The sequence below is a fragment of the Amycolatopsis sp. NPDC051102 genome, assembly GCF_040682815.1.
Lineage (GTDB): Bacteria > Actinomycetota > Actinomycetes > Mycobacteriales > Pseudonocardiaceae > Amycolatopsis.
Genome location: NZ_JBFBBT010000001.1, coordinates 696,373 through 754,043 on the forward strand (window position 1 = coordinate 696,373; position 57,671 = coordinate 754,043).

The following is a 57,671-nucleotide window of genomic DNA, read 5'->3' on the forward strand; positions in this document are numbered from 1 at the left end:
CTCGTACTCGCTGATCCGTTTCCCGGTCACCGGGGCACGCGGGTCGCCGAGCAGGTCGTTGCAGCGCGCGGCGACCGCCGTCTGGGAGAGGCCGTGGGTGTACCGCCAGGCCTGACGCGGGTTGAACTGCCAGCGCCCGGCCATCTCGGCGGCGATCCGCGCCGGGCTCGAGCCGGCGGCGAGCAGCTGGTGCCGGAGCCGCTCCCGGTCCGGCTTGCTGCCGGGTTTCGCCCCGCTGGTTCCCATGGCGGGTCACCGTAGCGCATCACGGCTTTCCGTGGCAGCACCGCAGATCACGCGGAAAATCCGGCGAAAACTCCTGCCGGGCGGGAATCCGCGCGACCCGTCCCGTCCGGAAGGCTGGTCCGCCGCACCGAGCCGAGGAGGACCCGTGTCCCGTCGTCGCCAGACCGCCGGCGCATGACCGTGCGCTGGGCCGAAAACGCCCGCACCGACCGGACACCGCCCGGCCCCGCCCGGCCGGCGGAGGCCGCGCCCACCCCGGCGGCCGCCCCGCCGGCCGCCGGCAAGCCCCGCCGGCCACGCACGAGCGGAACCGCGGGTGACGCCGGTCGAGGAGGGCCTGCGCACGCTGGTGGCCCGCGGCTTCCGCTTCCAGCACATCGCCGACGACGACGGCGAGCTGACGATCATCGTGGGCACGTACGGCTGGCCGCGGTTCTGCGACCGCATCGAGATCCACGGCGAGCTGGAGGCATCGGCGGCGCGTACGCGGGTCGAGGCGGCGGAGGAGGCCGTGTGGGGTCTGCACGGGGACGCGGTGTCGGTGATCGCCGCGTTGCTCGCGTTGCCGGTGCCGGAGGTGTCCGTTGTGGACGGACCGGCCGTCTGAGCGAACGGGAACGACGCGTAATCCGTTTGCCCGGACAGGTCGCGGCCACGACGATGGGCCGGTGTCCGGGAACGTGTCGCTGGAAGAGGTGAAGTCCGGGCTCCGTACGGCGTTGGCCTGGCGCGGAGACCGCACGGACCGGCATCGCTGGGCCGATGTGACGGGGTGGTGGCGCCGCCCCGATCTGCTCGCGAACCTGGGCCCCGCGTTGGCGGCGCTGTTCGCCGACCGGGAACCCACCGTCGTCCTGGGTCCGGAGTCGCGCGGGTGCCTCCTGGGGCCGTTGGTCGCCCTGCACCTGGGGGTGGGGTTCGTCGAAATCCGCAAGGACCGGGCGCCGTCCGCCGACAGCGACGCCTGGTTGCGCCGGACCACCCCGCCCGACTACCGGGACCGCCACCTCAGCCTCGGCTTCCCCAAGCACCTGGTCGGCGGCGGCGACCGGGTGCTGTTCGTCGACGACTGGATCGAGACCGGCGGCCAGGCGCACGGCGCCCACCTCCTCACCCAGGACGCCGAGGCCACCTGGCTCGGGGCCGCGACCGTGGTCGACGCGTTGCGCAGCAACCGGGTTCGGCGCGACCTCGACGTCCGGTCGCTGCTGCACGTCAGAGAACTCTGACCGCCCCGCGGGTCTGGAGTTCTCCGCGCGGCGACGTCACACTGGTTGCGGTTCGCAGGAATCCCGCCCGGCGGAGGAGGGCCGAGGAATGGCGACAGCCATCGAATACGCCGTTGTGACGCATCGGCACGACCAAACCGGGTACGGCGGTGGCTTGCCGGCCCAACACTGGAAGCCCACGGGTGTCACTCTCGGCTCGTCGGTGACGCACGTGGACGTCGTGCCGGCGGCGCCGGTCGAAGGGTGGCTCGTCACCGGGCTGCCCGCCGTGCTGCTGGTGGCCGTCGCGGGGCTGGTGTGGCGCCGGCGGAGGAACCACCTTCGCTGACCGCGAGGCCGATCGGGCCGGGACAGCGGCCGCCGGTGATCACCGGGGCGACCAGTGCCTCGCCCACCAGTGCAGCACGTCGAGGAACGCCGGAGCCAGTGGCTGCCCTTCGACGGGGCTGCCGGCCGGGTGCAGGAGGTGGTCGATCCCGTCGAGGGTGGCCAGGTGCTCACCGTGCAGGGCCTTCAGCAGCGGCGGCAGGGTGGCGCAGGGGACGTTGGGGTCGGCGGTCCCGCACGTCACCAGCACCCGCGTGCCGCGCGGCACCTTGCGGGCCACGTCCGGTGGGTAGATCGCGTCGTCGCCGCGCAGGTAGACACTCTGCCCGGCGAGGATGCGGAACAGCCCGGCGACGGACGGCACCATGCCGTCCGTGCTGGTGGGCCCGCCGGCGCGGAAGCCGGCGATCCACGCGCTGATCAGGTTCTTCTGGGCCGCGGCCTGCTCCGGCGGCAGCGCGGCGTCGAGCTGGGCGCCGACCTGGGCGGCGATCATGTCGAGGATCCGCTGGTCCTGCGGCGCGATCAGGGCCAGCCCGGCCGGCCGCGGCCGCACGGACGTGGCGACGAGCAGCGCGTTCATACCGCCCTCGCTGTGGCCGGCGACGAGCATGGCGGCCGGGTTCGTCTCCGGCTGCGCACGCAGGGTCTCGTAAGCGGCGCGGGCCTGGCGGATGAAGACTTCGTAGCCGGCGCCGGCGGGCGGCAGGGTGGGCGCCGGCCCGGTGCCGTACTTGTCGAACCGGAACGTCATGATGCCGTCCCGGCCCAGCGCGTCCGCCAGCAGCGCCAGGGTGTCCGGCCGGAACCCGGGCAGCTGGTCGCCGTTGCGGTCGGTGGGGCCGCTGCCGGGCAGCAGCAGCGCGGCCGCGAGCCGGGCGCCGGGCCGGTGCGCCGGCACGTGCAGGGTGCCGTGGGCGGCGAGGCCGTCCGACTGGAACGTGAGTTCCCGGTCGGTGGCCGGAAGGCTGCCGGTGGGTGCGACGGCCGCGGCGACCAGCGCCGCGGCAATGAGGCTGTGCATGGGAATTCCCCCTGGGTCAACGCAGGATGTAGGGCAGGAAGATGCCGAACAGGACGACCACGGCGGTCAGCCCGAGGCAGGTCACGAGGGCGACGCGGTTGCCGATGTTGACGGTCCAGCCGACGCCGAACCGGCGGGCCACGAACCACGACGGGTCATCGGCGTTGCGGTAGAGCACGCCGCCGATCCAGTTCCCGTCGTCGTCGCGGTGTGACAGGCCGGTGTGCTCACCGGGTTCGCGGTCCCGGTTGCGCCCGACCACGACGAACACGAGCAGCGCCACGCCGACGGCGACCGGCCCGATCGTCAGCGGCAGCAGCAAACCGGCGTTGGGTGAGGCGTCCCAGCTCGCCCACGCGGCGGCGAACAGGCCGAGGTCGATCAGCGTGGCCAGCGCGATCATCGCCGTGCCCAGCCGGGTCACGAACTTCCGGTGCGCCCGGGCCGAGGCCGCCGGCCGCGCCGGGTCGACGTCGGCCGGTCCGCGGAAGACCAGCACGCCGGAGACGCAGAGGACCACCGTCATCGCGGCCTGGACGAACACGATCCGGAAGGCGCTGCCCACGGACTTCGGCGCGAACCGGTCCGCGGTGCCGCCGGAGAAGTGCATCGGCAGGGTGGCCGGCAGGCCCGGGTACCGCAGGACGCCGGCGACGACCGTCGCGGCCACCACGAGCGCCGGGAGCAGCAGCCACGGCCACGGGAACCGGGGCGGATCGTTGCGCAGCGACGTGTCCACGGCGACGCCCTGGCGCACCCCGGCGTACCAGTCCTGCTCGCGCTTCGCCGCCGTGATCACCCGGTTGGCCCGGAAGTAGAGCAGGTACCAGACCGCGAGCATCGCCAGCACGGCCGCGGGCAGCAACGCGATGCCGGCCGCCAGGATCAGCCCGGTGCCGGCCAGGGCGATGACCACGCCGGCGGCCAGCACCCTCGTCCGGAACCGGGTCGTTTCCCGTTGCACCACCGGGTCTTCGATCCGGTCGTCCGGAACCCGTACGCCGAACCGCACGCTGCGGGCGGACATCACCGGAGTCAGCCACGCCAGGTACCCCAGCAGGGCCACCAGCACCAGGTGCGCCACCACACCGGTCGTCGTCACGATGCCTCATCCCCTCGTTGCTCTTCGAAGCCCGCGAGCAGGGCCCGGCAGGTCGCCAGCACCTCGTCGGCGGGCACACCCTTGGCGACCGCCTCCGCGAACAGCGTGCGGGCCCGCGCCGACCAGCCGGCCCCGAACGCCTCGTCGGCGGGGGCCGGGCCGATCACCGCCCCGGTCTTGCGGTTGAGGCGCACGAAACCCTGCTGCCGCAACAGGTCGTACGCCTTGTTCACGGTGTGGAAGTTGATGCCGAAGTCCGCGGCGAGCTGCCGCGTCGACGGCAGCGTCTCGCCCACCCGCAAGGTGCCCGCCGCGATGCCCTCGACGACGCGATCCCGCAGCTGCTGGTAGATCGGCACGTCACTGGACAGGTCGAGACTGATGATCACGGGACCCCCTGTTGAGCTGTTATAGTAGTTATAGAACAACGCGACTCGGCTGGCAAGGGGCCCCGGTCGGGTTCTGGTGGCGCGGGGGCGGGTGCGGTAGAACCGGAGGTGTGGCCGAGCGCGTCCGGCGTCCTGACCCGCACGTTTCCGTCGAGCGCGACGTGCTGGTGCGGTACCTCGACGCGTGGACGGCGACGGTGCTGCGGTCGCAGCGTGGCGGGACGTACGTCGAGTGCGGCGGCTTCGCCGCCGACGCCTTCCGGGTTTTCGGGGAGTTCGCCGACCGCCTGGCCGGCCACCACCTGACCGCGGTGGTCGTCGGCCGGGCGGCGCCGGGCGGCGCGCCGGAGGGGCTGGAAGTCCGGACGGCCGCCGATCTCCGGGACGTCGAGGTGCCCGGGCCGATGCTGGCGCACCCGGCCGGCCCCTGGCCGCCGTCCCTGGTGCGGGCAAGGCACACGAGGTCCTGCTCGCGGCGGAGCGGGGCACGGACGACCGGGAGCGGCTGCGCGCGGCGGGGCTCGGGTGCGGGGTGGCGGTGGACCTGGTGGCCGAGGCGGGCGAGACGCGGACGCTGGTCTTCGCGACGGCGGACAGCCGGCACCTGGCGACGTTCAAGAACGAGCTGTGGGCGGTAGACGAGTTCGCCGGCATCCGCTACCGCGACCCGCGTGACGCGGAGGGCACGCTGGTCGACATCTCGCTCACGCCGCAGCTGCTGCCGCTGCGGCGGGCGCTGCTGGCGGAACTGGACCGGCGGGGCTCGGGCACGGTCGCCGAGCTGCAGCAGTTCACGCTGCTGGAGACGATCTACCGAGCCGAGGACGCGGTCGGCGCGCTGACCGCCGTGGTGGCGGCCGGTCAGCTGGTCCGGGAGCCGGAGAAGGGGCGGCTGGGCTTGCGCACGGTGCTTTCGGTCGCCGGGTGACCGCCGCCGTCGGCGGAGCTTGGGTGCGGTCGCCGAGCTGCGGCGGTTCATGCGGCTGGACACGATCAGGCTGCGGATGCTGCCGGTGCGCTGGCTGCTGTGGTGGGGCGCGGGAGCGGCTGGGCTTGCGCACGGTGCTTTTGCTCGCCGGGTGACTGCTGTCGTCGGCGGAGCTTGGGTGCCGGTCGCCGAGCTGCGGCGGTTCATGCGGCTGGACACGATCAGGCCGAGGATGCCGCCGGTGCGCTGACTGCTGTGGTGGGGCCCGGAAACGGCGGGGCTCGCGCACGGTGCTTTTGCTCGCCGGGTGACCGCTGCCGTGGTGGTGGTCCGGGAGCCGGGCTCCCGGACCGTCCTTCCGGTGACCTAGTCGGTCGTCCCCACCGGCTGGACCTCGCGCTCGGCCGGCGCCAGCGTCGGGCGGAGCGCCGCGACGACCGCCGTGGTGACGACCAGGTGCATCAGCATCAGCCCGAAGACGTTGGCCGCCGTGGCGCCCGCGGCGAACAGCAGCAGGTCCGGGACCCAGGTCAGGACCAGGACCGCCGGCACGACCACACGCAGCGCGTGCGGCGCCCGGCGCGCGAGCACGAACCAGCCGATCGTGCCCAGCAGCAGCCCGGCCGCCGTGGCGGGCAGGTAGGACGCGGGGGACAGGCCCATGCCGATCCCGCCGTCGTCGAGAGCCAGCGCCCCGAGGGCGATGACCGTGTTCGCCGCCGCGGCCGCGAGCAGGGCGAAGCCGAGGCGGAGGGCCGTGACCGCAGTGGGTTTGGGGATGGTGGTCATCGCTTCTCCCTTGGGTTGCGTGTTCAACTCAAAGGTAGGTTGGGTTGCGTGTTAAAGTCAAGGCTGTGAGTGAAGAGGAGCCCGTGCGCTGGCTCGGCGAAGACGAACGGCGGGCGTGGATCAACCTGGCGAAGGTCCTGCTCACGTTGCCGGGCGCGCTGGAAAGCCAGCTGCTGCGCGACGCCGACCTGACGCTGCTGGGCTACATGATCCTGGCCCGGTTGTCGGTGGTACCGGGGGAAACGCTGCGAATGAGCGAAATCGCCGAGATGGCCAACGGCTCGCTGCCCCGTATTTCCCACGCGGTGGCGCGCTTGGAGGACCGGGGCTGGGTGGCGCGCAAGGTCTGCACGGGCCAGGGCCGCCGGTTCACGACCGCGACGCTGACCGACGCCGGCCGCGCGCACCTGGCGGCCTCGGCGCCCGCGCACGTGGCGACCGTCCGCCGCCTGGTGACCGACCCCCTGGGCGACGACTTCGTCCGCCTCGGCGACGCCGTGGCGCGGATCGTGGAAAACCTGGGGCTGCCCACGGAGATCCTCGACGCCGGCGCGTAACGGCACGACGTCGGCCGGTCTCCACCCGAATGACGCCTCCAAGTACGCCCGGTCCCGGAAGAACTCCCGGTGACTGCTTCCGTTACGGCTTGGCCCGCTCGTCGAGCACGTCCGCGAGGGCCGACGCGATGAGAGCCACCGCCCGGTCTTCGTCCCCACCCAGCTGCCGCAAGACGGGTTGAGCGAGGGTCCCCGGAAGTTCGGCGAGGGCCTGGGCCACCCGGATCCGGACCGCGGCGCCCGCCGTGAGCTCGCCGGCCAGCGCGTCCAGGATCCCCTGCCCCTGAGCGGGGTCCAGGGCCAGCGTGCCCAGCACCTCCGCCGCTTCGACGTCGTTGGTGCCCTGGACCACCATGTCCACCAGGACCGGGATCGCGGCGGTCGTGCCGCGGCGGCCGGATGCCAGGGCCGCGTGGCGGCGGACCTCCGGGTCCGGGTCGGTCAGCGCGGCCGTGAGGACCGCTGTGGCTTCGTCGCCGGGGAGTTCGGCGATCGCCTGGACCGCGCGCCGCCGGATGGTGACGTCGGGGGAGTGCATTCCCGTGGCCACGCCCGCCACCCCGTCGGCGCCCGCGCGGGCCAGTGCCCAGCGCAGGGCTCCGGCGACGTTCGGGTTCGACTCCGTCAGGACCGCCCTGGCCAGCAGCGGAACGTCCTCGATCGGGGCCAGGGCCGCCTGCTGCCGACGGGACGGGCTCGGCGAATCGAGGCCGTGCAGGAGCTCGACGACGTGCAGGACGCCGTCCCAGCCGGCCGGCTCCGAGGCGTCGATCGCCCGGAGTCGCTCGAGGAGTTCCCGTTCCCGCCGCAGGCGGTCTTCGGTGCGCCGGATCAGGTCGCCGACCAGCGTGGCCGGTGTGAACGCCGGATCCGCCAGCGCGCGGGCGACCTGGCGCAGCGACATCCCCAGCGAACGCAGCCCTTCGACGTGGAAGATCCGGCGGATGTCCGCCTCGGAGTACTCGCGGTACCCGCCGACGGTGCGGCCGGTCGGCCGCACCAGCCCGAGGGAGTCGTAGTGCCGCAGCATCCGCGTGCTCACCCCGGACCGGCGGGCCACCTCGCCGATCAGCACGCGGCTTCCCCGGCCCGCTCCGGGCCGAGCGCGACGATCCGCTTCGCCTCGTCGACGGCCAGGTCGAAGCCGGCGTCCGGGTCGAGCAGGAGCCGTTGCGTGGCACGGGCGTGCGCGCGCACGCCCGGGTCGGGGCTCGCCAGCCACGTCCGCAGGGCCGGCTCGGCCGCGTCGCCGAGCGCGACGAGGGCCCGGCTGAGGCTCAGCTGCACCGTCCGGTCACCCCGGCCGAGCTGCCGCGCCAGGTCCGCGGCCAGGCCGTCCCGCTCGCCCGGCGGCGCGAGGACGACGGCGGCCCGCCACGCGCTGCGCGCCACCTCGTCGTCGGCGTCGTGCAGCAACGACCGGGTGATCGACGGCCACACCGTCCGGTCGCCGATCTTGGACAACGTGTGCAGCGCCTGGCTGCGGGCCTGCGCGCGTCCGGACTCCAGCTCCGCGACCAGCCGGGGCACGGTGACCTCCGCCGGCAGGCGGGTCAGCGCCCAGGTGAGCATGTCGCGCACGAAGAAGTCCGGCTCGATCGCGCACCGGGCCACGAGCGCGCCGGCGAGCCCGGGGTCGGCCCGGGTGCCCGCGGCCAGCGCGGCCTGGAGCCGGACGGACGAGTTCGCGGCGCCCAGCGCGTCGAGCAGGTTCGTGTCGGGTGTGCGGTTGATGGTGACCACCTCCTCCCCGCAGTGAAGACCTTGTCACAGTGTCAAGGTCAAGCACGGGGTGGCGGTGGTCACCGCCCGGTCACCGGCCGGCCTGCGGCGCGATCATCGAGTTCACGTCGATCGGCGACGGGATCGCGCCGAGCTGCAGCAGCAGGTCAGGCACCCGCTGCAGGCGCCGCGAGTCCAGGATCGAGCCGTAGCCCGGCAGGGTGAGCAGCTTGGCCGTGTCCTCGTCGATCTTGGCGAACCGCACCAGCAGCGGCTCGACCTTGCCGCGGTCGATCAGGGCCTCGTGGGTGGCCTTCTGCATCGCCCGCTGGAACGCGGCGAGCGTCTTCGGGTGCTCCCGCACCCACTTCTTCGTCGCGCCGTAGCCGGTCAGCGGGAAGTCCTGGGTCGCGCCGGAGTTGATGTCGACCACCGGGATCGCGCCCGCCGTCTTCGCGGCCTGCGTCACGTACGGTTCCGGCAGGTACGCCGCGTCCGCCTCGCCCTGCTGCAGCGCCGCGGCGATGTTCGGCAACGGGATCAGCACCCATTTCACCTTGCCGTAATCGACGTTGTGGTCCTGCATCACCGAGCGCGTGAGCAGATCCGACGCGGTGTTCTTGGCGGTGATGGCGATCTTCCGGCCCGCCAGGTCGAAGATTGTTTTCACCGGTGAATTCGGAACCGTGACGATCGCATTCGACTTCGCGTTGACCGACGTCGCGTCGGCGACCAGATCCATGTCGGCGGCGCCGGTGCTCCGCGCGGTGAAGAACGGCGGATAGGTCGAGAACGCGATGTCTGCCTCGCTCGAGATCGACTTCGCCAGCGAAGCCTGGCCGCTCGCGGCGACGACGGACTCGACGCTGAGGCCCTCGGCCTGGAAGTAGCCGCCGTCCTGGGCCAGCCAGAAGGGCCCGAGGTCGGTGGTGGGCAGGATGGAGACCTTCAGCGTCGCCTTCTCCAGGCCGCCGGCGGTCGATGAGGCGTTCGAGCTGTCCGAACCGAGTGCGCCGCAGCCCGAGACGGCCGTGACGGCCGTGGCAGCCGCGAGGGCGAGCACGGCATGGCGAGCGCGGCCACGGCGACGGCCACGGCTCCTGGCGATTCCAAACACAAGGCATGCTCCTCGAAGGAGATGAGAGTCGGTGTACCGAATGCAGCGAAGGTGGGTGATTCACTTCCCCGACATCAAGCAGGCCACTGTAGGCACCCGTCCTGCGCTTGACAATGCGTGATGTGCACCGGAGGCAGGGTTTCACCAGAATGGCGGCACGGATACTTGATCGACGATCTTGGCCGTTGTCCCGGCGTATCGGAGAGGGCTACGAATTGCCGCGGCGGAATGGGTGACGGGCTGCTGATTCCGGACGGCGGGCCGCCCGGATCGGGGATTCGGGCCGGATGCCGGCGCACCCCGCGGGCGGCGGACCTGCTGGTCTGGACCAGCGTCGCGAGACGGCCGCCGGCCCGTTACCGGGGTGACGCAGGGGTGACGCCGGGTGACAGAGTGCGGAAAACGTAGCCCGCGAACGACGGCCGAAGCGGAAAACAACGGCCCGGCGACGAATCCGGCCAGGGTGCTCCGGCACAATCGAATCCAGCGGTCGTCACTGTGCGTATTCGCGCTCGGATCGGCCCCGGCGGCGCCGGGACGATGATCCCGCTGTTGTCGAAAACGTCGAACACCGCGTGCCCCGTGCGGAGAACCGCTGCGGCTCGAAAGCCGTCCTGGCGCCGGATGGGAGGCCGGCCTTCCTTGCGGCCACGGCTTCGCCGGGCCACGTACTGGCGTGCGCCGTTCTGTCCGGGCCGGCGTGGGCAGCCGAAGATCTGTCACGGACCACCGGGGAAATCACGCCGGGATCACGAATCGGCGCAATTATCGAATGGGATGTATCCCCGGGGGAAAGTCTCGACTAACGGTTGAAGTTTCGCGTTGGCCGGGTGCGCCCCTTGTTGGGGAACAGGTTTTACTTCTAAAATCGCCGTGTGCGACCGCTCACGGAGGGTACCGAGCTACTGGTCGGCCGGGACGGCGAGCTGTCCCGGCTGGTCGGCTGGATCCGTGACGTCGCCGCCGGTAGGGGCCGGGCCGTGCTGGTGGACGGCGAGCCCGGGATCGGCAAGTCCGCGCTGGTCCGGTCCGCCTGTGTGGCGGCCACCGAAGCGGGCTGCCAGGTGTACTGGGGAGCCGGCGACGAACTCGGGCAGGCGCTGCCGCTGCTGCCGCTGCTGGACGCGCTGGAGATCACCCGGGTCACCCGGGATCCCCGGCGTGACGCCATTTCCGAGCTGCTGGGCGGCGGCGCCGTCGCGGGCAAGGGCGCCGACCTCGCCGCCGCGGCCGCCGAACAGCTGATCGCGCTGGTGGACGAGCTGTGCCAGGACAAGCCGGCCGTGCTGGTCGTCGACGAACTGCAGTGGGCCGACCGCACGACGGTGGCGGTGTGGAGCCGGCTCGCCCGCTCGGTCCGGCAGCTCCCGCTGCTGCTCGTCGGCGTGCTGCGGCCGGTGCCGCGCCGCGACGACCTGCGCTCGCTGTTCCGGATCGTCGGGCCGGGCGAGCGGCTGCGCCTCGGCCGGCTGGCGGACCCGGCGGTGCTGGAGCTGGTGGCCGCGCTGGCCGGCGGCAAGCCGGGCGCCGAACTGGCGCGGCTGGCCGACGGCGCCGCCGGGAACCCGTTGTACCTCACCGAACTCGTCGACGCGCTGGCCAGGAGCTCGCGCCTGGAGGTCGACACCGCGGGCGTCGTGGAGCTGACGGGGGCGGCCACGCCGGATTCGCTGCCGGAGGCGATCGCGGACCGGCTGGGTTTCCTCTCGGAGCCGGCGCTGGGTGTGCTGCGGGCCGCGGCGCTGCTGGGCGTCGGCTTCTCGGTCGCGGACCTGGTGACGGTGACCAAGTCCTCGCTCGCCACCCTGCTGCCCGCCCTCGACGAGGCACGCGCCGCCGGGGTGCTGGTGGCGGCCGGCGACGACCTGGAGTTCCGGCATCCCCTGATCCGCACGGCGTTGTACGACGAGATGCCGACGGCGGTCCGGATCGCCTGGCACCAGGACGCCGCGTGGGCGCTGGCCGAGGCGAAGGCGCCGGTCGAGCGGGTCGCGCGGCAGCTGCTGCCCATGGTGTCCACAACGGACAGCCGGGTGCCGGTGCCTGCCTGGGCGGTGCAGTGGCTGCTCGAAGTGGCGATGCCGCTGATCGGCCAGGCGCCCGTCGTCGCCGTCGCGCTCCTGCGCCGGGCGGTGCGGGACACGCCACTGGACGACGCCGTGACCGGCGCACTCGCCTGCCGGCTGGCCGACGCCTACTACCAGCTGGGCAACGTCGCCCAGGCCGAGCGGATCGCCTGCCGCGCACTGGATCGCGTCCGCGACGCCGACGTGCGCGTCGACTTGCACACGACGGTCGTGCAGTGCCGCGGGCGGACCGGCCGGGCCGCCGAGTACCTCGCCGAGCTGCAACACGCCTTGACCCGGCCCGGCCTGCAGGCGCGGCACCGGGCCCGGCTGCTGGTGCTCATCGCGCGCACGCACCGCTACGTGGGCGAGATGGACACCGCGCGCCGGGTCGCGACCGCGGCGCTCGAGGCGCTCGGCCCCAGCGAAGACCGCTGGGCGACCGGGTGGGCGCTGCACGTGCTGAGCCTGGTCGCGATGTCGCGGGGCGAGTGGGTCGAAGCGCTGCCGCTGTTCGAGCGCGCGATGGCCATCGTGCGGGGCGACCCCGGATTGATCGACCTGACGCTGCAGCTGCGCATCAACCAGTCGGTCACCTTCGGCGCGCTCGACCGCTACCCGGACGCGCTCGCCGCGGCCGGCCAGGCACGGGAACTGGCCGACCGCACCGGCAGCGTCGCGCGGCTGGCCCAGGCCCAGAGCGCGCTCGGGCAGCTGCTGCTGGCCGCCGGCCGGTGGGACGACGCGCTCGCCGAGGTGGACGTCGTGCCGGACGACCGCAAGGAACCGAACGTGGTGTGCTGCGACCACGGCGTCGCCGCGCTCATCCACTTCCACCGCGGCGAAACGGCCGCGGCCCGCCGGCACCTCGACCTCGCGGCGCTGTACGCCGAACACATCGGCGACGAAGTCGTGGAACCCCTGGTCCGGGCGAGGAGCTTCGCGTTCGAGCACGCCGACGCGCCGGAACGGGCGCTCGCGGTGCTGACCGCCGTGCCGGCCGGCGAAAACACCGGGGAGGACCTGCTGGGCGACGCCGCCCGGCTGGCCGCGGCGATCGGCGACACCCGGGCCGCGGCGAAGATCGAGGCCCGGGTGGGCGCGATCGGCGCGGAGTCCGCCGTCCCGCACCGCCGCGCGCTCGTCCTGTACTGCCGCGGGTTGTTCGAGCGGGACGGGACGATGCTGCTGCGGGCCGCCGACGGCTACCGCGACGCGGGCCGCCCGCTCTCGCAGGCCAAGGCGTTGGAGGCCGCCGCTCTCGCCTTCGCCGAATCCCGCGTCGACGACCGCGGTTCGGCGCGGGCCGCCTTCACCCACGCCATCGACCTCTATTCGGGGCTGGACGCGCAATGGGACGTGGCGAGGCTGCGCGCCCTGTTCCGCGCGTTCGGCATCCGCCGTGGCCCGACGGTGAAGCACCGGAAGGCCACGCGCGGCTGGGACAGCCTGACCCCGACCGAAAGCCGGATCGCCGCGCTCGTCGTCGAAGGCCTGTCGAACCCCCAGATCGCGGCCCGCCTCTACCTGTCCCCGCGGACGGTCGGCACGCACGTCTCGCACATCCTCACCAAGCTCGAGGTGCATTCGCGCATCGACATCGCCCGGGAGGCAGCCCGGCACCAGTCGGCGTCGGGCTGAACTCACACTCCGACCTCCGGCGCGTCGCCCTGGCGGGGCAGCGCGAGCGGGTGCGTCAACGGCGACGTGAGCGTCCGCGGCGAGACCGCGGCGTGCCCGCTGAGGATCTGGCCGAGCAGGACGGCCAGGACCAGCAGCAACGGGGTCCGCCAAGTGCCGGTGCCGGTGTGCAGCCACCCGCAGGCCAGCACGCCGAAGCCGGCGATGAGATACCCCACGCCCTGGACCACCGCCGACAGGGAGAGTGAGCTGTCCTTGCTGCGCAGCGAAACGGTGGTCAGGGCGAACGCGAGCGCGCCCATGCCGGTGCCGGTCGCGGCGGCCCACAGCCAGGGCGCGGCCGCGGGTGCGAAGAGCAGGCCGGTCACCCCGATGAGGTTGGGTGTGGCCAGGGTGATGACGAGCAGGGTCTGGTTGCGCCAGCGGCGGGTCCAGCCGGGGACCAGCCACATCATCGGCAACCCCATGGCCATCGACAGCGCGAGGCACGCACCCGCGGTCGTCGGCGGCACACCGGCGTCCCGCAGGATACCGGGCAGCCAGCCCATGACCAGGAACGTCACCGTCGAAATCAGTCCGAAGTGGATGGTCAGGGCGGCGGCGGGCGGGGCCCCGGAGGCGGCCCGCGGCGACCCGAATTCCCCGGGCGTCCGCTGCCAGACCTGCTGGGCCACCAGCGCGGCGGTCGCCCACACCCCGAGGGCGACCCGCCACGACGACGTCATGACGGCGGTGGGCGTGACCAGCGCGCCGGCGGTGCTCCCGAACCCGAGCCCGAAGGTGAAGGCGGCGGAACCCTGCGCCAGCAGCGGCAGCATGGTGCCGAGCACGGCGATGGACAGGCACGCGAGCGCGGTTCCGACCAGCAGTTCCACCGGACCGCCGAGCACCCGCCCGGCCAGCGACAACACCAGCCCGACAAGGGCGATGCTGACGGTCCGGTGCGGCCCGAACCGGCTGCACAGCCACGGAGTGGCCCAGCCACCGAGCCCGATGGCCCACAGCGGCAAGGCGACGAGCACGGCGGCAACGAGGTTACCGGCGACCGAGATGTCGGGCAAAGCCGCACCCAAGCTGGTCACGGCCGGCCGCAGGTTGACGGCGAGAACGAAGATCACCAGTGTGGAAACGGTGGTGGTAGCACGAGACATCGCTCCTCCTCGTCGTCGAGGCCGGAGCGGTGAACTCCGTAAAGCAATGTTTCTCGGCGCACGCATCCGCAGACATCCGTCAGGTGACGGATGTCCGAGATTTCGTTGTGCTTCAAGGGATGCGGGCCGTTCCGATGGCCCCTGCGAATGGGCGTGCATCGGCACGGGCCGCGATATCAGCCCAATGACAACCCGGCTGGGGGATTGCTCAACCGGAACGGGTTGCGCGGGATGACGGGGTGTAAGCGATATCGCGGCCCACGCGTTCCCAAATGACGTCGGCGCAGTTCAGGCCCTCGGCGGAAAGCTGCCTCTTGACAACCCGGCTGGAGACCGTTCTCGCCAGGAGATGAAGACGGCGAAGGTCAGTCCGGTGGCCAGGGCGCCGATCGTGAACGTCACGATGTCTATCGGAGACCACTGCGAGGTTGTTGCCGCAGACAAGAGCGCAACGACGGGACCGCCCAGGAAGATGCCACGAACTCCCCAGTAGCCGAACGAAAGACGGCGGATCGGCATGCTGCTGAGATGACTTTCCCAGCCCACGTGGCTGGCTCGCATCAGGGGTTCGATGGTGCTCCTGATGTAGTCGGCACACCTCAGGATGGCTTCTGCCATGTTCAGCCAGTACGCCCCGAGCATCAGGGACAGGAGCGGGTAGAGGCTCATGATGGCAGCGTTCTTCGTCTGGTAGCCCACGGACAGCATGGTTCCCAGCGCGACAACTGCAACAGCTACGAGCTGGAATTGGATCTCGTAATGCTTTACGATCTCGGTTCGCAGACTCGCAAACTCGACCGCTGTCAGTTGGTCGGCTTGATCAGTTCGCGGCCGGTCCGTCATGAGCCCACCTCCGATCCCACCACACCGTACCTGGGTATCCTGCTGGCGCTCGCGCGTGCCTGATCGCTTCTGTCCCGGCGGTGCGCACACCTCGTCGCCGGACTGAGAACCGTCAAGGCCGAGTTCTGACCGTCCGCGGCTCAAGCGTGGTGTAAGCGATATCCCGGCCCACGCGCTCCCAAATGACGTCGGCGCAGTTCAGGCCCTCGGCGGAAAGCTGCCTCTTGACAACCTTGAACGTCGATGTATGCGGGAGCTCCCGGACCGTGCGCACGTACCTCGGTACCTGTTTGGGCCCGAGGTCGGGCTGGCCGGCGAGGAAGCGCCCGAACCCGGCCGGGTCCAGCGGGGCGTCGCCGGTGACGATGGCGGCCATCACCTGGTCTCCCGTCACCTGGTCCGGGACCGCGTACACCGCGGCGTCGGTGATCGACGGGTGGCGCAGCAGGATTCGCTCGATCGGGGCCGTGCCGAGGTTCTCGCCGTCGACGCGGAGCCAGTCGCCGAGGCGGCCGGCGAAGTAGCAGAACCCGTCCCTGTCGGCGTAGGCGAGGTCGCCCGTGTGGAACCGGCCGTCGCGCAGGCGGTCCGCGTCGGCTTCGGGGTCTCGGTAGTAGCCGGCGAACCAGCCGGCGCCCGCCGTGTTGACCAGCTCGCCCACGGCTTCCGCGGCGTTGGCCAGGCGGCCGTCGGGGGCGAACTCCGCCGGCGGGCACGGGCGGCCCGTGTGCGGGTGCAGGATGGCCACGTCGGCCGTCGGCCTGCCGAGTGAGCCCGGCGGGGTGTCGTCGGTGCGGGCGAACCCCACGCCGCCTTCGGTCGAGCCGAACGCGTCGATGACCTTGCAGCCGAAGCGGTTCTCGAACGCGAGCAGGTCGGCGCTCGCGCCTTCGTTCCCGTAGACGAGCCGCAGGGGGTTGTCCGCGTCGTCCGGACGCGGTGGTGTGGCGACCACATAGGACAGTGGCTTGCCCACGTAGTTGGCGTAGGTCGCGCCGAACTTCCGCACGTCGGGCAGGAAGCCGGACGCGGAGAACCGGCGGCGCAGGGCGATGCTCGCGCCCGCCGCGAGGCCGACCGCCCAGCCGGCCATGATGGCGTTGGAGTGGAACATCGGCATCGTGACGTAGACGGTGTCCGATGTGGACAGCCGGAAGCGCTCGGCGAGCATCGCGCCGGGAAACGCTATCTTGCCGTGGGTGCAGCGCACCGCCTTCGGGTCGCCGCTGGTGCCGGAGGTGAAGATCAGCATCAGCAGGTCGTCCGGCGACGCCGGGACGGGGTCGATCGGGTCCCGCGCCGCCGGCCACGAACCCAGGTCCCGCACGGCGATGCCACCGAGGTCCAGTCCATCCAGCAGCGGCCGGTACTTCGGCTCGGCGAGCACGACCTGGCAGTCGGCGAGCCGGACGTCCCGGGCAAGCGCTTCCCCGCGCCGGGTCGGGTTGAGCCCGACCAGCACCGCCCCGGCGAACGCGCAGGCGCCCAGCAGCACGGAGAACGCCGGCACGTTGTCGGCCAGGATGCCGACGTGCGGCGGTTCGTCCCAGCGCAACGCCGCGCGCAGGCCGGCCGCCTGCCGCGCCGATTCCCGGACGTGCTCGGCCCACGACCACGTCTCGTCCTCGAACCGCAGGCCCGGGTGCTCGTCCCCGGCGCGGGCCAGCAGCAGCCCGGTCACCGTCGGGACGCTCATCCGCGCACCTCCCGGCACCGGCGGTCAGAAGTGGAACAGGTTCTACTTCTACCACGATCACGGCGCCGTGGTCCACAACGGCCGCCGGGGCCTCCGGTCAGCGGCGGCCGGTGGCCACGGTGACGAGGAACTGCCCGCCGCCCGGCTGGACGTCGGCGGTGACCGGCAGCCCGGGCACCAGCCGCGAGAACCGGTCGACCAGCCAGTCCGCCGCTTCCCGGGCGTCCGGCTCGGTCGGGCAGCGGGCCACCAGTTCGCGGCCGCCCTTGCGTTCCAGCCGCCCGGCCACGGTGATCAGCGGCGCGGGCTCGACCACGTGCAGGCGGTCCGGCCAGGGGATGACGACCTTGACCGCGCCCTTGCGGGTGTTGCACCCGCGGTGCGCGAGCCGCTCGGCGACCTTGGCCTTCCGGTCCGCGGTCCGGCTGTCGACACTGGGGCCCCGCGGGTCGTTCACCGACATCCCGGGGTCGACCGGCTCGTCGCACACCCAGCACCGCCAGCCGTCGCGTTCGGCCACGTCATCGAGAAGACTCATCCGCGCAACCTAGCCTGCCCGGTAGCTCGCGAGCGGGTCGGTCGGCTGAACGGCGCGGCACCGTGATCATCGGGTCCGGCGGCGCACGGCCGGTCCGAGGGCCCGCTGGACGGCGAACAGGCCGATCCCACCGGCGGCGCAGACCACGCCGAGGACCGTCGCGCCGGTCAGGCCGAGCAGAGCCGTCCCGGCCAGCGGGCCGAGCACCGCGCCGACGCTCCAGGTGGCCGACGCGAGGCCCAGGTACCCGCCGCGCAGCTCGGCCGGGGCGAGACCCGCGAACGTGTCACCGAACCGGACCGCGATGCCGATCTGGCCGAGTGTCCAGACCACAACCGAGCCCGCGAAGCCGGCCGTGCCGTGGCTCACCGCGCCGAGCCCGGCGCCCAGCCCGACCAGCAGCATCGAAACGGCCGACACCGTGCTGCCGTCGCGCCCGGCGAGCAGCCGGACCGCCCACGGCTGGAGGGCCACGACGGCTACTCCGTTCAGCGCGAGCACCGCGCCATACGTGGCCGGGCCGAGGCCGCCGGCCGTCATCAGCAGCGGCAACGTCGTGAACGTCTGCTGGAACAGCGTGAAGTAGCCGGCGTGGACCGCCAGCATCGCCAGCATCAGCCGGTCGCGCAGCACGACGGGCAGCAGTGCGCGGCGCGTTCGCGCCGGGGCGGCCGGGCGCGTTTCCGGTACCCGGTGCCAGACGATCAGCGCCGCCGCCAGCGCGGCGGCGATGTTGATCGGGAACAGCAGGCCGTACCCGTGCCCGGCCAGGACCCCGGCCGTCACCGCGGCGACCGAGAAGCCGACGTTGGCCGCCCAGTAGAGCAGCCCGAACGCGCGGATGCGTTGCTGCGGCGGCAGGTCGGCCACCGCGGCCGACCCGGCCGGGCGGAACAGCTCGAGCGTCAGCCCGGCCCCGGCGCGGCCGCCCAGATGGCGGGCAGCGAATCCGCCGAGCCGAGCGCGGTGAGTGCCGCCGCGGCACCCAGGAAGCCGGCCAGCATGGTGTTGCGCCGGCCGATCCGGTCACCCAGCCAGCCGCCGAGCAGCTGGGAGCCGATGTCCCCGGCGCCGACCGCCGCGACCACCGCGCCCGCCGTCGCGGGCGAGAGGTGCTGCGCCTGTGTCAGGTACAGCACCAGGAACGACCGCACCACACCGCCGGCACGGCCGACGAGGTGCGTGGCCGCCAGGGCCCAGACGAGCGGGGGCAGTCCCCGGCGCGTGCGGGCCGCCGGATCGATCGAGCTGGAGGTCGTCATGGCTCCGACGCTAGGTTCGCCCGCACATCACGAAAAGCGATGATTTCCGATCAAAGCAATCGGCGTTGCTTATGATCGGTCGTTATGGCCGACTTCGAATTGCGTCACTTGCGGACGATGGCCGCCATTGCCGAGGAAGGCACGTTCGGGCAGGCGGCCGCCCGGCTCGGCTACACCCAGTCGTCGGTGAGCCAGCAGGTCGCCGCGCTGGAGAAGGCCGTCGGCGGCCCGCTCTTCGACCGGCCCGGCGGGCCGCGGCCGGTCCGGATCACGCCGCTGGGCGAGGTCGTCCTGGCCCACGGCCGCGAGCTGCTGGCGAAGGCGGCCGCGCTCACCGACGCCGTCGACCGGTTCCGGGCGGGCCACGGCCGCATCGACATCGGCACCTTCCCGAGCGTGTCGAACCTGATCCTGCCCACCGTCATCCGCCGGCTGCTCGACGAGCACCCCGGCTGCGACATCCGGCTGTCCGACGTGCCGCCGGAGGACCCCCGGATCGGCGAGCTCGACCTGCTGTTCCACGACGGGCCGGTCGGCGGCGACGTCGAGCACGCCGAGCTGTTCGACGAGCCGTACCTGCTGGTGACGGCGGCCGGCGCGGTCCCGGCCGGCCCGGTCCCGGTGCGGCGGCTCGACGACGTCCCGATGGTCGCCTGGCCGCCCACCCACCACCAGCGGTGGCTGGAGCGGACGCTCGCCCGCGCCGGCGCGCAGCCGCGGTTCGTGTTCCGCACCGCGGGCCACGAAACCATCCTGTCGATGGTGCGGGCGGGCATCGGCTGGGCGGTGCTGCCGTGGCTCGCCCTGCACACCCACGACGCCTGGTCCGACGGCGAGCTCGCCGTCCACGCGCTGAAGCCGTCGCCCACCCGGACGCTGGCCCTGTACTGGCCGGCCGACCGCACGCAGTCCCCGCTGGCGGTCCGGACGCGGGAGATCGCCGTCGGCGTCGCCCGCGAGCTGGCCCGGCGAATGTGATCACGGCCGTCGGGAAAACCATTTCCGCTAACCGGAGGGTGGCGATTTTTCCGGGCAACAAAGATCGCGTCGACGGACTGTCGACGAATTGTCGACGGCCCATGTCAGAGTGGTGTTACGATCGTCGGTCTGCTGGGGTGTAGGCGAACTGCGAGAAACCGTTATGCGTAGTTCGTGCGTTGTTCTGCCCGAAACCGGCGGCGATCTTCGGGGAATGGGCCGCTTGCCGGCTCGGGGGAGGGGGACGTCGATGCTGGGGAAGGCCAACGTGCCCACGGCGGAAACCGCCTGGGCGCTCAGACGGGCCGGCTGTCCCGACCTCGCCGCGCGGCTGCACGCGGCGGTCGACGACGTGCTGGGGCGCTACGACCCGGACGCCGGTGCCGAACGCGCCGACCGGGAAATCCTCAGCCGCCTGCACGAAGTGGAGGAGTCGTGGTTGCGGGAATCCCCGCGGGCCGGCCAGCTGCTGCAGATCGAACGGCCGCCCGCCGCGGATCTTCCGGGCGTCGAAGTGCGGATGCTGCCGGGCCTGCCGACCTGGCTGGCCGTGGTCGACTCGATCGCCGTGGTGTTCCCCCAGCGCCAGGACCGCACGGTGCTGCGCGCGCCGGCCGTGCTCGCGGTGGTCGTCTGGGCGTTCCAGCAGGCCCGCCCGGCACCGCCGCCCGGAGTGGTGCCGCCGCAGCTTTCCCAGCTGGAGGTGCGGATCCTGCGGTGCCTGTCGGCGGGCCTCAAGGACGAGCAGGCGGCCAGGAGGCTGGAGATCTCGGTCCGCACCTACCGGCGACGGGTGACGGCCCTCTGCGACCGGCTGCACGCGTCGAGCCGCTTCGAGGCCGGGGTGGCGGCGGCCAAGCGCGGGCTCGTGTGAGGGGTGTGATCACAGGCGGTGGAGGCTGCGGCTGGCGAGTCCGCACACCGCGACCGCGCCGAAGCCGAGTCCGGTGAGGTGGAACATCGCGGCCGGTGACCAGCGGGCCAGCACCAGCCCGGCCACCGCGACCGACAGCGGGAACATCGCGAACGTGACCAGACTGATCAGGCCCTGGGCGCGGGCCAGCAGCCGCGGCGGTGGCATGCGCTGGGTCGCCGTCATCACCAGGACCGCCAGGACGCCGTCCAGCGCGCCGACCAGGGCCATCGTTGCCGCCATCGGGAGCAGGCCGCCCACGTGGGGCAGTGCCGCGAGCAGGCCGCCGTTGACCGCCAGCGTCGCGATCACGATCGGGCCCTGGCGGCGGCCGTGGGTCAGGGCGCCCGCGGACGCGCCGCCGGTCAGCATGCCGATCCCGAGGGCCGCCATCAGCCAGCCGTAGCCCGCCGGGCCGAGGTCGGGCCGGGCGCGGGTCAGCACCGGCAGGGCGACCTCCAGCGTCCCGCCGACCGACGCGCCGAGGACCGCCGTCATCAGCAGGACGGTCCGGTACAGGGGCGACGAACGGACGAACCCGAGTAACGACCCGGACTTGGTGGCCGGGGTGCGGTCCGGCGCCGGCGCGCGGCGGATGGCCAGCAGCGCGAGCGCCGAAACGGCGAAGGAAGCGGCGTCGGCTCCGATCGCGGGCCACGGTGCCACCAGGGCGACGAGGGCGCCTCCGATCGGCGGCCCGATCACGTTGGCGAACAGGTTCGACGCGATGCCGATGGAGTTCGCGGCCGGCAGTTCCGCGTCCGGTACGAGGGCCGGGGTGATGGAACGGTACGCGGGGATGTGGGCGCCTTCGCAGGCGCCGAGGACGATTCCGGTGACGACCAGGTGGCCGAGGGCCGGCGCCCCGCGGACGGCGGCCACGGTCAGCGTGGTCAGCGCCGCGCACCGCGCCAGGTCGGCGCACAGCATCACCAGCCGCGCGCCGAACCGGTCGGCCAGCGCGCCGCCGGGCAGCGCCGTGACGATCCGGGCCAGGCCGAACCCGGTGAGGGTGAGGCTCAGGCCGGAAGTCGCGTAGCCGGCCCCGAGGATCACGAACGGCAGGGCGACGAGGTACACCATGTCGCCGAGCGTCGACAGCGACTGCCCGGCGACCAGGATGCGGAAGTCCCGGCGGCGGAACGGCGCGAACGGCGACGGGCGCGCTTCGACGTCCTTCGCGGGGCTGGTTTCGTGGTCGGCACTCATCGACGGTCTCCTCGGACGGCGCCGGAACGGGTGCGGGGGAACGGGCGGCAGCGGCGGCGCGCATCGGGCACGCGCCGCCGCCGGAACTCAGCCCACGTCGTCCGGAACGGCGAACCGGAGCTGCTCGCGGCAGAACCGTTGCCACTCCGCGCTTTCGTCGCGGTACGCCGGCTCGTCGGCGAACGCGTCGGCCGTCACGCTCAGGTCGTCCCACAGGAACAGCGGTCCCCCTGCGGCGTGCGTGGCGACCCAGTCCGACGCCGGCTCGAAGGCCCGGAGCGCCTCGGGCGGGTAGGCCCGGCTGTAGCGCAGCATCCTCACGCTCCCGGCGACTGGGCCGCAGCCATCGCCGTGCGCAGGCTCTTCGGCCGCATGTCGGTCCACACCCGTTCGATGTGGTCCAGGCAGTCGCGCTTCGGGCCGCGGACGCCGGCCTCCGTCCAGCCGCTGGGCAGTTCGCGTCCCACCGGCCAGATCGAATACTGCTCCTCGTGGTTGATCACGACCGCGTACTCACGGGTGTCTTCGGCTTCAGACATCGGTGCGTGCCTCCTCCTGCTCGATGGGGTTGTGCCGCGCCGCCCGGGCCGCGCGGATCACCTGCCGCGCCGCCGCGGCCACCCAGACCCCGGCGGCACACAGCAGGACGGCGTACAGCAGCGTCACGACGTAACCCAGCCACGCCACGTCGTCGCCGACGCCGGCCAGGCCGAGGGTGACGCGGGAGATCCGCGTGGTGTCCATCGCGGTCCAGAGCCGGAACAGCTCGCCACCCCAGCTCAGCAGCGGCACCGCCAGCGTGAACACCGCCAGCGCGCGGCCGCGCAGCAGCAGGGCGGCCGCGACGCCGGTCAGCACGGTGACCCACCACCAGCCGAGCTGGTTGCCGCCCCAGTCCAGGACGACCCCGGCGGCGGCGACGGCCAGGACGCGGACCCAGGTCCGGCCGCGGGTCGCCGTATCGGCTCCGGTTGCCGTGGTGCGCCGGCCGGGCAGCTGCCCGGTCAGGGATTGAGTGTCCATGTCCGCCCCTTCGTCGCGGCCAGGGCGGATTCGCCCTCGAGAATCGGTCGGTTGCGTCCGGCGAACCAGTCGGCGAGCCGGTCCGAATACCAGGGGGACGCCGGGTTTTCGCTCTGCCCGCCGGGGTAGATCCCGACCGACTGCCCGGTGCCCCAGTCGACGACCATGCGCCAGCTGGCCCCGCCGACGGCCACGCCGGTGAGCGGCTTGCCGTGCCGCACCGGCGCGGCGCTGACCACGGAGTTGATCGTGCGGCCGCTGCCGCCGGAGGCGAAGGGCCCCAGGTCCAGCACCGGCGACTGCAGCAGCGACGCGATCATCACCTTGTGGTTGTCGCCGAGCTTCCAGCTGCGCACGTCGGGTCCGCGCTTGCCCTGCAGGTCCGTGACCGCGGAGGCGAACGCCTGCCGGATCACCTCCGGAGCGGTGTGGGTCGTCGAACCCGGCGGGGCGAACAGCGGATTGCCGACGTCGCCGATGCTCAGGTTGATCAGCAGGCCGTTGAGCCCGTCGACGGCGTAGGTGCTGTCGTTGGTCCGCGGCGTGAACACGTCACGCGGCGGCGCCGGGATCTTGTACTGCTGCCACACCGGGTGCCACACCGCATACCCGTAGAGCACCATGAACCGGCCCCAGACGGTGGCCGCGGCGGAGTCGGCGGTCAGGGTGTAGTCCCAGTTCTTCAGCGCCTCCAGCGCCTGGGTCTGCACCGGGTCCCACGACCCGGCTTCCAGGTCCTTCAGCACCGTCGGCAGCAGGGCGCGGGCCACGTCGTCGACCATGGACATCTGCAGGTCCTGCATCTGCTGCGAGGTCACCCCGGTGGTGCCGGTGAGCGCCTTGGTGATCTCGGTAGACCGCCAGCCCTGGTCGAAGAAGTCGTACCCGCGGCCGTAGTAGTACGGGTAGTCGGTGCCGACCTCGCGCTGGTTCGCCGTCTGCGCGAACCCGGACGGCGGGTTGTAGGTGCTCGGCAGCGCTTCGAACGGGATGCTCCCGGTGACGTCGCACTCCCCGGTGCCGGACATCGGCAGCCACGGCAGGCAGCGGTCGGGGGTCTGCGCCTGCAGCCCGGCGTTGGCGATGCCGATGTTGCCGGCGTCGTCGGCGTAGGCGAAGTTCTGCGCCGGGGTGTTCCAGCCGCGCAGCGCCTGGCGGAACTGGTCGAAGCTGGTGGCCTTCTCGACCGCGAGCATGCTGTCGAAGTTGTCGCTCGGCAGCGTCCCGGTGAACCAGACGGCGGCGGTGACCCCCTGGACGGTCATCACCGGGCCGTGCACGGTCATCCGGGTGGTGTACTCGACCGTCGAGCCGTCGTGCTGCCCGATCTTGTTGACGATCTTCGTCATCGGCCGCCACTGCCCGTTCCAGAAGTACTGGTCGGGATGCGCCGCGTCGGTCTTCTCCAGGTAGTAGAAGGTGCCCGGCCGCTGGGAGTTGGTCAGGCCCCAGCTGATGTGCTGGTTCTTGCCGTCCAGCACCGCCGGGATCCCCGGCACCGTCACGCCGGCCAGCTGGTAGCCCGGGGAGCGCAGCTCCACCTGGTACCAGATCGACGGGACGGTCAGGTTCAGGTGCGGGTCGGAGGCCAGGATCGGCTTTCCGGAGGCGGTGTGCTTTCCGGAGACGACCCACGCGTTGCTGTTGCCGATGGTGTGGACGGCGTTCGCGGGCAGCTGGGCGAGGCGGTCCTGGAACTGCGCCGACGCCTCGATCGCCTGCGGTGAGGTGCCGACCGCGAACCCGTCCGGCGGCGCCGCGCCGCCGGCGGGCGCCTGCTGCACCGTGCCCCCGCCGCCGGTCGTGCCGGACGGCGGTGCCGGGGTGCCGTCGTCGCGCGCCGGGATCGGCGTCAACGGCAGCTTCCGGTACGGGCCCGGGTCGTACGGGTACTGCGGGTTCTGCCCGACGGCGTGGTAGAGCTGCTCGAACTTCTGCTCGCCGAAGGCGCCGGCGATGTAGCTGAAGGCGGTCGGCAGCGGGTCGAACGACAGCGTCTGGGTCTCCAGCCGCTGCACGGCCAGGCTGTCGACCGGGGTCCACTGCTCGACCGGGAAGTCCATGAGCTTGTAGTAGAGCGGCAGCGCGTTGTCCTGCTTCAGCTGCGCGACGGCGGCGTTGACGCCCTGCGCGTACTCGGTGAGCACCGCGCGGGCCGGGGAGCCGGGTGCCATCGCGTTCCAGTCGCGCTGGGCCGCGCGCAGCAGGCCGAGGTCGAGCTCGTACTCGTCGGAGGTCAACGCGGCGGGGTCGCTCGTGGTCTCGGCCAGCCGGCCTTCGGCCTGGCGCCGGGCCAGGTCCATTTCGAACAGCCGGAAGCGGGCGTGGGTGTAGCCCAGCGCCCGGTACATGTCCGCGTCGGTGCCGGCGGCGATGTGCGCGGTGCCGTCCGCTTCGAACGACACGGTGGCCCCGCCGGACAGGCCGGGCAGGGTCAGGTTCTGGTCGTGGGGCGGGTTTCCCTGGTCGGCGGTGACCCACACGCCGGTGCCGGGGTTGACGGCCGCGCCCAGCGGCGGGAGCGTGCCGGCGCCGGCGACCGACACCTGCAGGACCACCACGGCCAGCGCGAGGGCGCCGACCAGGGAGGCCGAATGCAGGCCGAGCCGGCCACGCGGCGTCAGTTTCCTTCTCATCGGGCTCAACGTGCTGCCTCCTTCAGGTGCGCACCGGCCGTCGAAGTGGCCCGGCCGGGCGCGGTCAGGGTGGCCCGGACGGCGCGGAGCACGTTGTGCTCCTGGTCGAACAGGGCGAAGTGCCCGCCGGGCAGGGTGATGCGGGTGAATCGGCCCGTGGTGTGCCGTCCCCAGGCGATCAGGGCGCCCGGCGGTGCCGCGGGGTCGTGCAGCCCGCCGATCGCGGTGATCGGGGCGAGCACCGTCGCGGCGGGGTCCGGGGTGTGTGCCTCGGCGGCCTCGTAGTCGGCTCGCAGGGCCGGGGTGACGAGGTCGACGAGATCGGGGTGGGCCAGGACGTCGGGGTCCAGGCCGCCGAGGCGGCGGACGTGGGCGACGAAGGCTTCGTCGTCGAGGGCGGCGACCGGCGGCTCGGTGGTGCGCCAAGGCGCCGCCCCGGAGACGAACACGTGCTGCGGCCGCGCGCCGCCGGCTTCCAGGCGCCGGGCGAGTGCGAAGGCGAGCAGGCCGCCGAAACTGTGGCCCAGCACCGCGAACGGCCGGTCGAGGTGCGGCCCGGCGGCGTCGGCGAGCGCGTCGACGATGTCCGGGACGCGGCGCAGCGGCGGCTCGGCGACGCGGCGCTCGTGGCCGGGCAGGCAGACGCCGAAGACGTCGATCCCGGGCAGCCGGCCCGCCCAGCGCAGGTAGCGGGCCGGCCCGGATCCGGCGTGGGGCAGGCAGAACAGGCGGACGTCGCCGCCGCCGGCCGGCTCCGCGGCGCGGCGCAGCCAGGGACCGGTGGGTTCGGTGATCATGAGGGCACCCCGCTCGCGCTCAGTTCGGGCACCATGCCCTGCCGGACCAGGAAGGCGACGGTCTTGGCGACGTAGTCGACGTCGATGGCCGGGAAGCCGGCGTCGCCGCCGAGGCCGGACAGCGTGTTGCCGATCTCGACGACGTCCGGGTCGCCGGTCATCGGGCCGTCGATGGACAGCAGGGCCGCCAGGCCGTCCAGCCGGCCGGCGGTGCGGCGGGCCAGCTGCACCCGCCACTGCGCGTACGGCACGGTGTCGAACCGGTACCCGGTCCGGGTGAGGTGTTCGTGGATCGACTCCATGGGCGCCACCTGCGGGTTGTAGAACTGGTGCACCGGGTTGGGCCGGGGCGCCAGGCGGGACAGCCGGACGATCGCCGCGGACACCAGGTCCACCGGCAGCACGTGCAGCGGGATCGGGGTGTCCTCGGGCATCAGGCCGGCGATCAGGCTGCCGGCCAGGCACAGCGCCAGCTGGTCGCGCACGCCGACCGCGCCGGTGCCGGTGGCGCCGGTGATCAGCCAGGGCCGGTACACCCCCACCGGCAGGCCGCGCCGCCCGGCTTCCAGGACGAGGTGCTCGCCGGTCTTCTTGCTGAGCACGTAGCCGTCGGAGGTGCCGGCTTCCAGCGGCCCTGGCTGCTCGGGCAGCACGTCGCCGACGCGCATGTCGATGGTCGAGATGTAGTGCACCGGCGTCGGCCGTCCGGTGCAGGCCAGCCGCAGGATTTCGGTGGTGCCGACGACGTTCGGGGCGCGCAGCACGCGGTAGGGGAGGATGAAGTTCATGTGCGCGGCACAGTGGTAGATGACGTCGAGGCGGTCGGCCAAGGCCGCGAACCCGGCCTCGTCCAGCCCGAAGCGGGGCAGTGTGAGGTCGCCGGGCAGGACGGTCAGTTTCGCCGGGTCGACGTCGTCCTGGTCGTAGCCGGCCAGGTTCGCCGCCAGCCGTTCGGCGGGATCTTCGCCGCGGACCAGGCACACGACCTCCGTGGCGCCGTGGCGCAGGAGCTCGGCGATCATGTGGCCGCCGAGGAACCCGGTGCCGCCGGTGAGCAGGACGCAGCCGAGGCCGCCGTCCGGGGGTGCGGGCCGTGGTGGCCCGGACGGGGCGATGCCGGGGGGCAGCTGCTCGTCGGACAGCGCCATGGCCATGGCGCTGTCCGGGGCGCCCGGGCCCTCCGGGTCTTCGAGGGCGGCGGCGAGCGCGGCGACGGTGGAGCTGGTGAACAGCGTCTTCAGCGGCACCGGCATCCCCACGGCCTCGGGCAGGGCGACGATCAGGCGTGCCGCGGTGAGGGAAGTGCCGCCGGCGTCGAAGAAGTCGTCGTGGATGCCGATGTCGCGGCGGTCCAGTGCGGTGCCGAAGCAGTCGAGGATCGCCCGCTCCAGGTGGGTGCGCGGCCGGGCGGCGCCTTCGTAGCCGCTGGTGCGCTGCGCGGTGACGGCGAGCAGTGCTTCGGGCGTGTCCGGCAGCTCGGGCACGCCGAGGCAGCGGCCGGGCAGCAGCGCTGCGGGCAGCTCGGCCGCCAGATAAGCGTCCACATCGGACACCACGGCCGGGGCGTGCACGGCGACGGTCTCACCGGCCGGGGTGGTGACGGCGGCCGCGGCGGTGACGTCCGGATGGGCGCGCAGGACCGCTTCGAGCTCGGCCAGGTCCGGCGGGTCGAGCAGTTCGACGCGGCCGTCGATCACGCGGGCGGTGCGCCCGGTCCGCAGGCGGCGCGCGCCGCCGGGTGCGGGAGTCAGGAGCTCGGCGGTCCGGGCGGCACCGGCGATGTGGTGCAGCGGTTCGGCGGTCCCGGAGAACCAGAGCTCGCCGCGGGCACCGGGCAGCGCCGGGCGGCCGGTGAAATCGGTGATCCCGGCCGCGGGGGTGGTGCCGGTGAGGGCGCGCAGCGGAAAGACCAGATCCCGGCTCAGCTGAGCCGGAACGAGCGCTTCCCGGCCTGTTTCGCCGAGCCGACCGGACTCGGGCGGCAGGCCCTCGTCCGGCGGCGCGATCACCCGGACCGGCAGGTCCCCCAGATCCTCGCGGTCGGTGACGAGCACCGTCGCCGGACCGAGGTGACGAGCCAGGTACGCGGGCGGCGCGGTGGCATCCAGCTCGAGGAAGAGCCCACCCCGCCCGCACGCCGCCTGGCGGGCGGCGGCGCGGCGGACGTCGTCGCGGACGCAGATCGCGACCGGGCCGGCCAGCTCGCCGGTGACCTCGACCGGCTCGAGCGAGGCGATCCCGAGTACCTCGGCGGCGATCCGGCGGGCTTCGCCGGTCCGGACCTCGGCGGTCTCGGGCAGTCCCGCCCCGATCGGCAGTTCGGACAGCCGGACGCCGAGGTCCTCGCCCATCGCGGTGAGCACCGCGACGACGTCCTCGAGGATCCCTTCGGCGGTCGCCGCCTCGAACAACGCCGTGGCGTAGACCAGGTTCAGCCGGAACCCCTCGGGTGCCAGCTGGGCGTCCAGCGTCAGGTCGTAACTGGCCACGCCGCCGGAGACCGGCGCGGGGACGAGCGTCGCCCCTTCGACGTCGACCTCGCCCGACAGTCCGTCCTGCACCGCCAGCAGCACCTGCGCCAGCGGCGCGCGGCCCAGGTCGCGGGGCGGGTCGAGTTCGGTGACCAGGTGCTCGAACGGCAGGTCCTGGTGGGCGTAGCCGGCCAGGCAGGTGCGGCGCACGCGAGCCAGCAGGTCACGCACGGCCGGGTCGCCCGCCGCGTCCGCGGGCAGCGCCAGCATGTTGATGAAACAGCCGAGCAGGTCGGCGGTTTCCGGCCGGGTGCGGCCCGAGACGGGCGTCCCGACCAGGAACGCGGCCTGCCCGGAGCGGCGGGCCAGCACGGCCTGGTAGGCGGTCAGCAGCAGCATGAACGGCGTCGCGCCTTCGGCCCGCGCCGCGCCGACCAGTGCCGCGGCCAGGGCCGGCCCGATTTCCCGCGACACCATCGCGCCGCCGAAGTCCTGCTCCGCCGGACGCGGGTGGTCGGTCGGCAGATCCAGCACCCGCGGGACGCCGGCCAGCGCCTGCTTCCAGTACGCGAGCTGCTCGTCCAAGCCGCTTTCGGCCAGCGTTTCCCGTTGCCAGACGGCGAAGTCGGCGTACTGGATCGGCAGCTCGGGCAGCTCCGGCGCCGACCCGCGCACCTCGGCCCGGTACAGCTCGGCCAGGTCGCGGACCAGCAGGTCGGCCGACCAGCCGTCGCAGGCGGTGTGGTGCAGCACGAGCAGCAGCAGCCCTTCGCCGTCGGCGATCCGCACCAGCCCGGTCCGCAGCAGCGGTCCTTCCCGCAGGTCGAACGACGACCGCGCCTGCCGCTCCGCGACGGCTTCGGCCGCGGCCCGCGCCTGCTCGACCGGCAGGCCGCCGAGGTCGGCCAGCCGCAGCACCGGCGGTCTCTCCGGCGCGACGAGCTGCACCGGCGCGGTCCCGTCGTGGTCGAACCGGGTCCGCAGCACCTCGTGCCGCTCGGTCAGCGCGGTCAGCGCGCGGTCCAGCGCGGCGGCGTCGAGCCGGCCGCGGACCCGCAGCGCGGCGGTGATGGTGAACGCGGCGCTGCCCGGATCGAGCTGGTCCAGGAACCAGATCCGTTCCTGGGCGAAGGACAGCGGGAACACGTCCTCGGCGGTGGCGTCGGGCACGGCCGGGCTTTGCAGTGTGGTCATGACGGCTTTCCCCCGAGATGAGCGGGCGGTGCGGGGCGGGCCCGGCGGTGCTGCCGGGTGATGGCGGTGGTCCGGCCGGCGGCGCGCAGCAGCCGGGCGATCCCCGAGACCGTGGGTTCGACGAAGACGTCCCGCAGCCGCAGTTCGCACCCGAACCGTTCGCGCAGCCGGGCGGCGATGCGCGCGGCCTGCAGCGAGTTGCCGCCGAGGACGAAGAAGTCGTCGTCGGCGCCGACCGCGCCGGTGCCGAGGACCTCGGCCCAGACCTCGGCGACGGCCGCTTCGAAGGCGTCGCCCGGCGCCGCGGCCGGGCCGGTCCGCCGCCGCGGCGCGGGGTCGGGCAGCGCCGCGCGGTCGACCTTGGCGTTGTCGCCGAGCGGCATTGCGGTCAGGACCACGACGTCGGCCGGGACCATGTAGTCCGGCAGCCGGCCGCGCAACCGGCGACGCAGGTCCGCCGGATCGAGGGCCGTCCCGGGCGCGGGCACGGCGTAGCCGATCAGCCGGGCGTCGGCGCCGCGGCCGCGCAGCACGGCCGCGGCCTGGCGCACGTCCGGTTCGGCGGCCAGCGCGGCCTCGATTTCGCCGAGCTCGACCCGGAAGCCGCGGATCTTGATCTGGTCGTCGGCGCGGCCCCGGAACTCCAGCAGGCCGTCGGGGCCGTGCCGGACCACGTCGCCGGTGCGGTAGAGCCGCGCGCCTTCCCGGCCGGAGAACGGGTCCGGCACGAACGCCGCGGCGGTCTCCGCAGGCCGGCCGAGGTAGCCGCGGCCGAGGGAGCAGCCGCCGACGTGCAGCTCGCCCCAGACCCCGGGCGGGACGGGCCGGCCGTGGCGGTCCAGGACGTAGAGCTCCACCAGCGGCATCGGCACGCCGAGCGGCACCCGGCTGCGGGACTGGGCGCGCTTGCAGGTCCAGCCGGTGACGGCGATCGCGGTCTCGGTGGGGCCGTACATGTGCAGCAGGTCCGCGGAACCGTGGGCGAAGAACGCCTCCTGCGTGGCGACCGGCAGCGTCTCGGCGCCGCACATGACGTACCGCAGCGAGGCCGGGAAGCCCGTGCCGGCCGCGTCGAGCACCTCCACCGCGAGTTCGAGCATGGACGGCACGAAGTGGGTGATGGTGATCCCGGCGTCCGCGATCAGCTCGACCAGGTAGTCGGGGTCGCGCTGGCTGCCGGGCTTGGCCAGGACCAGCTCGGCGCCGGCCAGCAGCGGCCAGAACACCTCCTTGACGGCGACGTCGAAGGTGGTCGTGGTCTTGTGCAGCATCCGGTCCGCCGCGTCCAGCGGCCAGTCCTGCTGCATCCACAGCAGGTTGTTGGCGATGGCGCGGTGTTCGATCTGCACGCCCTTGGGCTTGCCGGTGGACCCGGAGGTGTAGACGACGTAGGCGAGGTGGCCCGGCGTGACGGCCACCGACGGCGGCCGGGCGTCCTCGGTCCACCCGGCGCGGTCGACGTGGACGCGGCCGGGTTCCGGCGGCAGCACGCGGTCGCCGTCGGCGTCGGTGACGACCAGGCGCGCCCCGGCGTCGGCGAGGATGTCCGCCAGCCGCGCGGCGGGCTGCGCCGGGTCGAGCGGCAGAAACCCGGCGCCGGCCTTGAGGATCGCGTACTGCGCGACGACGGCGTCCAGGCTGCGCGGCAAGGCAACGCCGACGACGTCGTCGGGCCGCACGTCCCGGCGGACGAGGTACCGGGCGAGCCGGTTGGCGCGGTCCTCCAGCTCGGCGTAGGTGAGCGAGGGGCGGGGCCGGCCGGGTTCGGTGGCCAGGGAAACCGCCACCGCATCGGGGGTCGCGGCGGCCTGGGCCTCGACGAGGGTGTGCAGGCACACCTGCGGGTCGTAGCCGGCGGGCACCCGGTTGAAGTCGCGCAGCCAGGTCCGTTCCTCGGCCGGGCTCAGCGCGCCGATGGCCGACAGCGGCCGGTCGGGGCCGTCGGTGAACTCCCGCAGGGTCCGCAGGTAGTGCTCGGCGAACCGGGTCATCAGCGGTTCCTGGTAGACGTCGGTGTCGTACTCCAGGCCGCCGTCGATGCCGCCGGGGGTGTCGAGCAGGTTCAGGACGACGTCGAACTTGGCGGTGCGGTTCGGTACGGGCACGCCTTCGACGGCCAGGCCGGGCAGCTCCGGCAGCGCGCCCGCGGCGTTGTTCAGCGCGATCATCACCTGGAACAGCGGGCTGCGGGCCGGGTCGCGCTGCGGCGCCATCGCGTCCACCAGGGTTTCGAACGCGACGTCGGGGGCGGCGTAGGCGTCCAGGCAGGCCCGGCGGACGCGGGCCAGCAGCTCGCGCACGGTCGGGTCGCCGCCGGTGCCGGCGCGCACCACGAGGGTCTCGGCGAACAGGCCGACGACGTCGGCGGTGCCGGGGGCGGTGCGCTGGGCGGCGGGGGTGCCGATCAGCAGGTCCTCCTGGCCGCTGAACCGGGTCAGGGTGGCGGCGAACGCGGCCAGCAGCACCATGAATTCGGTCACGCCGGCGTCCCGGGCCAGCGCGCGGACCCGCTCGGTGAGCCCGGTGCCGGCGGCCAGCGGCAGGGTGCGGCCGTGGTGGCGGCGCTCGGGTGGCCGCGGCCGGTCGGCGGGCAGTTCCAGGGTGTGCGGGGCACCGGCGAGCTCTTCGCAGCGGCGGGTGAGCTGACCCGCGGCGCGGGCGGCGCGGCTGCGTTGCCAGGCGGCGTAATCGCTGTGCCGCAGCGCGGGTTCCGGCAGTTCGGTGCCGGCGTAGGCGGCCGCGAGGTCGCGGGCCAGTACCGACACCGACCAGCCGTCGGCGACGATGTGGTGCAGGACCAGGACGAGCACGTGGTCGAGCGGGGACACCCGCAGGAGGGTGGCGCGGAACGGCGGTTCGCCCTCGGCCAGGCGGAACGGCCGGGTGGCCGCGGCGGCGGCCAGGTCGGCCGCGCGGTCCGCGGCGCCGGGGACGCCGGTGAGGTCGACGATCCGCAGCGCGGCCGCCGCGGCCTCGGCGGCCGGGAGGTGGCGCTGGGTGCCGCGGCCGCCGGCGTCCTCGAACACCGTCCGCAGCGCGGGGTGCCGGGTGACCAGGCTGCCGAGGGCCCGGCGCAGCGCGGGGACGTCGAGCGGGCCGGTGACCCGGGCCGCGACCGGGACGTTGTAGGCCGGGGACTCGGGGGCGTATTCGGCGAGGAACCACAGGCGTTCCTGCGCCGAGGACAGCGGGAACGGGCCGTCGCCGGGCTGCACCGGGATCGGGTCGGCGGGCCCGGCCGTCCGGGCCCGCGCCCACTCGGCGAGCGCCGCCGGGCTGGGGTGCTCGAACACGGCCGGCACCGGGATTTCCAGGCCGAGGGCGGCGGACAGGCGGGTCGCGGCGCGGGCGGCGTCGAGCGAATGGCCGCCGGCGGCGAAGAAGTCGTCGCCGGCGGACAGGGGTCGGCCGAGGACGTCGGACCAGGTCTCGGCGACGACGGCTTCCAGCCCGTCGCGCGGGCCGAGGTCCGCGGTGGCGGCCGCCTGCCGGATCGGGCGCGCGGCTAGCGCGGCGCGGTCGAGTTTCCCGTGCGGTGTCAACGGGAACTCGCTCAGCGGGAGCAGCAGGTCGGGGATCAGGTAGCTGGGCAGCAGGGTGCTCAGGTGGGCCTTCAGCACGGCGGGATCGACGTGCCCGCCGGCCGCCGGATCGGGGAGGTAGTAGCCGACGAGCCGGCCTTCGCGGGCGACGACCGCCGCGGCCGGCACGCCGGGGTGCGCGGTGAGGGCGGCTTCGGCCTCGGCGGGTTCGACGCGGTGGCCGCGGATCTTCAGCTGCGCGTCCGCGCGCCCGAGGTGCCGCAACCGTCCACTGTGGTCGAAACGGGCGAGGTCGCCGGTGCGGTACCGGCGTTCGCCGCCGTCGCCGGGGACGAACCGCTCGGCGGTGGCGGCCGGGCGGGCGGCGTAGCCGAGGGCCAAGCCGGCGCCGGAGAGCCGGATTTCGCCGACCGCGCCGACGGGGACCCGGGCCCCGGTGGGGGTCGTCAGTTCGAGGGTGGTGCCGGGGATCGGCCGGCCGATGCCGATGACCCCGGAGTCGTCGACGCGCTCGACGGTCGACCACACGGTCGTCTCGGTCGGGCCGTAGAGGTTCCACACCTCGGCGCCGTGCGCCCGGAGTTCGGCCGCCAGGTCGGCGGGGAGCGCCTCGCCGCCGCACAGCGCGCGGAAGCCCGGCCAGGGCCGCCACCCGGCGTCGAGGAGCAGCCGCCAGGTGGCCGGGGTGCCCTGGAGCACGTCGCAGTCGGCGGCCTCCAGCAACCGGGCGAGCGCGACGCCGTCGTGCGTGGTCGCCGGCTCGGCGAGCGTGACGCAGGCGCCGCGGGTGAGTGGGCCGAAGAGCTCGAGGGCGGCGATGTCGAAGGTGAACGGCGTGACGGCGACCAGGCGGTTGCGCGCGGACAGGCCGGGCTCGTGGCCGGTCATCGCGGCCAGGAACGCGGTCAGCGCGGAGTGGGGGACGGTGACGCCCTTGGGTTCGCCGGTGCTGCCGGAGGTGAACAGGATGTAGGCGGGGCTGTCTACTTCGGACAGTGTTGGCGGTGCGGGGTCGCCGGCCGGCTCGCCGTCGACGGGCAGCACCGGCGCGAACGTGATGCGCCCGGCCGATTCCGCGTCCGCCAGCACGACGGCGAGGCCGGCGATCTCCGCCATCCGCGCCAGCCGGGCCTCGGGGGCCGCCGGATCCAGCGGCACGTACGCGGCACCGGCGAGCCCGCAGCCGAGCAGGGCCGCGACCGTCGACGCGGACCGCCCGGCGCAGATCCCGACCGCGGCCCCCGATTCGACGCCCGCCGAGCGCAGCCGCGCGGCGATGTCCACGGCGGCTTGCCACAGCTGCCCGTAGGTCCGCACCGAGCCGTCTTCGGCGGCGATCGCGGGCCGGTCCGGATCGGTCGCGGCGATCCGCGCGACCGCGGCCGGCACCGGTTCTCCCGCCAGGGGCGCGGATCCGCCGCCCCAGGTGCGCAACCGGTCCGCGTCGGTGTCCGTCAGGACGGTCTCGAGCACGACGTCCGGATCCGCGGTCATCGCCGTCAGGAGCTCGGCGAAGTGCCCGAGCACCCCGGACACGGTCTCGGGGTCGAACAACGCCGTGTCGTACTCGGCGAACCCGCCGATGCCGCCGTCGTCGCCGTCGGCGAGCCACAGCGCCAGGTCGAACCGCGCGACCGGCAGCTCGGCGGCCAGGTGCCGCACCCGCAGGCCCGGCAGGGCCAGCCGGGGCGGGGTGTTCGTGTTCAGCGCCAGCATGGTCTGCACCACCGGGTTGCGGGACAGGTCCCGCTCCGGCGTCAGCGCTTCCACGAGCTTTTCGAACGGCAGGTCTTGGTGCGCGAAGGCCGCCAGGCACGTCCGGCGCACCCGCGCCAGCAGTTCCCGGGCGGTCGGCTCGCCGGACAGGTCGGCACGCAGCACCACCGTGTTGGCGAAGCTGCCCACCGTGCGCTCGACGTCCGGGTGCGGGCGGCCGGCGACCGGCGTCCCGAACAGGACGTCGTGCTGCCCGCTGTAGGCCGACACCGTGGCGGCGAACGCCGCCGACAGCACCATGAACTCGGTGCAGCCGGCCGACGCGGCCAGCGTCCTGATCCGGGCGGCCGTCCCGGCCGGGATCGTGACCGGCACCGAAGCGCCGCCGAACGCCTGCCGCGGCGGGCGCGGGCGGTCGGCCGGCAGCTCCAGGACGAGCGGTGCACCGTCCAAAGCGGAGCGCCAGAAGCCGGTGAGGGCGTCCAGGGCCGTCCCGGACAGCCGGTTCCGTTGCCAGTGCGCGAAATCGCCGTACTGGACGACGGGCCCGGCGTCCGCCTCACCCGCGTACGCCGCGCTCAGCTCCTCGGCGAGGATCGCCACCGACCGGCCGTCCGCGGCGATGTGGTGGACCACGACGGAGAGCACGTGCTCCTGCTCGCCGACGCGGGCCAGCAGCGCCCGGACGGGGACGTCGTGCGCCAGGTCGAACGGCTGCCGCGCCAGGTCGTGCCGCAGGTGCCCGGCCGGATCGTCGACGTACTGCAGCGCGGCCGGCGCGGCGGGAACGGCGAACAGCCCTTCGGCACGTTCTTCGATCACCGAACGCAGCGCTTCGTGGCGCGCCATCACCGTGTCCCACGCGGCGGCCAGCCGGGCGGTGTCCAGCGCTCCGGTGATCCGGACGGAAAGGGGCAGGTGGTACGCCGGGGAGCCCGGGTCCAGGCGCGCGAGGAACCACAGCCGTTCCTGGGCGTGGGACAGCGGCGCCGGACGCGGTCCCGGCTCGATCGCCCCGGCCGCCGGTGCCGGTGCGGCGGTCGCCACGACGTCCGCCAGCGCGGCGAGCGTCGTGCGGGTGAACACCTCGGCCAGGCCGACGTCGGCGCCGAGCCGCGCGGCCAGCCGGGAAACCAGGCGCGAGGCGAGCAGGGAGTGGCCGCCCAGGTCGAAGAAGTCGTCGCCGGGACCGATCGCGGCGGGGTCGAGGTCCAGCAGTTCCGCCCAGATCCGGGCGACGGCGTCCTCGGTCCCGGTCCGCGGGCGCCCGTCGCCGGCGTGCTCGGCCCACTGCGGTGCGGGCAGCCGGGCCGCGTCGAGCTTGCCGTTGCGGGTCGACGGAAGGGTGTCGACGGCCGTCAGCGAGGCCGGGACCAGGTAGGACGGCAGCGCCGATGCCAGCCAGGAACGCAGTTCGGCGACGTCGCCGGTGACGACGTACGCGGCCAGCCGGTTGTCCGTGGGGGAGAGGCGGTGCGCGACCACCGCGGCCGCGGTGACCGCGGGGTGCCGCGTGAGCACGGCCTCGACCTCGCCCGGCTCGACGCGGTGGCCGCGGATCTTGACCTGCGCGTCGACGCGGCCCCGGAACAGCAGCGTGCCGTCGCCGAGCCGGCGGGCCAGGTCGCCGGTGCGGTACCAGCGGCCGCCGTCCGGTGCGGGCACGAACCGCTCGGCCGTCTGGGCCGGGTGCCCGGTGTAGCCGCGGGCCAGCCCGGGGCCGCCCAGCCACACCTCGCCGACCGCGCCGGGCGGGACCGGGTAGCCGTCGGCGTCACGCAGCACCACCCGGCTGCCGTTGACCGCGCGCCCGATCGGGACGCTCGGCAGGGCGCCGAGACCGGGGTCCACTTCGGACACGGGATGCGCGGTGACGCAGGTGGTGGCTTCGGCCGGTCCGTAGCCGTTGATCACGGTGAGGCCGGGCGCGGCCGCCAGGGCCCGCCGGACGTGCGGCACCGACAGCGCTTCGCCGCCGATCAGCACGGTCCGCAGCCCGCGCAGCGCGGCCGGGTCTTCGTCGACGATCGCGTGGAACAGCGCGGTGGCCAGCACGGCGGCGGTGACGCCGTGCGTCCGGACGGCCGTGCCGATCGCCGCGGCGGTGAAGGCGAGTTCGGGGTGCACCACGCCGCGGGCGCCGTGCAGCAGCGTGCCCCAGATCTCCCAGGTGGCGGCGTCGAAGGACACCGACGACAGCCAGAGCAGCGTCCGGTCCGGGCCCAGGCCGCTGTAGTCACCGGGCCGGACGAGGTCGACGACGCCGCGGTGGGTGAGGGCGACGGCTTTGGGGCGGCCGGTGGAGCCGGACGTGAAGATCTGGGCGGCCAGGGTGTCCGGGTGCACGGGGGTTTCGAGCGCGGTCTCGGGCTGGCCGGCCCAGGCCTCGGGCCGGTCGATGAGCAGCGTGCCGGTCGCGGCGAGGAATTCCGGCGACGGCGACGCGGTGATCGCGTGGGCGATCCCGGCGTCGGCGAGCATGCGGTCCAGGCGCTCGCGGGGCTGGCCGGCGTCGAGCGGGACGTAGTGACCGCCGGCCTTCACCACGGCCAGGCAGGCGACGGCGAAGTCCGCGGACCGCGGCAGGCACACGCCGACCGGGGTTTCCGGGCCGACGCCGCGGTCGCGCAGGGCACGGGCGATCCGGTTGGTGAGCCGGTCCAGGTCGCGGTAGCCGAGGGTGCGGTCGCCGTCGACGATCGCCGGGGCGTCCGGGTTCGCGGTGACCGCGGCGGCGAACCGGTCGACGACGGTTCCGGCGTCCGGCGCCGGCGTGGTGTGCTCGGCCGGGTCCGGAACCAGTTGCAGGGCGCCGAGGGGCCGGTCCGGATCGGCCGTCGCTTCGGTCAGGAGCGCGGTGAAGCAGGCGGCGAGGGAGCCGACGGTGGCGGCGTCGAACAGATCGGCGCGGTACTCCCACGCGATGCGCAGGGTGTCGCCGTCCTCCTCGATCAGGCAGCCGAGGTCGAACTTGGCGTCGGCGGCGTCGAGGGGCACGGCTTCGGCGCGCAGTCCGGCGAACAGCCCGGAGACGTCGAGGCGGGGCTGCAGGGTGAGCCCGACGTCGAACAGCGGTGCGCGACCCGGGAGCCGCTTCGCGCCGGCCTCCGCGATGATGCGCTCCAGCGGTGCGGCCTGGTGGGTGAGGGCCTCGCGGGTGCGGTTGCGGACCTGGTCCAGCAGCGCCGCGAAACCGGTGTCGGCGGCGCAGAAGGTGCGCAGCGGCAACGTGTTGACAAAGCAGCCGACCAGTGCGGCGGTCTCGCTCCGGATGCGGCCGGAGACCGGGACGCCGATGATCAGGTCGCGGGCACCCGTGAAGCGGTGCAGGACGGCCGTCAGTCCGGCGTGCAGCACGGTGAACACCGTGGTCCGGGTGGCGCGGGCGTGGGCTCGGAGCTGCCGGGTGAGGTCGGGCGGGAGCACGCTGCGGTGCGTCGCGGCCGGCCCGGCTTCGGCCGGCGGACGCGGGTGGTCGGCCGGGAGGTCCAGCGGTTCGGGCGGGTCCGCGAGGACGCGCCGCCAGTAGCCGGCCGCCGCGTCGGCCTGCGCGCGGGCGTCGGCGCCGGCTTCCCAGACCGCGTAGTCGCCGCACTGGATCGGAAGGGGCGCGCGGTCGTCCTGTCCGGCGCGATAGGCCGCGGCCAGGTCGGTCAGCAGGATCGGCAGCGACCAGGCGTCGGCGGCGATGTGGTGCACGGCGATCAGGAGCAGGTGCTCGCCGAGGGCGACCGGCCACAGGATCGCCCGCACCGGCGGGGCGGCCGCCAGGTCGAACGGCTCCGTGACGGCCATGCGCAGCGCGTCCGCCGGGGTGACGCCGTTGGGTTCCCGGATCTCCAGCCGGAGGCTTGCCTCGGCGTGGACGCGCTGCACCGGAACCCCGTCCACGGCGGGGAAAACGGTGCGCAACGCCTCGTGGCGGGTGGCCACCGCGGTGAGGGCACGCTGCAGCGCGGGCACGTCCAGCTCGCCGTGCAGGCGCAGGGCGGCCGGCATCGTGTAGCGCGAGCTGTCGGGCGCCAGCTGGTGGAGCAGCCAGATGCGGCGCTGGGCGGCGGTCGCCGGGAACGTCGTGCTGCCGCGCCCGGCTTCGGCGTGCAGGCGCTCGGCCAGCCTGCGCTGGGGAACGGACAGGTCGGTCATGCTCCACTCACCTCGTCGGTCAGCAGCCGGACGACGTCGTCGGGCAGCGCGGCGATGCGCGCGGCCAGTGCGGCGGGGTCCTCGTGGGCGCGGGGCAGGGCGGTGATCGGTGCGACCGGCGCCGCCACCGAGGGCAGGGCTTCGACGAGCGCGGCGACGGTGGGGTGGCTGAACAGCGCGACGACGGGCACGTCGAGCCCGAGCGCCCCGCCGATCTGCAGCGCGGCCTGCGCCGCCAGCAACGAGTGCGCCCCGAGGTCGAAGAAGTCGTTGTGCCGTCCGACGGCGCGGCCGCCGAGCAGCTTGCCGACGATGCCGGCGACGGTGCGTTCGCGGTCGCCGTCCGGTGGCTCGAAGCCGTGCCCGCGGACGGACTCCGGCAGCGGCAGCGCGCGGCGGTCGAGCTTGCCGTTGACGGTGACCGGCCAGCCGTCGAGGACGACGACGGCCGAGGGCACCATCGGGGCCGGGAGCAGGGTCCGGAGGCGGGCCCGGAGGTCGGCCGGGACGGCGGGACCGGCCGGCACGACGTACCCGACCAGCACCGGCTGCCCGCCGATCCGCCGCACCGTCACCAGCGCCGACGCCACTTCCGGCTGTGCGGCCAGTGCGGCCTGCACCTCGCCGAGCTCGATCCGCACGCCGCGCAGCTTCACCTGCTGGTCGCGGCGGCCCAGGAACCGGAGGAACCCGTCCGGCCGGTACCGCACGACGTCCCCGGTGCGGTACATCCGGGCGCCCGGCCGGTCGGCGAACGGGTCCGGCACGAACGCCTCCGCGGTGGCGGCGGGCCGCCCGAGGTAGCCGCGGGCGAGGCCGGCGCCGCCGACGAACAGCTCGCCCGGCACGCCGGCCGGGACCGCCCGGCCCGCGGCGTCCAGCACCCGGACCGGGCAGTTGCGCACCGCACGGCCGATCGGCACCATGCCGGAACCGGCGCCGTCCGGGTCGAGCTCGTGCACGGTCGCGAAGATCGTGGCCTCGGTCGGGCCGTAGCCGTTGATCACCGACAGTCCCGGTGACGCGGCGGCGATGCGGCGCAGCAGCGGTTCGGGCGTCGGCTCGACGCTCACCACGAGCTTCCGCAGCGCCAGCTGCGAGACCTTTGCCTCCAACGCGGTCAGCGCGAACGGCGGGACGTAGGCGTGCGTGATCCCGCGCTCGGCGAGCCAGCCGACGTACCGCTCGGCGTGCGGCCGCACCGCGGCGGGCACCACGTCGACGGTGGCCCCCGCCCGCAACGCTCCGAAGATCTCGAACACGGAGACGTCGAAGCCGCCGCTGGTCCACCACGCGCAGACGTCCCCCGCTTCGCACGCCAGCGCGTCGAGCAGGTTGACGACACCGGTGTGGGTGACGCAGACCCCCTTCGGCTCGCCGGTGGAGCCCGACGTGTACATGACGTACGCGGCGTTGTCCGGACGCGCGACCTGGCGCGGCGCTTCGAGCTCGGAAGCGGGCTCGACCCAGTCCACAGTGGACACACCGCGGTCGATGGCCCGCGCCAGGCCGGCCGCTTCCGGGGCCGGGCCGACGAGCAGGCTGATCCCCGCGTCGCGGGCGAGCGCCACGAGCCGCGCGGTGGGGTGGTCGGTGTCCAGGGGCACGTAGGCCGCCCCGGCCTTGAGCACCGCGAGGGCCGCCACGACGAACTCGGCCGAGCGGTCGGCCAGCACCCCGATCCGGTCCTCCGGACCGGCGCCGAGCTCGCGCAGCCGGGCGGCGAGGGTGTCGCTCCAGCGCGTCAGACGGCCGTAGGAGACCGCACGGTCGCCGTCGCGGACCGCGGTGGCGTGCGGATCCTGGCGATCGACGGCTTCGTGGAAGAGCTCGCCGGCGATCGCGGTGCGCGGCGCGTTCCAGCCGGTTTCGACGGCGGTGCGTTCGGCGGGCAGCAGCAGGTCGATCCCCGCCGCCGTGGTCGCCGGGTCCGCGACGACCCGGCCGAGCAGCGCGGCGAAGTGCCCGGTGAACCGGACCGCGGTGTCGGTGTCCCAGAGCGCGGTGTCGTAGGTGAGGCCGCAGCGCAGCGTTTCGCCCGTGCGAACGAGCTCCAGGGACACGTCGAGCTGCGCGCCGGTGACCGCGACCGGCCGCGGGGTGAACCGGAGGCCGCCGGCGTCGACGGAACCGGCGTCGAGCAGCAGCGCGGACAGCGGGTCGCCGGCCGGGGCCTGCTGCAAGGCGAACAACGTCTGGAACAGCGGGCTGCGGCCGGGGTCCCGGTCGGGGTGGGCGATCTCGACCAGCCGGGGCAACGGGATCCGCTGCCCGGACAGGGCCTCCCGCACGCGGGCGGCGACGTGCCGGACCGTGTCGAGGAACGTGGCGCCGGCGGTGAGCTCGCACCGCACCGGCACCACGTTGACGGCGAGCCCGAGCACGCCGGCGGTCTCCCCGGTCAGCCGTCCCGGCGCCGGCGCGCCGACGACGAGGTCGGTGGCGCCGGTGTAGGCGTGCAGGAGCCAGGCGTAGGCGGCGAGCAGCACGGCGTAGGGGGAGACGTGCTCCGCGGCGGCGAGCGCGTCGACCGCACGGGCCGTTTCCGGCGGCAGGTCCTGCAGGTGCCGGGCGCCACCGAACCCCTGGACCGCGGGCCGCGGCCGGTCGGTGGGCAGGTCGAGCGGTTCCGGCGGGTCGGCCAGGCGGTGGCCCCAGCGTTCGTGCGCCCGGCGGGCCTCCGCGGTGGCCAGGTAGGTGCGTTCGGCCCGGACCGCGGCGGCCATGTCCGGCGCGCCGCCGGCGTCCGGCGGACCTTCGAACAGCTCGCGGAGCAACGCCGTCAGCGACCACAGGTCCGCGGCGATGTGGTGGACGGCGAGCGCCAGCACGTGCCGGTCCGCCGACAGCCGCCAGTGGCGGATCCGCCACAACGGCCCGGCTTCCAGGTCGAAGGGCGCGTCGGCCATCGCCTGGACCACACTGTCCACCCGGGACAGCGGCCACCCGGCCGCGTCGATCGACGCCCAGTCCACAGAGGACTCGCCGACGATCCGGTACGGCTCGCCGTCGCGGACGCCGAAGCGGGTGCGCAGGGCAGCGTGGCGGGCGATCGCGGTGTCCAGGGCGGCGGCGAAGCGGTGTTCGTCGAAGGGACCGGTGACGTCGACGGCGTGGCCGATGTGGTACGCCGTGGACTCCGGGGCCAGGCGGTGCAGGAACCACATCGCGCGCTCGCCCTCGGTCAGCGCATCGGTGGCGCCGGTGGCCGCCGTGGCCTCGACCGCGGTCGCCGAGCCGGCGAGGGTCCGCAGGTCGGCGCCCGCCATCAGGTCCGGCAGGTGCAGCCGGAGGCCCGCCGCTTCGGCCCGCACCGCGAGTTCCGCGGCCTTGACCGAGTCGAGCCCGAGCGCCGCCAGCGGCACGTCGAGGTCGAGGCTCGCCAGGCCCAGCACCGCCGCGGCCCGCTCCCGCAGCCCTTCGGCGACCACGTCGCCGTCGTCGAACCGCACCGGCAGCTCGCCGGCCGCCAGCGCCCGCCGGCACTCGGAGCGCCGCACCTTCCCGCTCGACGTCTTCGGCAGGCCGCCCTTGCCCAGCAGCACGACGCGGCTCACGGCGACGCCGTGCTCGGCCAGCACCGCCGTCCGCACGGCGTCCGCGATCGCGGGCAGCGGCAGCGGTTTCGGGCCCTGCACCTCGTGCACGACGGCCAGCCGCTCTTCGCCGCCGGCCTCGACGGCGATCGCGGCGCCGCAGCCCGGCCGCAGCGCTGGGTGCGCGCCCGCCGCCGTCAGCTCGACGTCGTCCGGGGCGACGTTGCGGCCGCGGACGATGATCAGATCCTTGTGCCGCCCGGTGACGTACAGCGCCCCGCCGTGCCGGAAGCCCAGGTCGCCGGTGCGGACCCGGCCGCCGCCGAACACCTCGGCGTCGCGGCCGCCCCAGTACCCGGCGGCGACCGACGGCCCGGAGACGGTGATCTCGCCGATCGTCCCGTCGCCGACCGGCGAACCGCTGTCCGGGTCGATGATCGCGACCCCGCCGTCGGCGGGTGGCGTCCCGCAGGACACCAGCTGCCGCACGGGAGCGCCGTCGGCGGGCGGCAGCGCGCGGCCGGTGGCGAGGGCGTCGGCCGAGAACGCCGTGACGTCGGGGTCGGCGTCGAAGCGCACGCCGGTGACCATGAGGGTGGCCTCGGCCAGTCCGTAGCACGGGAAGTACGCCCGCCGGCGGAAGCCCGCGACGGCGAAGGCGTCGGCGAAGGCGTCCAAAGTGGCCGGACGCACCTGCTCGGCGCCGGTGAAGGCCACCGTCCACCGGCTCAGGTCCATGGCCTCGCGCTGCTCCGGCGTCGTCTTGCGCACCGCGAGGTCGTAGGCGAAGTTCGGGCCGCCGCTGGTGGTCGCGCCGTAGTCGGAGACGGCACGCAGCCAGCGCGCCGGTTCGCGCAGGAAGCTCAGCGGCGACATCAGCGTCACCGGGAAGCCGGCGAACACCGGCTGCAGGATCCCGCCGATCAGCCCCATGTCGTGGTACGGCGGCAGCCAGATCACGCCGCGGCTGGCCGCGGTGTGCCCGAACCGGTCGCGGATGAAGGCCGAGTTGTGCAGCAGGTTCGCGTGGGTGATCACGACGCCCTTGGGCTGCCCGGTGGAGCCCGACGTGTACTGCAGGAACGCGATCCGGTCCGCGTTGTGCCGCACGGGCTCGTGCCCGGTCACGGCCGCCGCGGCGTCGGTGGCGAGCCACGCCGCGGTCACCCCGGCCTCGCGCAGCACCGGTTCGAGCAGGGCACGGGCCGGCTCCAGGAACGCGGTCCCGGTCAGCACGGCGGCCGGGGCGGCGTCGGCGGCGATCCCGGTCAGGCGGGCGGCCTGGCGCTTGTCGAGCGGGGGATAGGCGGGTACGGCGATGATCCCGGCGTACAGGCAGCCGAAGAACCCGGCGACGTAGTCGAGCCCCGGCGGGTACAGCAGCAGTGCCCGCGCCCCGGCCCGGCAGCTTCCGGTGAGGATCGCGGCGATGGCGCGCGCCCGCGCGTCCAGTTCGGCGTAGGTGATTTCGACGGCGTTCCCGTCGTCACCGAGGAACGTCAGGGCTTCGCGGGCCGGCTGCTCGGCGCAGCGGCGGGCGAGCAGCTCGGCGAGGGTTTCCGGGGTCGTCACAGGGACCTCAAGGTGTTGAGACGGGACCGTTCCAGCTGTTCCAGCACCCCGACGGCCTTGGCCGAGCTCGACGCGCTCATGCGCAGGCTGACGACGTGGTCGCCGTCGAACCGGGCGCAGACGCGCTTGTGGGCGTCGTAGGTGCCTTCGACGGCGGTGATGAACTCTTCGCGCCGCGCGACCAGCGGCCCGGTCAGGGTGGGGAACACCTCGCGCAGTTCGCGGAAGCGGCGGATGAGCAGGTCGTGGTCTTCGGACATGACCCCGGACAGCCCGACGGGCAGGTGCGGCGGCGCCATCGCCGGCCGGACGGCGCCGCCGTAGTCGCCGGCCGGGAAGTCGGAGGCGAACCGCATGGCGTCGCGGGACGCGGACATGGTGGCGGTCGCGAAGGCCAGCGCCTCGCCGGCCTCGTCGAGCCGGCCGGCGTTGAGCGCGGCCTGGAAGCAGCCCAGCCCGAGCACGATGGCCTGGATCAACGGGAAGAACACGTGGTGGCCGCTGCGCCAGCGCCGGTGCGGATCCAGCGCGGCCGTCCCGGCCGGCGCCGGGGCGGGCCGCGGTTCGCCGAGGGGCAGGCCGAGGGCGTAGGCGATGGTGGCCTCGATGCCGTGCCGCAGCCGTCCCCACTGCTCGTCGTCCAGCGTGGTGCCGCACCGGGTGGCTTCGCGCAGGATCGTGCGGTAGCCGACGAGCGCGCAGTGCGCGAACAGCTCGGTCGCGGCGTCCGTGGCGCGGAAGACGCCGAAGAACCCGTCGTGCACGGCGAAGTGCTGTTCCTTGCGGGACAGGACACCGGTGAACGCGGACCGGTCCAGCTTGGTCCCGGCCGGCCGCACCGGCACGGCCGCCAGCCGGTCCAGCAGCTCGGCGTCACCGAGGGCCCGGGTGGCGACGAGGGGCCCGAGTTCGGCGACCGCGTCGGTGACCGGCGTGGCGCGCAGGGAGCCGGTGTCGGCGGGGAGGAAGGCCGGGCGCAGCATGACGAGCTTCATGACGCGGCCTCCGCGACGTCCGGCAGGGCGGCCCGGTCGAGCTTGCCGTTCGCGTGCCGCGGCAGGGCCGCCAGCCGCACGATCCGGGACGGCAGGAACGAGGCCGGCAGCCGCGGGGCGAGGTGGGCGCGGACGGCCGTGTCCGACAGCTGCCCTCCGGGCACCAGGCTGAGGTAGGCGACCAGGACCGGCTCGCCGGCCGCGGTGCGCAGGGCGGCGGCGGCCTCGGCGACGTCCGGGTGGGCGCGCAGCGCCGCCTCGACCTCGCCCAGCTCCACGCGGTGGCCGCGGACCTTGACCTGGGAGTCCGCCCGGCCGTGGAACTCCAGGGCCCCGCGCTCGGTCCGGCGGACCAGGTCGCCCGTGCGGTACATCCGGGCCCCGGGCACCGCCGGGTCGGGCAGGAAGCGTTCGGCGGTCAGGCCGGGCCGCAGCTGGTAGCCGCGGGCGACGTTGCCGCCGCCGAGGAACAGCTCCCCGACTTCGCCGTCGGCGACCGGGGCGAGGTCGTCGCCGAGCACGTGGGCGTGCGCGCCGGCGATGGCGTGCCCGATCGGCACGCGGCCGTCCGGGACGTCGTCGCGGATCAGGTGCGTCACGGCCCAGACCGCGACCTCGGTCGGGCCGTAGTTGTTCTCCAGCAGGCACTCCGGCAGCAGGGCGCGGTGCCGGGCGGCCAGCGACGGCGGCAGCACCTCGCCGCCGACGATCGCGCAGCGCAGGCTGGCCAGCGGGGCCGGGTCGGTGCCGAGGACCAGGTCGTAGAGCGCGGGGGTGCAGTCGAGGTGCGTGGCCCCGTACAGCTGGACCAGCTCGCGCAGCCGTCCCGGGTCGCGGTGGTCGCCGTCGGCCGGGATGATCAGCGCGCCGCCGCTGGTCAGCGTCCACCACAGGCCGACGCCGGAGGCGTCGAAGGAGAACGAGATCGGCAGCAGGAACGCCTCGGGCCACGGCCGGTCGGGCACGCGCTGGGCGAGCGTGGCCAGGGCGAGCTGCCGGTGGGTGACCATGACGCCCTTGGGCGTGCCGGTCGAGCCGGAGGTGTAGAGCACGTAGGCGAGGTTGTCCGGCGTGGCTTCGTGGACCGGCGGCTCGCCGGCCAGCTGCCCCGCGCCGTCGGCCGCGACCAGGCGGCGCGGGCCGACCGGAATCTGGCCGAGCAGCCGGCCCGGGGCGACGACCACGTCGACCCCCGACTCGTCCAGCATCAGGACCGTCCGCTCTTCCGGCAGCGCGGGATCGACGGGCACGTAAGCGGCCCCGGCCTTGAGCACGCCCAGCAGCGCGACGACGGTGTCGGCGCTGCGGTCGGCGACGACGCCGACCCGGTGCTCCGGCCGGACGCCCTCCGCGCGCAGGGTGCGGGCCAGGTGGTTGGCGCGCCGGTCCAGCGTGCGGTAGTCGAGGACGTCTTCGCCGGCGATGACGGCGACCGCCGTCGGCGTCTTCGCCGCCTGCTGCTCGAACTGCCGGTGGACGAAGCCGTGGACGTCGGCGGCCGGCTCGGTGTCGTCGGGGAACGCGTGGGTGAGCGGGCACGTCTCGTACATCGCCCCGCCGTCGGCGTCGCTGATGTAGTACTGCTTCCACTCGAAGTTCGACGGGTCGCCGTAGTCCCCCATGAACGGGTGCGGTTCGATCGAGTCCCACGCCGCGAGCCGCTCGCGGATCCGCCGCCGCGCGACCATCCCGGCCGGGCTGCCGCCTTCGATGCCCGCGAAGACGTTGCGCGGCTGGAACAGCATGACCAGGCCGGCCCCGAGGTTGCGGCTGCGGCGGGCGACGTGCGTCGGGGCCGCGGCGAAGACGAACATCGGGACGCCGTGGAACGAAAACTCCCAGCGGCTGTGTTCCGGCGCCGTCGGGATCTCGTCGGGCCACGGCCGGTCGTCGGTGTCGCACAGCCGGCGTAGCACGGTCCAGAACCGCCGGCCGTGCTCGGCGTGGCCGGCGCCGGGCTCGGGGGCGAAGAAGGCGGCCAGCGCCATCCGGCGGTGGGCGAACGGCCGGGTGGCGTCCAGGAAGGCGACGAGGTCGTCGCGCATCGCGGACAGGTCGCCGTCCTCGCCGACCCAGGTGCCGAACAGCTCGCCCAGGTGCAGCGCGTTGCGGCCGAAGTGACACGGGTACTCCGCGTGCCCGACGTCGGTGCGGAACACCTCCGCGGCCTCGACCAGCCACGCCGGGGCGTCCTGCGGCAGGTCGGCCCGGTCGGCGCGGAACAGCCGCTTGCCGGGGATTTCGGGCAGCAGCACGCCGGCGGTCCGCTCAGCCATAGCGCTGGTCCAGGTCGGCGGTGATCACGGGCTGGTGGTAGACGCACTCGCCGGACAGCACGACCGAGCCGTGCAGGCGGTGCTTCGGGATGAACAGCTTGTCGCCGGCGCGGAACTTGTGCATGCCGGAGAAGCAGTTCCAGAACTCCATCTCGCCGCTTTCGATGACCAGCAGCCGGTCGTCGTCGTGCACGTGGGTGGTGGAGCACTCCTCCCAGGACTCGACGAAGGTGTCCAGGGCGACCGGGATGTGGTGCTCGTCGATGGCGGCCTGCAGCCGTTCGGCCTTGGCCCGGTAGACCTCGGCGCTGTCGATCCAGCGCAGCTGCGTGGTCAGGTCGTCGTGGTGGACGTCCAGCAGGAGCGCGTATTCCCGCGCGCCGCGGTCGAAGGCGGCCAGTGCCGGCGGGCCGAAGCGGTGGGACAGTGGTTCGAGGACGGTGCGGGTGATCGCTTCGACGGTCGCGGCGGTCTCCGCCGCCGGGGCGGTGCGGGCCAGCGCGGCTTCGGTGCGCGCGGAGTCCGCCGGGCCGGCGAGTCCGGCCAGCCGGGCGCCGTGGCCGCCGATCAACGCCAGTGAGTCCAGGGTGCGCACGCACATGGCGCCGAGGAACGCGAAGACCTGGCCGGGATCGCGGGCCGTGCCGCTCAGGTAGTTCATCGCGGCCAAAGTGGACGGAAGGTAGTACTGGTAGTAGCGGTGCGGCTCGAGGCCGAACCCGCACGCGTCCAGGACCGCACCCAGGACGTCGTCGATCGGGTGCGCCTCGCGGCGCGCGCCGGTGATGGCCGGGGTTCCGGTGCCGCCCGGGCTCGGGACCATCGCGGGACTGACCCGCAGCGGGGCGTTGAGGGTGCCGGCCAGCAGCTGCACCGCCGTCATCTTCGCGGCCTCGTCGGCGGCCTTGGCCCCGGCGACCAGGCCGACGACCTCTTCGGCGGCACTGCCTCGCCGCTCGGCGAGGTCGGTCAGCAGGCTCCGCAGCCCGGCGACGTCCGGTTCGGGCCGGTCGGCGACCTGCTCGGCGACGGCTTCCCGGACGAAGCCGAACAGGTGCTCCTCCAGCAGGGGCCGCACGAGCTCGCCCAGGACGCGGTTGCGTTCGCCGTAGAACAGCGCGTGTTCCGCCCACCGCTCGGGTGTCATGTTCGCGGCGTACATCGGCTTGGCGGTGTCGTGGATGTTCAGCAGCATGCGGTGCCCGATGAGGGCGGACAGCTGCGAGGCGTCGGCGCGCCCGAAGGGGCGGTCGAACCGCAGGAAACTGAGGTCCTCGGGCCGCACGGGACGGCGATAGGGGTTGTCGTCGATCTCGAGTTCTTCGAACCGCGCGCTGCGGAAAAGCGGATTGGCGCAGTAGGCGCTCAGGTAGTCGGAGAGCTCGCCGCCGGAGAATTCGGCGGGCAGCTCCGCGGAGTAGTCGCCGGGCTTCGTCTTGAGAATCAGGGTCACGGTGTCCCCCTTGCGATGTCTGCGGAAGGTTGCCCGTTCACGCCCCGGCGGCGGCTCGCCCCCGGCACGAAAGGTATGTTCACCAGCGCTTACGTTGGACAGCAAGGGTTTGCCCACTAGTGGACAACATCGGCGGACAGGCCGGTGTTGTCCACTAGTGGGCATTGCCAGGCGGATGTTTACGGCTATTGTTCGGGACGGCGCTTTTTCGCGGAAACCGGCTGGGGGTGGCCGTTCAGTTCGCCGGGAAGAACAGGCGCAGCCGGTCCACCCGGCCTTCGTGGTGCGACAGCAGCCACACGATCGACGGCGGGCAGTGTTCCGGGTCGTGCGGCGGGTTCCGCATTTCCATTTCCCACACCGTGAAATCGCGGCTGGTGACCGCCTGGACGAGGTGCTGCCGCACGCCGTAGGCCAGGTCCAGTTCCATGCCCGCAACGGCCATCGCGCGGCCGCCCCGGTAGCCCTGGCCGCTCGTCATGCGCATGCCGGGCGCCCAGCGGTCGGCGACGATGCCCGCGAACTCGCCGCGCTGGGCCGCCGTCAGCGTGTCGGTGGCCTCGAGCGCGCTGGCGGCGTTGCGTGCTGCCGCGTTGCCGTACGCCTCGTCCGCCGTGGCCAGCAGCGCCTCGGACAGCTTCGCGCGCGCCTGGCTCAGTCGGCTGCGGACCGTGCCCACCGGGACCTCGCACGCGGCGGCGATCTGCTCGTACGACGTGACTTCGCTGAAGTGGCGCAGCAACACGACCTGCCGCAGCGCGGGGGACAGGCGGTCGATCGCGTGCCAGATCCAGTCGCGGGACACGTGGTCGTCGAGGAGACGCTCGGGCGTCGCGAGGTCGGCCGGTGGCCGCGGGTCCGCCACCGGCACCAGCCGGCGGGCGGCACGCAGCCGGCGCCGGCATTCGTTGCGGACGATCGCCTGCAGCCACGGACCGGCCGCCGCCGGGTCGCGCAGGGTGCCGATGCGGCGCACCGCGCTCAGCGCCGCGTCCTGCAGCGCGTCCTCGGCGTCCGGTCCGTACCCCAGGATGCTCAGCGCCACCGCGCGCATGCCGGCCTCGTGCCGGGCGAGCAGCGTCCCGAGCGCGCTGACGTTCCCGGCCCGGGCGCTGCGCGCCAGCTCGATCTCGATGGGGCTCACCCGATCGATCTTCCCAGGCCACCACGGCTGTGACGCAGACCACGTCCGGCTGATCGAACTTTCCGCCGCCGCCCCCATCGTGCCGGTGTCCCAGCACAATGCGAACGGAGAAAATCCTGATGGACATCGGCACCCACACCGTCGAGCTCGACGGTGTCCGCCAGCGCTACCACGTCCACGGCCGCGGGCCGGTGTGCGTCGTCCTCCCCGGTGGTCCCGGGGTGGACTGGGCGTACCTGCGGATGCCGGCCCTCGAACCGCACCTGAGGATGGTCTACGTCGAGCCGATCGGCACCGGCGGCTCCGGGCGGCTGGCGTCGCACCCGCACGGCTACACCCGCGAACGCCACGCGCGCGCCCTGCTCGCGCTGCTCGACCACCTCGGCCTGGCCGAGGTCCACCTCCTCGGCCACTCGCACGGCGGGTTCGTCGCGCAGTACTTTGCGCTGCACCACCCGGACCGCGTCGCCGGGGTGGTGCTGTACGACAGCGCCCCGGTCACCGGGCCCGAGCACGGCGCCGAGGCCCAGCGCAACGTCGCGGAGTTCGCCCGCCGCAACGCCGATCAGCCCGGCCTGCCCGAAGTGCTGGCCGCCCTCCAGGCGACCGCGTCGATCGCGGACGACGACGGGATGAACGCCGCCCTGCGCGGCCTGTTGCCGGCGTACTTCGCCGACTACTGGGGCCGTGAGGCGGAGTTCGCGCCGCTGCGGGCGAGCGTGCGCGGCACCCACATCTCCGGGCTGGACGCCGACCGCGTGCCGGACACCGTCGACGACCGGGCCGCGCTCGGCTCGCTGGCCGTGCCGGCGCTGGTCGTCGTCGGGCAGTACGACGTGATCTGCGGGCCGCGCTGGGCGCGTGAACTGGCCGGCCTGATTCCGCGGTCCCGGCTCGTCGTGCTGGCGCGCAGCGGCCACTTCGGGCACCTCGAAGAGCCCGACCTGTTCGCGAAGGCCGTCGTGGACTTCGTCGCCGGCCGGTGACGGCGGGACCGCCGGCGTTCAGTCCTCTTCGCTGGTCGCCGACAGGTACGCCGCGAAGTCGTCGGTGAACCGCAGCAGGAGGTCGTAGAAGGTCCGGCGGTCCTCCGGCGACCAGCCGGCCAGCGCGTCGCCGAACCAGCCGAGCAGCGTGGTGAAGTACCGGTCGGCGAGCTCGGCGCCCTCGGGGGTCAGCTCGACCAGCCGGGCGCGCCGGTCGTCCGGGTCGGCCAGGCCGCGCACGAGCTGCCGCCGTTCGAGCACGTGCAGGTGCCGCGTGACGTGCGGCCCGGCGACCTGCATCCGTTCCGCGATCTCGCCGACGCGCAGCGCCTTGCCGGTCATGTGCAGCGAAACCAGGATCGACAGGCCGGGCCGGTCGAGGTCGGCCCCGATCCGCTTCATCGCCCGTTCGCCGAGGCCACTGCGGTTCATCAGGGTGCCCAGCTGCAGGATCCGGGGCAGCACGGAGCGTAGGTCGCCGGCTTCTGTGTCGCCCATCACACCTCTTAGATAGCTAACTTAGGTATATAGTTGACCGGGTCGGGGGCGGTCAAGGGCATTGTCGCACCCCCATTTTAGATACCTAACTTAGCTAAGGGAGTTGTCATGAGCGCCACGTCTTCGCGTTCGGTCCTGATCTCGGGAGTGAGCATCGCCGGCCCCGCGCTGGCCTTCTGGCTGCGGCAGGCCGGCTTCGCGGTCACCCTCGTGGAGAAGTCGCCGCAGCTGCGGGCCGGGGGATACCCGATCGACATCCGCGGCACGGCCCTGGACGCCGTCCGGCGGATGGGCATCCTGCCGCGCCTGCGTGACCTCCACATCTCCACGCGGCGGCTGACCTTCCTCGACGCCGACGGCGGCGAAGTGGCTTCGCTGGACCCGAACGTGGTCATCGGCGGCATCGACGGCGAAGACCTCGAAATCCGCCGCGGCGACCTGATCCACGCGCTGTACGACCTGGTGCGCGACGACGTCGAAGTCCGGTTCGGCGACACCGTCGAGACCCTCGCGCAGCACGACGACGGCGTCGACGTCACGTTCCGGAGCGGCCTTCGGGACCGCTATGACCTGGTGATCGGCGCCGACGGCCTGCATTCGAACACTCGTGGGCTGGTCTTCGGCGACGAGGCGCAGTTCCACCACTACATCGGCTACAGCTTCGCCGGGTTCACGATGCCCAACGACTTCGGGCTCGTCCGCGAGGGCGTCACGTGGACCACGCCCGGCAAGGGCGCGGCGCTGTACGCGGTGCTCGACAGCGAGGTGGTCCACGGTTTCCTGGTGTTCGCCCGGCAGGAGCCGCCGATCGAGGCGTTCCGGAACCCGGAGGCCCAGTGCGACCTGGTCGCCCGCACCTTCGACGGCGAGGGGTGGGAGATCCCGCGCATGGTCGCGGCGATGCGCGAAGCCGACGACCTGTTCTTCGACGTCGTCAGCCAGATCCACCTCCCGCGCTGGTCGGCGGGCCGGGTCGCACTGGTCGGCGACGCCGCCTACGCGCCGTCGTTCCTGACCGGCCAGGGCACCAGTCTCGCCCTGGTGGGCGCGTACGTTCTCGGCCAGGCCCTGGCGACCATCCCGGACCACGAGGCGGCCTTCGCCGCATACGAGACCCGGCTGCGGGACTTCGTCGAAGGCAACCAGGCGATGGTGAGCGAAGGCCAGGCGACGCTCTTCCCGGCCACGGCGGAGGCTCTCGAACAGCGCAACGCCGCGCTCCGGCAGCTTTCCGCGACGCCGCAGCGCACGCCGCGGCCCGAGCACTCGGCGATGACGCTGCCGGACTTCCCGGTGCGGGTGAGCTGACGCGGGTCAGGGGCGCAACGCGTCGGCGATCAGGTCGAGCATCCGGCCGGTCCGTTCGGCGTCCTGTTCGCCGGGGGTGGACAGGAACACGCCCAGCAGGAGCAACGTGACGTCCTCCGGGTCGGCTCCGGCGCGCAGCGTGCCGGCCTTCGCTCCGGCGTCGAGGATCGCCCCGATCGCGGCGGTGATGCGTTGCCGCGTCGCCGGGGTGGCGATGCGGCCTGACGCCACGCTCGCGCGCAGGACGTCCGCCATGCCGCGTTTGGTCGCGACGAAGGCCGCGTAGCGATCCATCCAGGCGCGGAGGGCCTTCTCGGGGGGCAGTTGCGCAAGCAGGGCCGGGGCGCCCGCCGTGACGTCGTCGAGTTCCGCCGCGTAGACGGCTTCGACCAGTGCCTCGCGGGTGGGGAAGTGCCGGTAGAGCGTGCCGATCCCGACGCCGGCCTCGCGGGCGACGGTCTCGAGCGCGACGGTGCCGTCGGCGGCGGCGAACGCGGCCCGCGCGACCTCGATGAGCTTGTCCCGGTTGCGGCGCGCGTCGGAGCGCACGGGCCGGCCGGGTTCGGGGGAAGGCAAAGCGGAGGCACCTCCGGTTGTGCTACGGTCGGCGTTGAACGGAGGGACCTCCGTTTCTCCATCATCGCACGAACCAGGGGATACCCATGCCTTCCACCCAACGCGGCGCGCTCGCCGGCCGCACTGTCTTCCGCGTCGGCTTCGGGGCGATGCAGCTCGAGCGCCTGCACGACGACCGCGCCGCGGCCGTCGCCCTGCTGCACCGCGCGGCCGAGCTCGGCGTCGACCACGTCGACACCGCCCAGTTCTACGGCAACGGCTTCGTCAACGGGGTCATCCGCGACGCCCTGGAAGCCGGCGACGACTTCCTGGTCGCCAGCAAGGTCGGCGCCGACCCCAACCCCGGCGGCCCGGTCCCGCTCCGCCTCGCGCAACGGCCCGAGGAGCTGCGCGCGAGCGTCGAGGACAACCTCCGGGCGCTCGGCCTCGACCGGATCCCGCTGGTCAACCTGCGCCGCGCCGACCGGCGGCCCGGCGTGGTCGCCGAGGGCGACCAGCTCGTCGACCTCGACGACCAGCTCGCGGTGATGACGGCGCTGCGCGACGAGGGCAAGATCGGCGCGATCGGGCTCAGCAGCGTCACCCTCGACATCCTGCGCCGGGCCCTGCCGGCCGGGATCGCCTGCGTGCAGAACGCCTACAGCCTCGTCAGCCGCGACGACGAGGACATGCTGGAGCTGTGCGTCGCGGAAGACATCGCCTGGGTGCCGTTCTTCCCGCTCGGCGGGGCGTTCCCCGACCTGCCGAAGGTGACCGAAGAACCCGCGGTGCAGGCCGCCGCGCGGGCCCTCGGCCGCACGCCGGAGCAGGTCGGGCTGGCCTGGCTGCTGCACCACGCCCCGAACGTCCACCTGATCCCGGGCACCGCGAGCGCGGCGCACCTCGAGGCCAACATCGCCGCCGCCGGGATCGTGTTCGACGACGAGACCCTGGCCGCGCTGGACGCCGTGCCCAGCCGGTCGATGGCCTCCGTCCTCAGCCGGTCGATGGACGAGGGCCGGGACTGACCGTCACACCGCCGGGATGCCGAGAACGGGGAAGTTGCGGGGGAGGACGCAGAGGGCGTTGGTGGCGAACAACTCGAGCGAGCTGCCCACGCACCAGACCCCCGGCACGGTTTCCGTCTGGGCCGACGCCGATCCCGTCGTGCCGAAGAGGATTCCGGTCGTCAACACCAAGGCACCGATCGTGGCAGTGATGCGTCGCATGGCGATTCTCCTGTCGTAGAGCCGGTTTCCGGTTTGCCGTGCCGGGGGACTGCCCCGGAACCGGTGCGGCGGAACGGATCCGCCGCACACGCCACCATCTCGGGTGACCCCCACTGGTGCCCCACCAGTCACGGGCCGGAGAACGGCGATCCGGTCAGTGCCCCGGCACCGGGACGAGCAGCCCGAAGACGCGCACCGCCACCCGGCCGGGCAACGGGGCGGCCTGGCTCGCGACCAGCGCTTCACCGGCGGCCCACGGTTCGCTGTCCACCAGCACTTCGCTGCTCTGCAGCCGTCCGTCGTGGTGGGCGGAGAAGAGGCGCAGTGCGTGCACCTGACGGGTGAGGGGCTCGGCGCGCAAGGCCGCCAGCAGCTGGTCCAGGAGTGCCCGGGTGCCGGGCACCTCCTCGTCGGTGAAGAGCGTGATCCAGGGGCCGAGCACCAGGTCGAACGGCCCGTCCGGGTGGTCGTACCGCTCCCGGGTGACCTGGCCGGCGGCGGCGCCGGGGCGCAGGAGGCCGTCGACGATCGGGTGCAGGGCGCCGCCCGCGAACAGGTTCAGGGCGCGGCCGAGCGCGTCGCGCCAGGTGGGCCCGTGTCCCGCGAAGCTCTCCACCAGCCGTGGCCCGGCCAGCGCGGGGTGCGTCACCGTGAAGTCGACCTGGGCCATGACCACGCCGGGGGGTGCGGGGTGCGGGAAGATCCGGGCGTCGGCGCCGGTCCGGTCCGCCACGCCGTGCTCGCGCAGGAGCTCCTGGAACGCCGCGCGCGGCGACGGCACGCCGCCGTCGCCCGGGCCGGCCGGTGGCAGGTCGCCGGTCAGCGTCGGCTCGCCGAGTTCGAGATCCGCGAGCTTCGACCCGGACTGCAGGGCGTTGTTGATGGCGTCGAACTCGCCGCTGCGCAGGGCGATCCGCTCGATCTCACCGCGGCCGGCCCGCTGCGCCCGGGCCAGCGCGGCGGCGAACACCGGCTCTTCCGCAAGGTGCACCCGCCCGCCCGGGGCGAGGAGCGTGCCGGTGAACGACACATCCGAGAGCAACCGGCGCGTGTAGGCCACCGGCAGGAACAGCAGCAGCCGCTCGGCCAGCCACGGTTCGACGCCCGCACCGGCCAGCCGTTGCCGCACCTGCTCGTCGGAGGGCGGCTCATCGCCGGCCCGGAACGCCGCGACACCGACCTCGACGGCCGCGTCGTGCTCTTGCGGTTCGATCACCGCGTCAGCCTATGCGCGAAGCCGCGCTCGACGAGATCGAAGGTTTCCTCCACTGCGGCCAGCGGGTTCTCCGCGTCCCGGGCCAGGGAACAGGCGTCCAGGGTGAAGCGGGCGAGCGCACGACGAGCGGTGGCGGAGGTGGGCGCCTCGGGGTCTGACGCGATGGCGGCGACGAGAGCCTCCTCTTGCCGCGCCTGCATCTGGGAGGCGTAGCCGCGCCCGACCGGCCTGATCACCGCTGCGACCTTGGCCCGCAAGGGGGTGAAGGTGCGCATCGTCGATGCTCAACCCGGGCCGCAGATCGGGAGCCGGGCAAGGGCCTCCAGCCGCGCACGCTCGAACTCCTGGACCTGCTCGACCCGCGCGCCGCGGCAGGGTCACCGCGTACCTGGCCCCCGTGACGGCAAGCTGAGCGGGACCCTCCAGATCACCCGGGATCAGACATCCGAGGTCGATGACTGCTCGGCCGCGAACTGCGCCAGTTCGGCCCGGTCCCGCACCGACGTCTTCATCAGCAGCGCCGCCACGTGCTTTTCCACCGTGCGCGGCGAAATGTGCAGGCGCGCCGCGAGCGCCTTGTTGCTGAGGCGGAACGCCAGCAGCTCGAAGACCTCGTACTCGCGCAGGGTCACGCCGATCGCGCGCAGGCTCTCCGGTACCCGTTCCGTTCCCGTGCGGCGCTGCTGCACCGACGCGCCGGCCCGGCGCAGCAGGGCGCGGCACGCGCTGGCCACCGGGATCACGTCCGCGCCGTGGAAGCGGGTTTCGGCTTCGCGGAGCCATTCCGCCGGTTCGCCCCAGCCGTGGTCGACCGCCGGTTCCGCCGCCAGGCGCAGGCCGAGCGGGCGGGCGATGCCGAACGGGGCGGCCGCCTGCGCCGCCCGGCGCATCGCCGCCGCGGCGGCTTCGTGCGCTTGTTCGCGGCCGTGCAGGACCGCCTCGGCCAGCAGGACGAACTGGCGGTTCCAGCGCATCCCGCCGGCCGCGCCGGTGGCGACGCGCCGGTGGTCGTCCCAGGTCGCGTCGCCGGCGATGGCGTCGAGCAGGAGCTTCAGGCCGTGCGTGCCGGCCAGGTGGAACGTGCTCTGCTGGCGGGCCTGGTCGGCCGCGAGCGTTTCCAGCTCGGCGCGGGCCGTCTCGCGGTCCTCCTCCAGCAACGAACAGAACACCTGCGCGAGGCCGCGGGCAAGCGGTGCCTCGGGGCCGGTGTCCCCGCCGTCGCGCCGGAATTCGGCCAGGGCGGCCTCCATCGCCCGCCGGTCGCCGCGGTGGCCGGCCAGCACCGCCTGTGCCATTTGGACGTACCGGGTGACCGCGAACAGCTTGATCCGCGACGCCTCCTCGTAGCACTCGCCGAGCCGTCGCCCGGCCTCGTCGAACCGGCCGCACAGCACGGAATGCAGGCCCAGCACCGCTTCCGCGTTGTACGCCAGGCTGATCCCGCCGGTGCGCAACGCCTCGGCGCGCGCGGTCTCCAAACCGGACGGGTCCGCCTCGGACAGCCACGCGTTGCCGCCCAGGCCGACCAGCGCGTAGTTGCGCCAGTTCGTCAGCCGGTGCTCGGCGGCGTTGTCGAGCATCCGCCGGAAGCACTCGTCCGACTCGGCCATGTCCCGTTCGCGCACGACGAACCCGACCGCGTAGAGCGCCT

At 73.8% G+C, this 57,671-nt stretch carries 44 protein-coding genes and 1 pseudogene (2 of these 45 only partly in view); 12 read left to right on the top strand and 33 right to left on the bottom strand.

Annotation, left to right across the window (positions count from 1 at the left end; all coding sequences use genetic code 11):
• Nucleotides 1-246: the 5' portion of a hypothetical protein gene (locus tag AB0M93_RS02980; RefSeq protein WP_364267745.1), read on the bottom strand. 1,188 nt of this gene lie to the left of the window's left edge; the window shows 246 of its 1,434 coding nt (coding positions 1-246); it begins with the start codon at nt 244-246; its stop codon lies off the left edge, out of view.
• Between the two features lie 316 nt (nt 247-562).
• Here AB0M93_RS02980 and AB0M93_RS02985 point away from each other — a divergent pair, with 316 nt between their 5' ends.
• The 3 genes from AB0M93_RS02985 (at nt 563) to AB0M93_RS02995 (ending at nt 1,803) form a co-directional block, all read left to right on the top strand.
• The gene (locus AB0M93_RS02985; protein WP_364267747.1) at nt 563-853 is read left to right on the top strand and encodes a hypothetical protein; all 291 of its coding nucleotides are present in this window, start codon (nt 563-565) and stop codon (nt 851-853) included.
• Between the two features lie 61 nt (nt 854-914).
• Complete coding sequence (locus AB0M93_RS02990; protein WP_364267749.1) at nt 915-1,475, top strand: phosphoribosyltransferase family protein; 561 nt, start codon at nt 915-917, stop codon at nt 1,473-1,475.
• Nucleotides 1,476-1,677: 202 nt separating this feature from the next.
• Nucleotides 1,678-1,803 carry an LPXTG cell wall anchor domain-containing protein gene (locus AB0M93_RS02995; RefSeq protein WP_364267751.1) on the top strand — a complete coding sequence of 42 codons (126 nt, stop codon included), beginning with the start codon at nt 1,678-1,680 and terminating at the stop codon, nt 1,801-1,803.
• A gap of 39 nt (nt 1,804-1,842) precedes the next feature.
• On the opposite strand, the gene AB0M93_RS03000 is transcribed toward AB0M93_RS02995, so the two are convergent.
• Genes AB0M93_RS03000 through AB0M93_RS03015 form a run of 4 tightly spaced genes read right to left on the bottom strand, consistent with a single transcriptional unit; the run spans nt 1,843 to nt 4,733 of the window.
• Complete coding sequence (locus tag AB0M93_RS03000; RefSeq protein ID WP_364267753.1) at nt 1,843-2,826, bottom strand: alpha/beta hydrolase; 984 nt, start codon at nt 2,824-2,826, stop codon at nt 1,843-1,845.
• Between the two features lie 16 nt (nt 2,827-2,842).
• Nucleotides 2,843-3,928 carry a DUF5808 domain-containing protein gene (locus AB0M93_RS03005; RefSeq protein WP_364267755.1) on the bottom strand — a complete coding sequence of 362 codons (1,086 nt, stop codon included), beginning with the start codon at nt 3,926-3,928 and terminating at the stop codon, nt 2,843-2,845.
• Entirely contained in the window at nt 3,925-4,317 is a 393-nt protein-coding gene (locus tag AB0M93_RS03010) for a GntR family transcriptional regulator (RefSeq protein WP_364267757.1), read from the bottom strand. The genes AB0M93_RS03005 and AB0M93_RS03010 overlap by 4 nt, the downstream gene beginning before the upstream one ends.
• Nucleotides 4,314-4,733 carry a hypothetical protein gene (locus AB0M93_RS03015; protein WP_364267759.1) on the bottom strand — a complete coding sequence of 140 codons (420 nt, stop codon included), beginning with the start codon at nt 4,731-4,733 and terminating at the stop codon, nt 4,314-4,316. The genes AB0M93_RS03010 and AB0M93_RS03015 overlap by 4 nt, the downstream gene beginning before the upstream one ends.
• Nucleotides 4,734-4,849: 116 nt before the next feature.
• Between AB0M93_RS03015 and AB0M93_RS03020 the strand changes: the two genes are divergently transcribed.
• Both AB0M93_RS03020 and AB0M93_RS03025 read left to right on the top strand, forming a co-directional pair.
• Nucleotides 4,850-5,245, top strand: a complete 396-nt coding sequence (locus AB0M93_RS03020) for a hypothetical protein (RefSeq protein ID WP_364267761.1) — start codon at nt 4,850-4,852, stop codon at nt 5,243-5,245.
• A gap of 19 nt (nt 5,246-5,264) precedes the next feature.
• Nucleotides 5,265-5,495 (top strand): hypothetical protein, encoded by a 231-nt coding sequence (locus AB0M93_RS03025; protein ID WP_364267763.1) that lies wholly within the window; start codon nt 5,265-5,267, stop codon nt 5,493-5,495.
• Between the two features lie 116 nt (nt 5,496-5,611).
• Here AB0M93_RS03025 and AB0M93_RS03030 read toward each other — a convergent pair whose 3' ends face one another.
• Nucleotides 5,612-6,034, bottom strand: coding sequence for a hypothetical protein (locus AB0M93_RS03030; RefSeq protein WP_364267765.1), 423 nt, complete (start codon nt 6,032-6,034; stop codon nt 5,612-5,614).
• A 65-nt stretch (nt 6,035-6,099) separates the two neighbouring features.
• Here AB0M93_RS03030 and AB0M93_RS03035 point away from each other — a divergent pair, with 65 nt between their 5' ends.
• Nucleotides 6,100-6,591 carry a MarR family transcriptional regulator gene (locus AB0M93_RS03035; protein WP_364267767.1) on the top strand — a complete coding sequence of 164 codons (492 nt, stop codon included), beginning with the start codon at nt 6,100-6,102 and terminating at the stop codon, nt 6,589-6,591.
• A gap of 82 nt (nt 6,592-6,673) precedes the next feature.
• On the opposite strand, the gene AB0M93_RS03040 is transcribed toward AB0M93_RS03035, so the two are convergent.
• The 3 genes from AB0M93_RS03040 to AB0M93_RS03050 all read right to left on the bottom strand — a co-directional run bounded on the left by AB0M93_RS03040 (nt 6,674) and on the right by AB0M93_RS03050 (nt 9,430).
• Nucleotides 6,674-7,666 (bottom strand): HEAT repeat domain-containing protein, encoded by a 993-nt coding sequence (locus tag AB0M93_RS03040; protein ID WP_364267769.1) that lies wholly within the window; start codon nt 7,664-7,666, stop codon nt 6,674-6,676.
• The gene (locus tag AB0M93_RS03045; RefSeq protein ID WP_364267771.1) at nt 7,660-8,334 is read right to left on the bottom strand and encodes a HEAT repeat domain-containing protein; all 675 of its coding nucleotides are present in this window, start codon (nt 8,332-8,334) and stop codon (nt 7,660-7,662) included. Before AB0M93_RS03045 ends, AB0M93_RS03040 begins: the two co-directional genes overlap by 7 nt.
• Nucleotides 8,335-8,404: 70 nt before the next feature.
• Nucleotides 8,405-9,430 (bottom strand): ABC transporter substrate-binding protein, encoded by a 1,026-nt coding sequence (locus AB0M93_RS03050; RefSeq protein ID WP_364267773.1) that lies wholly within the window; start codon nt 9,428-9,430, stop codon nt 8,405-8,407.
• Between the two features lie 875 nt (nt 9,431-10,305).
• Here AB0M93_RS03050 and AB0M93_RS03055 point away from each other — a divergent pair.
• A complete protein-coding gene (locus tag AB0M93_RS03055; protein WP_364267775.1) occupies nt 10,306-13,137 on the top strand; it encodes an AAA family ATPase in 2,832 nt (943 codons plus the stop codon).
• A gap of 2 nt (nt 13,138-13,139) precedes the next feature.
• On the opposite strand, the gene AB0M93_RS03060 is transcribed toward AB0M93_RS03055, so the two are convergent.
• The 5 genes and pseudogenes from AB0M93_RS03060 to AB0M93_RS03080 form a co-directional block, all read right to left on the bottom strand.
• Nucleotides 13,140-14,288 carry an MFS transporter gene (locus AB0M93_RS03060; RefSeq protein ID WP_364267776.1) on the bottom strand — a complete coding sequence of 383 codons (1,149 nt, stop codon included), beginning with the start codon at nt 14,286-14,288 and terminating at the stop codon, nt 13,140-13,142.
• A 288-nt stretch (nt 14,289-14,576) separates the two neighbouring features.
• Entirely contained in the window at nt 14,577-15,131 is a 555-nt protein-coding gene (locus AB0M93_RS03065) for a hypothetical protein (protein WP_364267778.1), read from the bottom strand.
• A 112-nt stretch (nt 15,132-15,243) separates the two neighbouring features.
• Nucleotides 15,244-16,827 carry a long-chain-fatty-acid--CoA ligase gene (locus AB0M93_RS03070; RefSeq protein ID WP_364267780.1) on the bottom strand — a complete coding sequence of 528 codons (1,584 nt, stop codon included), beginning with the start codon at nt 16,825-16,827 and terminating at the stop codon, nt 15,244-15,246.
• 97 nt (nt 16,828-16,924) lie between these two features.
• Entirely contained in the window at nt 16,925-17,365 is a 441-nt protein-coding gene (locus AB0M93_RS03075; protein WP_364267782.1) for a hypothetical protein, read from the bottom strand.
• A 66-nt stretch (nt 17,366-17,431) separates the two neighbouring features.
• Nucleotides 17,432-18,627 (bottom strand): annotated as a pseudogene (locus tag AB0M93_RS03080) (MFS transporter).
• Nucleotides 18,628-18,711: 84 nt separating this feature from the next.
• Between AB0M93_RS03080 and AB0M93_RS03085 the strand changes: the two are divergent.
• Complete coding sequence (locus AB0M93_RS03085) at nt 18,712-19,605, top strand: LysR family transcriptional regulator (RefSeq protein WP_364267784.1); 894 nt, start codon at nt 18,712-18,714, stop codon at nt 19,603-19,605.
• 250 nt (nt 19,606-19,855) lie between these two features.
• Nucleotides 19,856-20,479, top strand: coding sequence for a LuxR C-terminal-related transcriptional regulator (locus AB0M93_RS03090; RefSeq protein WP_364267786.1), 624 nt, complete (start codon nt 19,856-19,858; stop codon nt 20,477-20,479).
• A gap of 9 nt (nt 20,480-20,488) precedes the next feature.
• On the opposite strand, the gene AB0M93_RS03095 is transcribed toward AB0M93_RS03090, so the two are convergent.
• From AB0M93_RS03095 to AB0M93_RS03155, 13 genes are all read right to left on the bottom strand, one after another.
• A complete protein-coding gene (locus AB0M93_RS03095) occupies nt 20,489-21,727 on the bottom strand; it encodes an MFS transporter (RefSeq protein ID WP_364267788.1) in 1,239 nt (412 codons plus the stop codon).
• Nucleotides 21,728-21,814: 87 nt separating this feature from the next.
• Nucleotides 21,815-22,042 carry a hypothetical protein gene (locus tag AB0M93_RS03100; RefSeq protein ID WP_364267790.1) on the bottom strand — a complete coding sequence of 76 codons (228 nt, stop codon included), beginning with the start codon at nt 22,040-22,042 and terminating at the stop codon, nt 21,815-21,817.
• Between the two features lie 2 nt (nt 22,043-22,044).
• Nucleotides 22,045-22,266 carry an MbtH family NRPS accessory protein gene (locus AB0M93_RS03105; RefSeq protein ID WP_364267792.1) on the bottom strand — a complete coding sequence of 74 codons (222 nt, stop codon included), beginning with the start codon at nt 22,264-22,266 and terminating at the stop codon, nt 22,045-22,047.
• Nucleotides 22,259-22,750, bottom strand: coding sequence for a hypothetical protein (locus AB0M93_RS03110; protein WP_364267794.1), 492 nt, complete (start codon nt 22,748-22,750; stop codon nt 22,259-22,261). The genes AB0M93_RS03105 and AB0M93_RS03110 overlap by 8 nt, the downstream gene beginning before the upstream one ends.
• A complete protein-coding gene (locus AB0M93_RS03115; RefSeq protein ID WP_364267796.1) occupies nt 22,732-25,386 on the bottom strand; it encodes a penicillin acylase family protein in 2,655 nt (884 codons plus the stop codon). Before AB0M93_RS03115 ends, AB0M93_RS03110 begins: the two co-directional genes overlap by 19 nt.
• A gap of 5 nt (nt 25,387-25,391) precedes the next feature.
• A complete protein-coding gene (locus AB0M93_RS03120) occupies nt 25,392-26,183 on the bottom strand; it encodes an alpha/beta fold hydrolase (protein ID WP_364267798.1) in 792 nt (263 codons plus the stop codon).
• Nucleotides 26,180-29,848: a thioester reductase domain-containing protein gene (locus AB0M93_RS03125; RefSeq protein WP_364267800.1), complete on the bottom strand. Its 3,669-nt coding sequence runs from the start codon at nt 29,846-29,848 to the stop codon at nt 26,180-26,182. The genes AB0M93_RS03120 and AB0M93_RS03125 overlap by 4 nt, the downstream gene beginning before the upstream one ends.
• Nucleotides 29,845-39,252: an amino acid adenylation domain-containing protein gene (locus AB0M93_RS03130; RefSeq protein ID WP_364267802.1), complete on the bottom strand. Its 9,408-nt coding sequence runs from the start codon at nt 39,250-39,252 to the stop codon at nt 29,845-29,847. The genes AB0M93_RS03125 and AB0M93_RS03130 overlap by 4 nt, the downstream gene beginning before the upstream one ends.
• Entirely contained in the window at nt 39,249-44,360 is a 5,112-nt protein-coding gene (locus AB0M93_RS03135; protein ID WP_364267804.1) for an amino acid adenylation domain-containing protein, read from the bottom strand. Before AB0M93_RS03135 ends, AB0M93_RS03130 begins: the two co-directional genes overlap by 4 nt.
• Nucleotides 44,357-45,355, bottom strand: coding sequence for a hypothetical protein (locus AB0M93_RS03140; RefSeq protein ID WP_364267807.1), 999 nt, complete (start codon nt 45,353-45,355; stop codon nt 44,357-44,359). Before AB0M93_RS03140 ends, AB0M93_RS03135 begins: the two co-directional genes overlap by 4 nt.
• On the bottom strand, nt 45,352-47,631 hold the full coding sequence (locus AB0M93_RS03145; protein WP_364267810.1) for an amino acid adenylation domain-containing protein: 2,280 nt from the start codon (nt 47,629-47,631) through the stop codon (nt 45,352-45,354). The genes AB0M93_RS03140 and AB0M93_RS03145 overlap by 4 nt, the downstream gene beginning before the upstream one ends.
• Nucleotides 47,624-49,084, bottom strand: coding sequence for a hypothetical protein (locus AB0M93_RS03150; RefSeq protein WP_364267812.1), 1,461 nt, complete (start codon nt 49,082-49,084; stop codon nt 47,624-47,626). Before AB0M93_RS03150 ends, AB0M93_RS03145 begins: the two co-directional genes overlap by 8 nt.
• Nucleotides 49,085-49,319: 235 nt before the next feature.
• The gene (locus AB0M93_RS03155; protein WP_364267814.1) at nt 49,320-50,228 is read right to left on the bottom strand and encodes a sigma-70 family RNA polymerase sigma factor; all 909 of its coding nucleotides are present in this window, start codon (nt 50,226-50,228) and stop codon (nt 49,320-49,322) included.
• Between the two features lie 119 nt (nt 50,229-50,347).
• Here AB0M93_RS03155 and AB0M93_RS03160 point away from each other — a divergent pair, with 119 nt between their 5' ends.
• Entirely contained in the window at nt 50,348-51,214 is an 867-nt protein-coding gene (locus AB0M93_RS03160) for an alpha/beta hydrolase (RefSeq protein ID WP_364267816.1), read from the top strand.
• 18 nt (nt 51,215-51,232) lie between these two features.
• Here the strand turns inward: AB0M93_RS03160 and AB0M93_RS03165 are convergent, their stop codons facing one another.
• The gene (locus AB0M93_RS03165) at nt 51,233-51,712 is read right to left on the bottom strand and encodes a MarR family transcriptional regulator (RefSeq protein ID WP_364267818.1); all 480 of its coding nucleotides are present in this window, start codon (nt 51,710-51,712) and stop codon (nt 51,233-51,235) included.
• A 108-nt stretch (nt 51,713-51,820) separates the two neighbouring features.
• Here AB0M93_RS03165 and AB0M93_RS03170 point away from each other — a divergent pair, with 108 nt between their 5' ends.
• A complete protein-coding gene (locus AB0M93_RS03170) occupies nt 51,821-53,020 on the top strand; it encodes an FAD-dependent monooxygenase (protein ID WP_364267820.1) in 1,200 nt (399 codons plus the stop codon).
• Nucleotides 53,021-53,026: 6 nt separating this feature from the next.
• Here the strand turns inward: AB0M93_RS03170 and AB0M93_RS03175 are convergent, their stop codons facing one another.
• Nucleotides 53,027-53,596 (bottom strand): TetR/AcrR family transcriptional regulator, encoded by a 570-nt coding sequence (locus AB0M93_RS03175; protein ID WP_364267822.1) that lies wholly within the window; start codon nt 53,594-53,596, stop codon nt 53,027-53,029.
• An 86-nt stretch (nt 53,597-53,682) separates the two neighbouring features.
• On the opposite strand from AB0M93_RS03175, the gene AB0M93_RS03180 reads away from it, so the two are divergent.
• Entirely contained in the window at nt 53,683-54,603 is a 921-nt protein-coding gene (locus tag AB0M93_RS03180) for an aldo/keto reductase (protein WP_364267824.1), read from the top strand.
• Nucleotides 54,604-54,606: 3 nt separating this feature from the next.
• Here the strand turns inward: AB0M93_RS03180 and AB0M93_RS03185 are convergent, their stop codons facing one another.
• From AB0M93_RS03185 to AB0M93_RS03200, 4 genes are all read right to left on the bottom strand, one after another.
• Nucleotides 54,607-54,804, bottom strand: coding sequence for a hypothetical protein (locus AB0M93_RS03185; protein WP_364267826.1), 198 nt, complete (start codon nt 54,802-54,804; stop codon nt 54,607-54,609).
• A 154-nt stretch (nt 54,805-54,958) separates the two neighbouring features.
• Entirely contained in the window at nt 54,959-56,020 is a 1,062-nt protein-coding gene (locus AB0M93_RS03190; RefSeq protein ID WP_364267828.1) for a DUF6348 family protein, read from the bottom strand.
• Complete coding sequence (locus AB0M93_RS03195) at nt 56,017-56,295, bottom strand: hypothetical protein (RefSeq protein ID WP_364267830.1); 279 nt, start codon at nt 56,293-56,295, stop codon at nt 56,017-56,019. The genes AB0M93_RS03190 and AB0M93_RS03195 overlap by 4 nt, the downstream gene beginning before the upstream one ends.
• 162 nt (nt 56,296-56,457) lie before the next feature.
• Nucleotides 56,458-57,671, bottom strand: partial view of an AAA family ATPase gene (locus AB0M93_RS03200; RefSeq protein ID WP_364267832.1) — the 3' portion only. 1,723 nt of this gene lie beyond the right edge of the window; 1,214 of the gene's 2,937 nt are visible here — the last part of the coding sequence; its start codon lies beyond the right edge, outside the window; it ends in the stop codon at nt 56,458-56,460.

Excerpts from the sequence above, each read along its gene's own strand:
- AB0M93_RS03000 (WP_364267753.1), bottom strand. The coding sequence starts at position 2,826 with ATGCACAGCCTCATTGCCGCGGCGCTGGTCGCCGCGGCCGTCGCACCC.
- AB0M93_RS03030 (WP_364267765.1), bottom strand. The coding sequence starts at position 6,034 with ATGACCACCATCCCCAAACCCACTGCGGTCACGGCCCTCCGCCTCGGC.
- AB0M93_RS03060 (WP_364267776.1), bottom strand. The coding sequence starts at position 14,288 with ATGTCTCGTGCTACCACCACCGTTTCCACACTGGTGATCTTCGTTCTC.
- AB0M93_RS03065 (WP_364267778.1), bottom strand. The coding sequence starts at position 15,131 with ATGACGGACCGGCCGCGAACTGATCAAGCCGACCAACTGACAGCGGTC.
- AB0M93_RS03070 (WP_364267780.1), bottom strand. The coding sequence starts at position 16,827 with ATGAGCGTCCCGACGGTGACCGGGCTGCTGCTGGCCCGCGCCGGGGAC.
- AB0M93_RS03075 (WP_364267782.1), bottom strand. The coding sequence starts at position 17,365 with ATGAGTCTTCTCGATGACGTGGCCGAACGCGACGGCTGGCGGTGCTGG.
- AB0M93_RS03085 (WP_364267784.1), top strand. The coding sequence starts at position 18,712 with ATGGCCGACTTCGAATTGCGTCACTTGCGGACGATGGCCGCCATTGCC.
- AB0M93_RS03090 (WP_364267786.1), top strand. The coding sequence starts at position 19,856 with ATGCTGGGGAAGGCCAACGTGCCCACGGCGGAAACCGCCTGGGCGCTC.
- AB0M93_RS03095 (WP_364267788.1), bottom strand. The coding sequence starts at position 21,727 with ATGAGTGCCGACCACGAAACCAGCCCCGCGAAGGACGTCGAAGCGCGC.
- AB0M93_RS03100 (WP_364267790.1), bottom strand. The coding sequence starts at position 22,042 with ATGCTGCGCTACAGCCGGGCCTACCCGCCCGAGGCGCTCCGGGCCTTC.
- AB0M93_RS03105 (WP_364267792.1), bottom strand. The coding sequence starts at position 22,266 with ATGTCTGAAGCCGAAGACACCCGTGAGTACGCGGTCGTGATCAACCAC.
- AB0M93_RS03110 (WP_364267794.1), bottom strand. The coding sequence starts at position 22,750 with ATGGACACTCAATCCCTGACCGGGCAGCTGCCCGGCCGGCGCACCACG.
- AB0M93_RS03115 (WP_364267796.1), bottom strand. The coding sequence starts at position 25,386 with ATGAGAAGGAAACTGACGCCGCGTGGCCGGCTCGGCCTGCATTCGGCC.
- AB0M93_RS03120 (WP_364267798.1), bottom strand. The coding sequence starts at position 26,183 with ATGATCACCGAACCCACCGGTCCCTGGCTGCGCCGCGCCGCGGAGCCG.
- AB0M93_RS03125 (WP_364267800.1), bottom strand. The coding sequence starts at position 29,848 with ATGACCACACTGCAAAGCCCGGCCGTGCCCGACGCCACCGCCGAGGAC.
- AB0M93_RS03130 (WP_364267802.1), bottom strand. The coding sequence starts at position 39,252 with ATGACCGACCTGTCCGTTCCCCAGCGCAGGCTGGCCGAGCGCCTGCAC.
- AB0M93_RS03140 (WP_364267807.1), bottom strand. The coding sequence starts at position 45,355 with ATGAAGCTCGTCATGCTGCGCCCGGCCTTCCTCCCCGCCGACACCGGC.
- AB0M93_RS03145 (WP_364267810.1), bottom strand. The coding sequence starts at position 47,631 with ATGGCTGAGCGGACCGCCGGCGTGCTGCTGCCCGAAATCCCCGGCAAG.
- AB0M93_RS03160 (WP_364267816.1), top strand. The coding sequence starts at position 50,348 with ATGGACATCGGCACCCACACCGTCGAGCTCGACGGTGTCCGCCAGCGC.
- AB0M93_RS03165 (WP_364267818.1), bottom strand. The coding sequence starts at position 51,712 with ATGGGCGACACAGAAGCCGGCGACCTACGCTCCGTGCTGCCCCGGATC.
- AB0M93_RS03170 (WP_364267820.1), top strand. The coding sequence starts at position 51,821 with ATGAGCGCCACGTCTTCGCGTTCGGTCCTGATCTCGGGAGTGAGCATC.
- AB0M93_RS03180 (WP_364267824.1), top strand. The coding sequence starts at position 53,683 with ATGCCTTCCACCCAACGCGGCGCGCTCGCCGGCCGCACTGTCTTCCGC.
- AB0M93_RS03185 (WP_364267826.1), bottom strand. The coding sequence starts at position 54,804 with ATGCGACGCATCACTGCCACGATCGGTGCCTTGGTGTTGACGACCGGA.
- AB0M93_RS03195 (WP_364267830.1), bottom strand. The coding sequence starts at position 56,295 with ATGCGCACCTTCACCCCCTTGCGGGCCAAGGTCGCAGCGGTGATCAGG.